Source organism: Streptomyces odontotermitis (assembly GCF_050510915.1).
GTDB lineage: Bacteria > Actinomycetota > Actinomycetes > Streptomycetales > Streptomycetaceae > Streptomyces.
This window is the reverse complement of the sequence record NZ_JBNJLS010000017.1, coordinates 111,873-166,679: the sequence shown is the minus strand read 5'-3', so window position 1 is coordinate 166,679 and position 54,807 is coordinate 111,873. Positions and strand designations below refer to the sequence as shown.

General features: G+C 70.1%; 57 protein-coding genes (2 of these 57 running past the window's edge). 24 read left to right on the top strand and 33 right to left on the bottom strand.

The genetic code is table 11. The features are described from left to right. Positions 1 to 51 carry the end of a DUF6542 domain-containing protein gene (locus tag ACQB60_RS34160; protein WP_496929990.1) on the top strand. Its footprint begins 606 nt before the window's first position, so the window shows 51 of its 657 coding nt (coding positions 607-657); the start codon falls outside the window, past its left edge; it ends in the stop codon at positions 49 to 51. A 13-nt stretch (positions 52 to 64) separates the two neighbouring features. Here ACQB60_RS34160 and ppgK read toward each other — a convergent pair whose 3' ends face one another. Next, positions 65 to 817 carry a polyphosphate--glucose phosphotransferase gene (ppgK, locus tag ACQB60_RS34155; protein ID WP_384848566.1) on the bottom strand — a complete coding sequence of 251 codons (753 nt, stop codon included), beginning with the start codon at positions 815 to 817 and terminating at the stop codon, positions 65 to 67. Positions 818 to 880: 63 nt separating this feature from the next. Then, complete coding sequence (locus tag ACQB60_RS34150) at positions 881 to 1,885, bottom strand: 4-hydroxy-3-methylbut-2-enyl diphosphate reductase (RefSeq protein WP_496929989.1); 1,005 nt, start codon at positions 1,883 to 1,885, stop codon at positions 881 to 883. Positions 1,886 to 1,961: 76 nt separating this feature from the next. Here ACQB60_RS34150 and ACQB60_RS34145 point away from each other — a divergent pair, with 76 nt between their 5' ends. The 4 genes from ACQB60_RS34145 (at position 1,962) to ACQB60_RS34130 (ending at position 5,833) form a co-directional block, all read left to right on the top strand. Then, complete coding sequence (locus tag ACQB60_RS34145) at positions 1,962 to 3,392, top strand: APC family permease (protein WP_496929988.1); 1,431 nt, start codon at positions 1,962 to 1,964, stop codon at positions 3,390 to 3,392. A 183-nt stretch (positions 3,393 to 3,575) separates the two neighbouring features. Continuing rightward, on the top strand, positions 3,576 to 4,814 hold the full coding sequence (gene xseA, locus ACQB60_RS34140; protein WP_496929987.1) for an exodeoxyribonuclease VII large subunit: 1,239 nt from the start codon (positions 3,576 to 3,578) through the stop codon (positions 4,812 to 4,814). 10 nt (positions 4,815 to 4,824) lie between these two features. Then, a complete protein-coding gene (locus tag ACQB60_RS34135) occupies positions 4,825 to 5,064 on the top strand; it encodes an exodeoxyribonuclease VII small subunit (protein ID WP_496929986.1) in 240 nt (79 codons plus the stop codon). A gap of 178 nt (positions 5,065 to 5,242) precedes the next feature. Beyond that, positions 5,243 to 5,833: a malonic semialdehyde reductase gene (locus ACQB60_RS34130; RefSeq protein WP_496929985.1), complete on the top strand. Its 591-nt coding sequence runs from the start codon at positions 5,243 to 5,245 to the stop codon at positions 5,831 to 5,833. Positions 5,834 to 5,972: 139 nt separating this feature from the next. Here ACQB60_RS34130 and ACQB60_RS34125 read toward each other — a convergent pair whose 3' ends face one another. Next, positions 5,973 to 6,491, bottom strand: a complete 519-nt coding sequence (locus ACQB60_RS34125; protein ID WP_496929984.1) for a DUF4245 domain-containing protein — start codon at positions 6,489 to 6,491, stop codon at positions 5,973 to 5,975. Positions 6,492 to 6,694: 203 nt separating this feature from the next. On the opposite strand from ACQB60_RS34125, the gene glpX reads away from it, so the two are divergent. Continuing rightward, entirely contained in the window at positions 6,695 to 7,729 is a 1,035-nt protein-coding gene (glpX, locus tag ACQB60_RS34120) for a class II fructose-bisphosphatase (protein ID WP_496929983.1), read from the top strand. Positions 7,730 to 7,862: 133 nt separating this feature from the next. Here the strand turns inward: glpX and ACQB60_RS34115 are convergent, their stop codons facing one another. Beyond that, the gene (locus ACQB60_RS34115) at positions 7,863 to 8,246 is read right to left on the bottom strand and encodes a WhiB family transcriptional regulator (protein ID WP_496929982.1); all 384 of its coding nucleotides are present in this window, start codon (positions 8,244 to 8,246) and stop codon (positions 7,863 to 7,865) included. Between the two features lie 177 nt (positions 8,247 to 8,423). Further along, a complete protein-coding gene (locus ACQB60_RS34110; RefSeq protein WP_496929981.1) occupies positions 8,424 to 9,104 on the bottom strand; it encodes a DUF1707 domain-containing protein in 681 nt (226 codons plus the stop codon). 171 nt (positions 9,105 to 9,275) lie between these two features. Here ACQB60_RS34110 and ACQB60_RS34105 point away from each other — a divergent pair, with 171 nt between their 5' ends. From ACQB60_RS34105 to ACQB60_RS34095, 3 genes are all read left to right on the top strand, one after another. After that, on the top strand, positions 9,276 to 10,943 hold the full coding sequence (locus ACQB60_RS34105) for a fumarate hydratase (protein WP_496929980.1): 1,668 nt from the start codon (positions 9,276 to 9,278) through the stop codon (positions 10,941 to 10,943). Between the two features lie 89 nt (positions 10,944 to 11,032). Further along, positions 11,033 to 11,809, top strand: coding sequence for a hypothetical protein (locus tag ACQB60_RS34100; RefSeq protein WP_496929979.1), 777 nt, complete (start codon positions 11,033 to 11,035; stop codon positions 11,807 to 11,809). Further along, complete coding sequence (locus ACQB60_RS34095; protein WP_496929978.1) at positions 11,806 to 13,137, top strand: hypothetical protein; 1,332 nt, start codon at positions 11,806 to 11,808, stop codon at positions 13,135 to 13,137. The genes ACQB60_RS34100 and ACQB60_RS34095 overlap by 4 nt, the downstream gene beginning before the upstream one ends. 34 nt (positions 13,138 to 13,171) lie before the next feature. Here the strand turns inward: ACQB60_RS34095 and ACQB60_RS34090 are convergent, their stop codons facing one another. Continuing rightward, on the bottom strand, positions 13,172 to 14,035 hold the full coding sequence (locus ACQB60_RS34090) for a trypsin-like serine peptidase (RefSeq protein WP_496929977.1): 864 nt from the start codon (positions 14,033 to 14,035) through the stop codon (positions 13,172 to 13,174). Between the two features lie 284 nt (positions 14,036 to 14,319). Between ACQB60_RS34090 and ACQB60_RS34085 the strand changes: the two genes are divergently transcribed. Next, the gene (locus ACQB60_RS34085) at positions 14,320 to 15,744 is read left to right on the top strand and encodes a class II fumarate hydratase (RefSeq protein WP_496929976.1); all 1,425 of its coding nucleotides are present in this window, start codon (positions 14,320 to 14,322) and stop codon (positions 15,742 to 15,744) included. A 153-nt stretch (positions 15,745 to 15,897) separates the two neighbouring features. Further along, a complete protein-coding gene (gene fomD, locus ACQB60_RS34080) occupies positions 15,898 to 16,608 on the top strand; it encodes a cytidylyl-2-hydroxypropylphosphonate hydrolase (protein WP_496929975.1) in 711 nt (236 codons plus the stop codon). Between the two features lie 99 nt (positions 16,609 to 16,707). Here the strand turns inward: fomD and ACQB60_RS34075 are convergent, their stop codons facing one another. Continuing rightward, positions 16,708 to 16,839, bottom strand: coding sequence for a hypothetical protein (locus ACQB60_RS34075; RefSeq protein ID WP_384848512.1), 132 nt, complete (start codon positions 16,837 to 16,839; stop codon positions 16,708 to 16,710). A gap of 111 nt (positions 16,840 to 16,950) precedes the next feature. Between ACQB60_RS34075 and ACQB60_RS34070 the strand changes: the two genes are divergently transcribed. Continuing rightward, the gene (locus ACQB60_RS34070) at positions 16,951 to 19,062 is read left to right on the top strand and encodes a SpoIIE family protein phosphatase (RefSeq protein ID WP_496929974.1); all 2,112 of its coding nucleotides are present in this window, start codon (positions 16,951 to 16,953) and stop codon (positions 19,060 to 19,062) included. Between the two features lie 49 nt (positions 19,063 to 19,111). On the opposite strand, the gene ACQB60_RS34065 is transcribed toward ACQB60_RS34070, so the two are convergent. Next, positions 19,112 to 21,487, bottom strand: coding sequence for a transglycosylase domain-containing protein (locus tag ACQB60_RS34065; RefSeq protein ID WP_496929973.1), 2,376 nt, complete (start codon positions 21,485 to 21,487; stop codon positions 19,112 to 19,114). A gap of 270 nt (positions 21,488 to 21,757) precedes the next feature. Here ACQB60_RS34065 and ACQB60_RS34060 point away from each other — a divergent pair, with 270 nt between their 5' ends. The 3 genes from ACQB60_RS34060 to ACQB60_RS34050 are packed head-to-tail and all read left to right on the top strand — an operon-like array spanning position 21,758 to position 25,388. Further along, complete coding sequence (locus tag ACQB60_RS34060) at positions 21,758 to 22,285, top strand: PadR family transcriptional regulator (RefSeq protein WP_384848503.1); 528 nt, start codon at positions 21,758 to 21,760, stop codon at positions 22,283 to 22,285. Next, positions 22,282 to 22,968, top strand: coding sequence for an ABC transporter ATP-binding protein (locus ACQB60_RS34055; RefSeq protein WP_496929972.1), 687 nt, complete (start codon positions 22,282 to 22,284; stop codon positions 22,966 to 22,968). The genes ACQB60_RS34060 and ACQB60_RS34055 overlap by 4 nt, the downstream gene beginning before the upstream one ends. Further along, a complete protein-coding gene (locus ACQB60_RS34050; RefSeq protein ID WP_496929971.1) occupies positions 22,965 to 25,388 on the top strand; it encodes an FtsX-like permease family protein in 2,424 nt (807 codons plus the stop codon). Before ACQB60_RS34055 ends, ACQB60_RS34050 begins: the two co-directional genes overlap by 4 nt. A gap of 72 nt (positions 25,389 to 25,460) precedes the next feature. On the opposite strand, the gene ACQB60_RS34045 is transcribed toward ACQB60_RS34050, so the two are convergent. Next, complete coding sequence (locus ACQB60_RS34045; protein WP_496929970.1) at positions 25,461 to 26,399, bottom strand: LysR substrate-binding domain-containing protein; 939 nt, start codon at positions 26,397 to 26,399, stop codon at positions 25,461 to 25,463. Between the two features lie 144 nt (positions 26,400 to 26,543). Here ACQB60_RS34045 and ACQB60_RS34040 point away from each other — a divergent pair, with 144 nt between their 5' ends. Further along, positions 26,544 to 27,098, top strand: coding sequence for a redoxin domain-containing protein (locus ACQB60_RS34040; protein WP_164300746.1), 555 nt, complete (start codon positions 26,544 to 26,546; stop codon positions 27,096 to 27,098). Between the two features lie 19 nt (positions 27,099 to 27,117). Continuing rightward, complete coding sequence (locus ACQB60_RS34035; protein WP_496929969.1) at positions 27,118 to 27,648, top strand: alkyl hydroperoxide reductase; 531 nt, start codon at positions 27,118 to 27,120, stop codon at positions 27,646 to 27,648. A gap of 165 nt (positions 27,649 to 27,813) precedes the next feature. On the opposite strand, the gene ACQB60_RS34030 is transcribed toward ACQB60_RS34035, so the two are convergent. The 4 genes from ACQB60_RS34030 to ACQB60_RS34015 form a co-directional block, all read right to left on the bottom strand. After that, complete coding sequence (locus ACQB60_RS34030; protein ID WP_496929968.1) at positions 27,814 to 29,310, bottom strand: AI-2E family transporter; 1,497 nt, start codon at positions 29,308 to 29,310, stop codon at positions 27,814 to 27,816. Between the two features lie 131 nt (positions 29,311 to 29,441). Continuing rightward, complete coding sequence (locus tag ACQB60_RS34025) at positions 29,442 to 30,170, bottom strand: aggregation-promoting factor C-terminal-like domain-containing protein (protein WP_496929967.1); 729 nt, start codon at positions 30,168 to 30,170, stop codon at positions 29,442 to 29,444. Between the two features lie 428 nt (positions 30,171 to 30,598). Beyond that, positions 30,599 to 31,921 carry an RNA 5'-3' helicase PhoH2 gene (phoH2, locus tag ACQB60_RS34020; protein ID WP_496929966.1) on the bottom strand — a complete coding sequence of 441 codons (1,323 nt, stop codon included), beginning with the start codon at positions 31,919 to 31,921 and terminating at the stop codon, positions 30,599 to 30,601. A 342-nt stretch (positions 31,922 to 32,263) separates the two neighbouring features. After that, a complete protein-coding gene (locus tag ACQB60_RS34015; protein ID WP_496929965.1) occupies positions 32,264 to 33,025 on the bottom strand; it encodes an isoprenyl transferase in 762 nt (253 codons plus the stop codon). 107 nt (positions 33,026 to 33,132) lie between these two features. On the opposite strand from ACQB60_RS34015, the gene mgrA reads away from it, so the two are divergent. Next, positions 33,133 to 34,170 (top strand): L-glyceraldehyde 3-phosphate reductase, encoded by a 1,038-nt coding sequence (mgrA, locus tag ACQB60_RS34010; RefSeq protein ID WP_496929964.1) that lies wholly within the window; start codon positions 33,133 to 33,135, stop codon positions 34,168 to 34,170. 12 nt (positions 34,171 to 34,182) lie between these two features. Here the strand turns inward: mgrA and ACQB60_RS34005 are convergent, their stop codons facing one another. The 3 genes from ACQB60_RS34005 to ACQB60_RS33995 all read right to left on the bottom strand — a co-directional run bounded on the left by ACQB60_RS34005 (position 34,183) and on the right by ACQB60_RS33995 (position 36,274). Further along, positions 34,183 to 34,689: a hypothetical protein gene (locus tag ACQB60_RS34005; RefSeq protein ID WP_496929963.1), complete on the bottom strand. Its 507-nt coding sequence runs from the start codon at positions 34,687 to 34,689 to the stop codon at positions 34,183 to 34,185. A 406-nt stretch (positions 34,690 to 35,095) separates the two neighbouring features. Continuing rightward, complete coding sequence (locus ACQB60_RS34000) at positions 35,096 to 35,320, bottom strand: winged helix-turn-helix transcriptional regulator (protein WP_496929962.1); 225 nt, start codon at positions 35,318 to 35,320, stop codon at positions 35,096 to 35,098. A 162-nt stretch (positions 35,321 to 35,482) separates the two neighbouring features. Next, complete coding sequence (locus ACQB60_RS33995) at positions 35,483 to 36,274, bottom strand: class I SAM-dependent methyltransferase (protein WP_496929961.1); 792 nt, start codon at positions 36,272 to 36,274, stop codon at positions 35,483 to 35,485. A gap of 141 nt (positions 36,275 to 36,415) precedes the next feature. On the opposite strand from ACQB60_RS33995, the gene ACQB60_RS33990 reads away from it, so the two are divergent. Next, positions 36,416 to 37,432, top strand: a complete 1,017-nt coding sequence (locus ACQB60_RS33990; RefSeq protein WP_496929960.1) for a DMT family transporter — start codon at positions 36,416 to 36,418, stop codon at positions 37,430 to 37,432. Positions 37,433 to 37,546: 114 nt separating this feature from the next. Here ACQB60_RS33990 and ACQB60_RS33985 read toward each other — a convergent pair whose 3' ends face one another. From ACQB60_RS33985 to ACQB60_RS33960, 6 genes are all read right to left on the bottom strand, one after another. Beyond that, the gene (locus ACQB60_RS33985; RefSeq protein ID WP_496929959.1) at positions 37,547 to 38,218 is read right to left on the bottom strand and encodes an OmpA family protein; all 672 of its coding nucleotides are present in this window, start codon (positions 38,216 to 38,218) and stop codon (positions 37,547 to 37,549) included. 4 nt (positions 38,219 to 38,222) lie between these two features. Continuing rightward, positions 38,223 to 38,825 (bottom strand): hypothetical protein, encoded by a 603-nt coding sequence (locus ACQB60_RS33980; protein WP_496929958.1) that lies wholly within the window; start codon positions 38,823 to 38,825, stop codon positions 38,223 to 38,225. Positions 38,826 to 38,858: 33 nt separating this feature from the next. Further along, on the bottom strand, positions 38,859 to 39,464 hold the full coding sequence (locus ACQB60_RS33975; RefSeq protein WP_496929957.1) for a pilus assembly protein TadG-related protein: 606 nt from the start codon (positions 39,462 to 39,464) through the stop codon (positions 38,859 to 38,861). Further along, positions 39,464 to 39,751 (bottom strand): hypothetical protein, encoded by a 288-nt coding sequence (locus ACQB60_RS33970; RefSeq protein ID WP_496930035.1) that lies wholly within the window; start codon positions 39,749 to 39,751, stop codon positions 39,464 to 39,466. Before ACQB60_RS33970 ends, ACQB60_RS33975 begins: the two co-directional genes overlap by 1 nt. Positions 39,752 to 40,028: 277 nt before the next feature. Further along, entirely contained in the window at positions 40,029 to 40,220 is a 192-nt protein-coding gene (locus ACQB60_RS33965; protein WP_496929956.1) for a DUF397 domain-containing protein, read from the bottom strand. Between the two features lie 10 nt (positions 40,221 to 40,230). Further along, positions 40,231 to 41,082 (bottom strand): helix-turn-helix domain-containing protein, encoded by an 852-nt coding sequence (locus ACQB60_RS33960; protein WP_496929955.1) that lies wholly within the window; start codon positions 41,080 to 41,082, stop codon positions 40,231 to 40,233. A gap of 202 nt (positions 41,083 to 41,284) precedes the next feature. Here ACQB60_RS33960 and ACQB60_RS33955 point away from each other — a divergent pair, with 202 nt between their 5' ends. Continuing rightward, positions 41,285 to 41,737 carry an ATP-binding protein gene (locus tag ACQB60_RS33955; RefSeq protein WP_496929954.1) on the top strand — a complete coding sequence of 151 codons (453 nt, stop codon included), beginning with the start codon at positions 41,285 to 41,287 and terminating at the stop codon, positions 41,735 to 41,737. A gap of 6 nt (positions 41,738 to 41,743) precedes the next feature. On the opposite strand, the gene ACQB60_RS33950 is transcribed toward ACQB60_RS33955, so the two are convergent. Continuing rightward, a complete protein-coding gene (locus ACQB60_RS33950) occupies positions 41,744 to 41,983 on the bottom strand; it encodes a DUF397 domain-containing protein (protein WP_496929953.1) in 240 nt (79 codons plus the stop codon). A gap of 120 nt (positions 41,984 to 42,103) precedes the next feature. On the opposite strand from ACQB60_RS33950, the gene ACQB60_RS33945 reads away from it, so the two are divergent. Then, entirely contained in the window at positions 42,104 to 42,508 is a 405-nt protein-coding gene (locus tag ACQB60_RS33945) for a hypothetical protein (RefSeq protein ID WP_496929952.1), read from the top strand. A 155-nt stretch (positions 42,509 to 42,663) separates the two neighbouring features. Then, the gene (locus ACQB60_RS33940; RefSeq protein WP_496929951.1) at positions 42,664 to 43,863 is read left to right on the top strand and encodes an MraY family glycosyltransferase; all 1,200 of its coding nucleotides are present in this window, start codon (positions 42,664 to 42,666) and stop codon (positions 43,861 to 43,863) included. Here the strand turns inward: ACQB60_RS33940 and ACQB60_RS33935 are convergent. The 5 genes from ACQB60_RS33935 to ACQB60_RS33915 all read right to left on the bottom strand — a co-directional run bounded on the left by ACQB60_RS33935 (position 43,829) and on the right by ACQB60_RS33915 (position 47,493). Next, complete coding sequence (locus ACQB60_RS33935) at positions 43,829 to 44,395, bottom strand: TlpA family protein disulfide reductase (protein WP_496929950.1); 567 nt, start codon at positions 44,393 to 44,395, stop codon at positions 43,829 to 43,831. The genes ACQB60_RS33940 and ACQB60_RS33935 overlap by 35 nt on opposite strands. Before the next feature lie 139 nt (positions 44,396 to 44,534). After that, a complete protein-coding gene (locus ACQB60_RS33930; RefSeq protein ID WP_496929949.1) occupies positions 44,535 to 44,936 on the bottom strand; it encodes a hypothetical protein in 402 nt (133 codons plus the stop codon). Between the two features lie 24 nt (positions 44,937 to 44,960). After that, complete coding sequence (locus tag ACQB60_RS33925) at positions 44,961 to 45,413, bottom strand: hypothetical protein (protein WP_496929948.1); 453 nt, start codon at positions 45,411 to 45,413, stop codon at positions 44,961 to 44,963. 41 nt (positions 45,414 to 45,454) lie between these two features. After that, on the bottom strand, positions 45,455 to 46,729 hold the full coding sequence (locus tag ACQB60_RS33920; protein ID WP_496929947.1) for a hypothetical protein: 1,275 nt from the start codon (positions 46,727 to 46,729) through the stop codon (positions 45,455 to 45,457). A gap of 35 nt (positions 46,730 to 46,764) precedes the next feature. Beyond that, the gene (locus tag ACQB60_RS33915) at positions 46,765 to 47,493 is read right to left on the bottom strand and encodes a hypothetical protein (RefSeq protein WP_496929946.1); all 729 of its coding nucleotides are present in this window, start codon (positions 47,491 to 47,493) and stop codon (positions 46,765 to 46,767) included. A 265-nt stretch (positions 47,494 to 47,758) separates the two neighbouring features. Here ACQB60_RS33915 and ACQB60_RS33910 point away from each other — a divergent pair, with 265 nt between their 5' ends. Next, positions 47,759 to 48,088 (top strand): response regulator transcription factor, encoded by a 330-nt coding sequence (locus ACQB60_RS33910; RefSeq protein ID WP_384846352.1) that lies wholly within the window; start codon positions 47,759 to 47,761, stop codon positions 48,086 to 48,088. 123 nt (positions 48,089 to 48,211) lie between these two features. Further along, entirely contained in the window at positions 48,212 to 50,473 is a 2,262-nt protein-coding gene (locus ACQB60_RS33905) for a serine/threonine-protein kinase (protein WP_496929945.1), read from the top strand. A gap of 13 nt (positions 50,474 to 50,486) precedes the next feature. Here the strand turns inward: ACQB60_RS33905 and ACQB60_RS33900 are convergent, their stop codons facing one another. From ACQB60_RS33900 to ACQB60_RS33880, 5 genes are all read right to left on the bottom strand, one after another. Further along, positions 50,487 to 51,377, bottom strand: coding sequence for a DUF5936 domain-containing protein (locus ACQB60_RS33900; RefSeq protein ID WP_496929944.1), 891 nt, complete (start codon positions 51,375 to 51,377; stop codon positions 50,487 to 50,489). Positions 51,378 to 51,397: 20 nt separating this feature from the next. Beyond that, entirely contained in the window at positions 51,398 to 52,339 is a 942-nt protein-coding gene (locus ACQB60_RS33895; RefSeq protein ID WP_496929943.1) for a type II secretion system F family protein, read from the bottom strand. A 37-nt stretch (positions 52,340 to 52,376) separates the two neighbouring features. Beyond that, complete coding sequence (locus tag ACQB60_RS33890; RefSeq protein ID WP_496929942.1) at positions 52,377 to 53,729, bottom strand: TadA family conjugal transfer-associated ATPase; 1,353 nt, start codon at positions 53,727 to 53,729, stop codon at positions 52,377 to 52,379. Positions 53,730 to 53,737: 8 nt separating this feature from the next. Next, positions 53,738 to 54,082 (bottom strand): TadE/TadG family type IV pilus assembly protein, encoded by a 345-nt coding sequence (locus tag ACQB60_RS33885; protein ID WP_496929941.1) that lies wholly within the window; start codon positions 54,080 to 54,082, stop codon positions 53,738 to 53,740. A 101-nt stretch (positions 54,083 to 54,183) separates the two neighbouring features. After that, on the bottom strand, positions 54,184 to 54,807 hold the end of the coding sequence (locus ACQB60_RS33880; RefSeq protein WP_496929940.1) for a CpaE/TadZ family protein. The gene runs 987 nt beyond the window's last position; 624 of the gene's 1,611 nt are visible here — the last part of the coding sequence; the start codon falls outside the window, past its right edge; the stop codon is at positions 54,184 to 54,186.

Here is a 54,807-nt window from a genome sequence, read left to right as displayed (position 1 = left end):
GCCGCGTCCCGGCCGGTGAGCAAGCCCCGCCGCCGCGTGCCCGCCTCCTGACGGGAAGCCGCGCCTACGCCCTGCCCGCCGCGGCCATCGCCGCGCCCACGATCCCCGCGTTGTTCTGCAGCTCGGCGGGGACCAGCTCGGCCCGGATGCCCTCGATCAGGGGCAGGAACTTGTGGGCCTTGCGGCTCACGCCGCCGCCGATGATGAACAGCTCCGGCGAGAACAGCATCTCCACGTGCGCCAGGTACTTCTGGACGCGTCGCGCCCAGTGCTCCCAGCTCAGGTCCTCGTCCTCGCGCGCCTTGGAGGACGCCTTCTTCTCCGCGTCGTGGCCGTTCAGCTCCAGGTGGCCGAGCTCCGTGTTGGGGACCAGGCGGCCGCCGGTGAAGACGGCGCTGCCGATGCCCGTGCCGAAGGTCAGCAGGATGACGGTGCCGGTGCGGTCGCGGCCCGCGCCGAAGTGCATCTCGGCGACGCCCGCGGCGTCCGCGTCGTTCAGGACCGTGACGGGGCACTGCGAAGGACCGCCGAGGCGGTCGGCGAGCAGGCTCCTGATGTCCGTGCCGATCCAGCTCTTGTCGACGTTGGCCGCGGTGCGCGCCGTCCCGTTCGTGATCACCCCGGGGAACGTGACCCCGACCGGGCCGGTCCAGTCGAAGTGCCCGACGACCTCCCGCACCCGGTCGGCCACGCCCTCGGGTGTCGCCGGCTGCGGGGTCAGGACCTTGTGCCGCTCCTGCGCCAGGTCTCCGCGGTCCAGGTCAACGGGAGCGCCCTTGATCCCGGATCCGCCGATGTCCACACCGAAGATCTGCATGAGGCCCACCGTACGACGGGAGCCCCGCCGCCACTTGTCGGACGGCGGGGCTCCCCAAGAGCCTCACTTCTCGGAGGCGGGCTCCACGAGGGCGGCGGCCTCGGCGCGCAGGTCGCGGCGGAGCTCCTTCGGCAGCGAGAAGGTGATGGACTCCTCGGCCGTCTTGACCGTCTCCACGTCGCCGTAGCCGCGCTCGGCCAGCCACTCGATGACGCCGTCGACCAGGACGTCGGGGACGGAGGCGCCCGAGGTCAGGCCGACCGTGGTGACGCCCTCCAGCCAGGCTTCGTCGATCTCGCCGGCGTTGTCGACCAGGTGCGAGGCGGCGGCGCCCGCGTCCAGGGCGACCTCGACCATGCGGATGGAGTTCGAGGAGTTCTTGGAGCCGACGACGATGACCAGCTCGGCGTCCTCGGCGAGCTTCTTCACCGCGGTCTGGCGGTTCTGCGTGGCGTAGCAGATGTCGTCGCTGGGCGGCGAGAGGAGGTTCGGGAACTTGCCCTTGAGGGCGTCGACCGTCTCCATGGTCTCGTCGACGGAGAGCGTGGTCTGGGAGAGCCAGACGACCTTGTCGGGGTCGCGGACCTCGACGTTCGCGACGTCGTCCGGGCCGTCGACCAGCGTGATGTGGTCGGGCGCCTCACCGGACGTACCGATGACTTCCTCGTGGCCCTCGTGCCCGATCAGGAGGATGTCGAAGTCGTCCTTGGCGTACCGGACGGCTTCCTTGTGGACCTTGGTGACCAGCGGGCAGGTGGCGTCGATGGTGGCGAGCTTGCGCTCGGCGGCCTCTGCGTGGACGGTCGGCGCGACGCCGTGCGCCGAGAACATGACGATGGATCCCTCGGGGACCTCGTCGGTCTGCTCGACGAAGATCGCGCCCTTCCGCTCCAGGGTCTGTACGACGTACTTGTTGTGGACGATCTCGTGGCGGACGTAGATCGGCGACCCGTACTGCTCCAGGGCCTTCTCGACGGCGATCACGGCACGGTCCACACCCGCGCAGTAGCCACGGGGAGCGGCGAGCAGGACACGGCGGGAGCCAGGCGTTGCAGTCATGCTCCCCATCGTAAGGCCGCACCCAGCGCGTCAAAGATCGCCTTCTTGGAGAGACTGGAAGCCTGCGTTCAGTTACGGAGGCACGATGTCCGGTCAGTCGGTCCCTTCTCCCGCGCCCCCCGCCGCCGAGGGCGAGGGGCTGCGCCGCAGTCTCGGCTTCCGGGACCTGGTGGTCTACGGGCTGCTCTTCATCGCCCCCATGGCGCCGGTCGGCGTCTTCGGGACGCTCGACGCCAAGTCGCACGGCGCCGTCGCGCTCGTCTACCTCATCGCGACGGTCGCGATGGCGTTCACCGCTTTCAGTTACGCGCAGATGGTGCGGGTCGTCCCCCAGGCGGGCTCGGTCTTCGCCTACGCGCGCGCGGGGCTCGGCAACGGCCCGGGGTTCATCGCCGGGTGGATGGCGATGCTGGACTACTTGCTGATCCCGGCGGTCGCCTACCTCTTCTCCGGGATCGCCATGAACTCGCTGGTCCCCTCGGTGTCGCGCTGGGTGTGGACGGCGCTCGCGGTGCTGGTGACCACGGTCCTGAACCTGTGGGGGGTGCGGACGGCCGCCCGCGTCGGCTTCCTCGTGCTGGCCATGGAGATCGTGGTGCTGCTGGTCTTCGTCGTGTCGGCGGTGGTGGTGCTGGTGCGGGACGGGGCCGAGCGGGGGTGGCTGTCGCCGCTCTCCGGAGACGGCTCGCAGGGCGCGTTCGCGCTGTCGGCGGTCGTGGGGGCGGTGTCGGTGGCGGTCCTCTCCTACCTGGGCTTCGACGCGATCGCCTCGTTCGCGGAGGAGGTCACGGGAGGCTCGGCGAAGGTGGCGCGGGCGGTGCTGTTCTGTCTGGCGCTGACCGGTGTGCTGTTCGTCGCGCAGACGTATCTGGTGGCGCTCCTCGAACCGGTCTCGTCGGCGGAGCTGGCGGCCGAGCCGGGCAGACAGGGGTCCGCCTTCTACGACGCCGTGGACGCGTCGGTCGGCGGGTGGCTGCACGATCTGGTGGCGGTCAGCAAGGCGATCGGGGCGGCGTTCGCGGCGCTGGCCGGGCAGGCGGCGGCGGGGCGGCTGCTGTTCGCGATGGCCCGCGACCGGCGGCTCCCGAAGGCGCTGTCCCGCACGGATTCGGGGGTGCCGCGGGTGGCCCTGCTGCTGGCCGCGGTGATCACGCTGGTGGCGGCGGTGTGGGCCGCGCGGCGGGACGACGGGATGGACCACCTGGTGTCGGTGGTCGACATCGGGGCGCTGACGGCGTTCCTGCTGCTGCACGCGAGCGTGGTGGGGTGGTTCGCGGTGCGGCGGCGGGGCGGGTCCGTGAACTGGTTGAGCCACGTGGTCGTTCCCGTGCTCGGTGCGGCGATCGTGGTGGCGGTCGTCTGGGAGGCGTCGCGCTCCGCGCAGGTGGTGGGTGTGGTGTGGCTGGCCGTGGGGCTCGTGGTGCTGTTCGTTCAGCGGGGGCGGGGTGTGGGGGCGGGTGCGGGTGCCGGTACGGGTGCGGGTGCGGGTGCGGGTGCCAGTACGGGTGCGGGCTAGAGCGACTTCCTTCCCCAGTCCCGCCGCTTCCCGAATCCGCGACTCCGTCGCCCTGGGGCACCCGTATCGCCGCTGACGCGGCTCGTCCTCAAACGCCGGACGGGCTGAGTGTGCTCGGCCTCGGCCACGGAGTCGCCGTTCGGGGACGGAAGAACTGTCAGACGCGCCCACTACGCTCGGCGCATGGCTCTCAACACGTCCGCCGACGCCCCCCTCCCCGTGGGCGAGGTGTCGCGGCTCATCGGCGGGTGGATCGACCGGCTCGGTGCGGTCTGGGTCGAGGGGCAGATCACGCAGCTGTCCCGCAGGCCCGGCGCCGGCGTCGTCTTCCTCACGCTGCGGGACCCCTCGCACGACATCTCCGTGAGCGTCACCTGCTACCGCCAGGTCTTCGACGCCGTCGCCGACGTCGTCTCCGAGGGCGCCCGCGTCGTCGTCCACGCCAAGCCCGAGTGGTACGCCCCGCGCGGCCAGCTCTCGCTGCGCGCCGCCGAGATAAGGCCGGTCGGCGTGGGTGAACTGCTGGCGCGCCTGGAGCAGTTGAAGAAGTCCCTCGCCGCCGAGGGCCTCTTCGCACCCGAGCGGAAGAAGCCGCTCCCCTTCCTGCCCCAGCTCATCGGGCTGGTCTGCGGGCGCGCGTCGGCCGCCGAGCGCGACGTCCTGGAGAACGCCCGCCACCGCTGGCCCGCCGTCCGCTTCGAGGTGCGCAACGTCCCGGTCCAGGGCGTACACGCGGTGGCGCAGGTCGTGCAGGCGGTGAAGGACCTCGACGCCGTCGAAGAGGTCGACGTGATCGTCGTCGCGCGTGGCGGCGGCAGCGTCGAGGACCTGCTGCCGTTCTCGGACGAGCAGCTCGTACGGGCTGTCGCCTCCTGCCGTACGCCCGTCGTCTCCGCCATCGGCCACGAGCCCGACAACCCCCTCCTCGACTACGTCGCGGACCTGCGCGCCTCCACCCCGACCGACGCCGCCAAGAAGGTCGTACCGGACGTCGGCGAGGAGTACGAGCGGGTGCGCTGGCTGCGGGACCGGGCCCGGCGCAGCGTGGAGGCGTTCCTCGACCGGGAGGAGCGCGGCCTCGCGCACGCCCTCGCCCGCCCCTCGATAGAGGACCCGTACCGGATGGTCGAGGAGCGGGAGGAGCAGGTCCAGGCGCTCGTCGACCGCGGCCGCCGTACCCTCGGCCACCTCCTGGACCGCGCCTCCTCCGAGCTGACGCACACGCACGCGCGCGTGGTCGCCCTCTCCCCCGCCGCCACGCTCCAGCGGGGGTACGCGGTGCTGCAGAAGCCCGACGGCGCGGTGGTCCGCGACCCCGAAGAGGTGGGCGCCGACGAGGAGTTGAGGGCTCGCGTCGCCGAGGGCGAGTTCACCGTACGAGTGACACAAGCACGAGAAGGCCGAGAAGGATCCGAAGGATGAGGACGGACGCATGACGAGCAAGACCGAAGAGGGCGCCGAGACGCTCGGCTACGAGCAGGCGCGGGACGAGCTGATCGAGGTCGTCCGGCGCATGGAGGCGGGCGGAACGACCCTGGAGGAGTCCCTCGCGCTCTGGGAGCGCGGCGAGGAGCTGGCCAAGGTCTGCCGCCGCTGGCTGGACGGCGCCCGCGCCCGCCTCGACGCGGCCCTCGCCGAGCAGGGCGAGGACGGGGACGAGGACGAGGGCTGAGACAGCGGCGGGAGCGGGAATGACCATCGCGGCCGCCAGGGTTAGTGAGGTCGATCACCCGGACCCGACTTTGGTTGAAAGTTAAACCGTGGCGGCGTACTGTCGGACGTACCGGCTGAACCGGATGTATCGGTTCCGGCCGGGACCCGACCCGTTCGTTCGTTCGCAGAAGGTTGATATGTCCCTCGTTCTTGACCCCGCCGCCCAGGACCTGCTCTTCCGTGAGGCCCGCACCGCCAACACCTTCACCGACGAGCCGGTCACCGAGGAGCAGGTCCAGGCGATCTACGACCTGATCAAGTTCGGCCCCACCGCCTTCAACCAGTCGCCGCTGCGCATCACGCTGGTCCGCTCCCCCGAGGCCCGTGAGCGCCTGGTGAAGCACATGGCCGAGGGCAACCAGCCGAAGACCGCGAAGGCCCCGCTCGTCGCGATCCTCTCCGCGGACAACGAGTTCCACGAGGAGCTCCCGGCGCTCTTCCCGCACTTCCCGCAGGCCAAGGACGCCTTCTTCTCCGAGCGTCCGGTCCGCGAGGGCGCCGCGCAGCTGAACGCCGCGCTGCAGGCCGCCTACTTCATCGTCGGCGTCCGCGCCGCCGGCCTGGCCGCGGGCCCGATGACGGGCTTCGACTTCGCGGGCGTCCAGAAGGAGTTCCTGGACGACGACCACACCCCGCTGATGGTCGTCAACATCGGCAAGCCGGGCGAGGACGCCTGGTTCCCGCGCTCCCCGCGCCTCGACATCGACCAGGTCATCACGACGGTCTGAGTCACCCGGCAGGACATACGAGAAGGGCCCCGGCGATCGCCGGGGCCCTTCTGCGTGTACGGCTGCGCGTGCGGTGTGTACGGCTGCGTGTACGGCTGCTTTTGCGGCAAGTCCCGGAAGTCGCGGACCGGGCGGAGACTCAGGACGACTTCAGCGACTCCACCATCTTGGTCAGCTGGCCGAACGACGCGGTCCCCGTGACGACCGTCGTCGCGCCCTTGTCCTGGCGCACCAGCGCGTCGTACGTGGAGCCCTTGTAGCGCTGCCACGTCTTGCCGGCGATCTTCTCGGTGGCCGACGTCTTCCGGGCGTCCTGCGTGGCCTGCTCGATGAACTCGGCGGGCTTGGCGGTGGACTGCTTGATCACCACGTACTCGCGCTCCGGGTCGAGAAAGCCCAGGTGCCAGCTGTGGTGTTCCTCGTCCTTGTACCGGACCGACGTCGCCATCCAGTCCTTGGACAGGCCCTCCGGGGCGAGCACCGGGTACGGCGCGGCCCGCCGGGCCCCGAGCAGTTCCACGCGGTAGTCCTTGCGCTCGACCGGGCTCTTGGAGTCGTCGTGCGGGACGAACACGTAGATGACTCCCGCGACGATGCCGATCACCGCCAGCGACCAGAGCATGTTCCGTACGGTCTGCTTGCCTTGTCTTCCTGCCACGCCCCCATCGTCGCAGGTGGCCCGCGCTCCCCTTACCCCAGGTGCCGGGCCTGCTCATGCGTGGGGCCCACTGCTCATTTTGTAAGGCTGGCGATAGAGTCAGGGCCACACCCTCACCGGCCGCCCACCCGTCACCCGCCACCGCCCTAACGGACGCCCTGCGGGCGCGGCCTATTGGTCGTATCAGAGAAAGGTGCGCTCCGATGACCGAGCACCATCATCTTCCGTCCGAACTCGAGGTGTCCCCCGAGGCACCCGACCGCAACCTCGCCCTGGAGCTGGTGCGGGTCACCGAGGCGGCCGCGATGGCCGCGGGCCGCTGGGTCGGCCGCGGCGACAAGATCGGCGCCGACGGCGCCGCCGTCAGGGCCATGCGCACCCTCGTCTCGACCGTCTCGATGAACGGCGTCGTCGTCATCGGTGAGGGCGAGAAGGACGAGGCACCGATGCTCTTCAACGGTGAGCGCATCGGGGACGGCACCGGCGCCGAGGTGGACATCGCCGTCGACCCGATCGACGGCACCACCCTGACCGCCAAGGGCATGCCCAACGCGATCGCCGTGCTCGCCGCCGCCGACCGGGGCACCATGTTCGACCCGTCCGCGGTCTTCTACATGGACAAGCTGGTCACCGGCCCCGAGGCCGCCGACTTCGTGGACATCAACGCCCCGGTCTCGGTGAACATCCGCCGGGTCGCCAAGGCCAAGAAGTCCGCCCCCGAGGACGTCACCGTGATGATCCTGGACCGCCCCCGGCACGAGGGCATCGTCAAGGAGATCCGCGAGACCGGCGCCCGCATCCAGTTCATCTCCGACGGCGACGTCGCGGGCTCGATCATGGCGGTGCGCGAGGGCACCGGCGTCGACCTGCTGATGGGCATCGGCGGCACCCCCGAGGGCATCATCTCGGCCTGTGCCATCAAGTGCCTGGGCGGCACCATCCAGGGCAAGCTGTGGCCCAAGGACGACGCCGAGAAGCAGCGCGCGATCGACGCCGGGCACGACCTGGACCGGACCCTGACCACCGGCGACCTGGTCTCGGGCGACAACGTCTTCTTCGTCGCCACCGGCATCACCGACGGCGAACTGCTGCGCGGTGCGCGCTACGGCGCCGAGACCGCGACCACCGAGTCCCTGGTGATGCGCTCCAAGTCCGGCACCATCCGCCAGATCGACTCCACTCACAAACTGTCGAAGCTGCGCGCGTACAGCGCGATCGACTTCGACCGCGCCAAGTAGGCGGACGACCAGCAGGCGTACGAGAAGCGGGCGTACGAGAAGCAGGCGTACGACGGACAGCAGCGCCGCGAGCACGACGGAGGGGGCGCCCCCGTGCGGGGGGACGCCCCCTTCGTCGTGCGGATGCGCGTGATCAGCCGGCGGCCGCATGGGTCGCCGGGCGGGCCGCCTTCTGCAGCTCCATCTCGCGCCGGCGCCTGCGGGCGAGCACGACGCGGCGCTCGGCAGCGGTGAGGCCGCCCCACACCCCGTAAGGCTCGGGCTGGAGCAGGGCGTGCTCCCGGCACTCGACGAGGACGGGACAGCGGGCGCAGACGCGCTTCGCGGCCTCCTCGCGGGAGAGGCGCGCGGCGGTCGGCTCCTTGGACGGAGCGAAGAAGAGCCCTGCCTCGTCCCTGCGGCACACGGCCTCGGTGTGCCAGGGGGAATCCTGGTCCCGATCACTCACTGGCACCACCGGCCCACGCTGCGCCGGAACGGCGGCGACCTGCAGGGACTGGTGCGACGGTTGCAGCACGGTCTACTCCTGACGACGGCTTCGCGAGCGAGAGACGATGCAGCAAGCTCTACCCGCTGTATGCGCGCCTATGCACTGAGTTCCGATGTACGGAAGTTCTCAGTCCAGTAATCCGTCCGGTAATCGCCGATCGAATTCCGGCCACCGGGGGTGCGCCGGGCATGCGCCCCGCCGCGCTCAACTCCCCAGGTGCTTGCGGAGCTTGGCGTGGAGATCGCGGATCAGCTTGCCGCGGCGGGGCTTCGCCTCGACGGAGCCGAAGAGCGCGAGCCCGTCCACGTACACCACCGGTGCGTCGCGCTCGGCGGAGTCGAGGGTGTCGACCTCGAAGGTGCCGAGCACCCCGCCGCCGTTGCCCCGCAGCGACACGTTCTGCGGGACGCGGACCTCGATCGAGCCGAAGAGGGCGACCGCCTTGATGACGACCTGGCGGTGCTCGAAGATCGCCTCGCTCAGGTCCAGTTCGACGTTCCCGAAGATCGCGTACGCGTGTGTCCTGCGGCTCACGCGCCAGTGGCCCCTGCGGGAGGCGGCGCTGAGCACCGCCACCACGTTCTCGTCGGCGACGGGGGGCATGGAGCCCTCCGCGGGGCGGACGGGGGCGGGCTCGTATGCCGGGGCGGGCCTGCGCGGGGCCTGGTGCGCGCCCGGCAAGTCCCTGATCAGCGGCTCCAGTTCGCCATGGGTCTTGGCGCGGTAGACGCCGTCGATGCGCTCGGCGTGCTCCTCCGCGGTCAGGCGGCCCTCGGCGAGGGCCTCGCGCAGGATGTCGGCCACCCGGTCGCGGTCGGCGTCCGACGCGCGCAGGCCCACGGGTGGCTCGGCGGTGTCCTGCTGAGGGCGCTTGTCCAGATCCACGTCCTTCAGCCTACCCACTCGCGATAGATCGCGACTAGGGGTGCGGCGGGCCTTGCCTGACGAAGCGGTGAGCCTTACCTCACAAGAACGGTGCCGAGCACGCGCTCTACGCTGGATGGCGCGCTGCCAATGGAGGCCGCGCCGCTGTCTGCCGAGTGAGGAATGGCCGTAATGCCAGAGTTTGCGTACTCCGATCTGCTCCCGCTGGGAGAGGACACCACCCCGTACCGGCTGGTGACCGCCGAGGGTGTCTCCACCTTCGAGGCCGACGGGCGCACGTTCCTCAAGGTCGAGCCGGAGGCGCTGCGCAAGCTCGCCGCCGAGGCGATCCACGACATCCAGCACTACCTGCGCCCCGCGCACCTGGCGCAGCTGCGGCGCATCGTGGACGACCCGGAGGCGTCCGGCAACGACAAGTTCGTCGCCCTCGACCTCCTGAAGAACGCGAACATCGCGGCCGCGGGCGTGCTCCCCATGTGCCAGGACACCGGCACCGCGATCGTCATGGGCAAGCGCGGCCAGAACGTCCTCACCGAGGGCGGTGACGAGGAGGCGCTGTCGCGCGGCATCTACGACGCGTACACGAAGCTGAACCTCCGCTACTCGCAGATGGCCCCGCTCACCATGTGGGAGGAGAAGAACACCGGCTCCAACCTCCCCGCGCAGATCGAGCTGTACGCGACCGACGGCGGCGCCTACAAGTTCCTCTTCATGGCGAAGGGCGGCGGAAGCGCCAATAAGTCGTTCCTGTACCAGGAGACGAAGGCCGTCCTGAACGAGTCCTCCATGATGAAGTTCCTGGAGGAGAAGATCCGCTCGCTCGGCACGGCGGCCTGCCCGCCGTACCACCTGGCGATCGTCGTCGGCGGCACGTCCGCCGAGTTCGCCCTGAAGACCGCGAAGTACGCCTCCGCGCACTACCTGGACGAGCTGCCCTCCGAGGGCTCCGCGCTCGGCCACGGCTTCCGGGACGAGGAGCTGGAGAAGAAGGTCTTCGAGCTGACGCAGAAGATCGGGATCGGCGCGCAGTTCGGCGGCAAGTACTTCTGCCACGACGTGCGCGTGGTGCGGCTGCCGCGGCACGGCGCCTCGCTGCCCGTCGCGATCGCCGTGTCCTGCTCGGCGGACCGCCAGGCCACCGCGAAGATCACCGCCGAGGGCGTCTTCCTGGAGCAGCTGGAGACGGACCCGGCGCGGTTCCTGCCGGAGACCGAGGACGCGCACCTGGAGGAGTCCGGCGCCGTCGTCGAGATCGACCTCAACCAGCCCATGGACGACATCCTCGCCGAGCTCACCAAGCACCCGGTGAAGACCCGGCTCTCTCTCACCGGCCCCCTCGTCGTGGCCCGCGACATCGCGCACGCCAAGATCAAGGAGCGCCTGGACGCGGGCGAGGAGATGCCGCAGTACCTGAAGGACCACCCGGTGTACTACGCGGGCCCGGCCAAGACGCCGGAGGGCTACGCGTCCGGTTCCTTCGGGCCGACGACGGCCGGGCGCATGGACTCGTACGTGGAGCAGTTCCAGGCGGCCGGCGGCTCCAAGGTGATGCTCGCCAAGGGCAACCGGAGCAAGCAGGTCACCGACGCGTGCGACGCGCACGGCGGCTTCTACCTGGGCTCGATCGGGGGTCCGGCGGCGCGGCTCGCGCAGGACTGCATCAAGAAGGTCGAGGTCGTCGAGTACGAGGAGCTCGGCATGGAGGCGGTCTGGAAGATCGAGGTCGAGGACTTCCCGGCGTTCATCGTCGTCGACGACAAGGGCAACGACTTCTTCCAGAACCCGGCCCCGGAGCCGACGTTCACGCACATTCCGGTACGGGGGCCGGGGCTGGCGTAGCACCCGCCCCGCCGGGGCCGACACACACATGGATCACCCTCCGCAGCCTTCCGATTGCGGAGGGTGATCTTGTGTCTGAGGGTGGTCCCATGTCCCGTAAGCACGCCCTGACCGCCGCCCTCAGCGTCGCCGTGTGCGGCGCGCTCGCCCTCGTGCCCGTCGCGGCCGCCGCACCGAAGGACCCGACGCCGCCGCCGGTGTCCACGCCCGGCGCGACCCCGCCGAGCCTGCCGCCGCTGCCCTCGCTGCCCTCGCCCACCCCGCAGCCGTGGGGCTGGCCGAACGCCGCGACGCCCACGCCCGCGGCCACTCCCACGCCCACGCCCACGCCGACCAAGACCGGCTCGCCGCTCACCATCCAGGAAGACCCGCGCCGGGACCGCGAGCGGCTCGCGCAGAGCTGGCGGACCATCGGCAAGTTCGGCGGCGCCACCGGCTCGACCGCGGACCTCGCGGGCATGGCTCTGGGCGGCGAGAAGGACCCGAAGAAGCTCGACGAGGGCGTGGCCGAGGCCAACAGGGGGCTCGACAACCTGCTCGCGATCATGCCGGGCGGCTCGCTGAACCGGGCCAAGGAGCGCGGCTTCGACATCAGGTCGACCATCGAACTGCTCAAGCAGGACAACCGCGCCTTCAAGGACGCCGGGGTCCGGGGTGACGTGGTGGCGATCATGACGCAGGCCGCCTTCACCATGTTCCACCTGGCGCTGCTCGCCTTCGACATCTTCTTCGGGCTCGGACTGAGCTTCGCCCAGGCGTTCCTGCCCTTCCCGCTGCCCGACTTCAAGCTTCCCGACCTGAGCAAGCAGGCCACCCAGACGCCCACGCCCACGCCCACGTCATCGGCCACGCCCTCCAAGCCATGACGGGCAAGCGGAACTGGCCGCGCCTCCTGGCACGGGCGAACCTCGTTCTGCTCGCCCTGTCCGTCGCGGCCACCGCCGTCTTCGCGGTGCGCTACTTCGGCGCGGACGGCGCCCCGGCCGGGCACACCCAGCGCTCCGGCTGGGCGCCGCTGCTCGCGAGCGTCGTCCTGCTGGTGCTGTTCCTCACCGCGGCGCTCCTGAAGCCGTTCGGCCAGGCCGGGCTCTCCGGGAAGCGGTACGCGCTCATGTCCGGGGTCGCGACGGTGCTCTTCGCGCTCGGCATCGGCGCGGTCTGGCAGATCGTCAGCCACGACCGCGTCACCGACACCATCGTCGGGAAGCCGCTCATGAACGACCGGGACAGCAGGGCGTATCTGAAGAAGACCTTCCCCACGGCGAAGCTGCGGCTCGTGCCCACCGGGGTCTTCATCCAGGGCGCGAAGTTCACCGACCCGCAGGAGGTCGAGGTCAGCGGGTACGTCTGGCAGCGCTATCCGAAGGACTATCCCGAGAAGGACATGGGGGTCGTCTTCCCGGAGGCGCCCGACGGCTACAGCCTCGACGAGGCGTACGACACCACGAACACCGACGGGCAGCGGCTCAAGGGCTGGCACTTCAACCTGACGCTGCGCCAGCGCTTCAACTACCAGAAGTACCCGCTGGACAAGCAGAACATCTGGCTCCGGCTGTGGACCAACGCCGCCTTCACCAATGACGTGCTGGTGCCGGACTTCGCCTCGTACCCGCCCTGGAAGTACGGGGAGATCGGCCTCGACCAGGACATCGTGACCAGCGGCTGGTCGCCGTACTACACCGCCTGGAGCTACGGGCAGCACAACTACACGATGACGCAGGGCGTGACGGACTGGGACAAGCCCTTCGTGTCGGCGCCCGAGCTGTACTTCAACATCGGGATGGAGCGGAAGTGGGCCGGGCCGCTGACGGGCAAGCTGCTGCAGTCCTTCTTCATCGCCGCGATCATGTTCCTGGCGCTCTTCGTCTACACCAAGGACGACACCAAGAACCCGCGCTTCGGCTTCTCCACCTGGACCGCGATCTCCTTCGCCGTCTCGCTGCTGCTCGTCGTGGTGGTGGACCAGACGCAGATCCGGGAGATCGCGGGCGACACGTCCCTGACGTATCTGGAGTACTTCGCGATCGCCCAGTACATCGTGATCATGGGCATCTTCGCCAACGCGATCCTGATCGGCTCCGACACCGACTTCCGCGCCCTGGAGTGGAAGGACAACCTGCTCCCGACGCTGCTGTACTGGCCGGTCCTGATCGGGCTCTTCTTCGCGTTCACGCTCTTCGTGTTCGCGAGCTAGGGCCTGTCCGGCGGATCCTGCCGGTGCGGCGGGGTCAGCGCAACTGGCCCGCCCGCCGGTGCAGTTCGCGTGCCGTGCCGTCGAACATCGCGCCCCAGGCCACGTCCTCGAAGCCGGGCTCCGTGGGGCGCGCGCTGGTGACGCCGACCTGGACGTCCTTGCCGTCGCCGGTGCGCGCGTACCAGGGGCCGCCGCTCGCGCCGTTGGTCATCCGGCAGGGCTTGAGCTGCTCGCCGCCCACAAGCCGGCCGTCCAGCACGGGTGTTGTGGGTCCGGAGCAGTACTGCAGGGTCTCGCCGTCGTACGGCTTCACGAAGGGATAGCCGAGCGCGGTCTTCTCGCCGGGCACGGGGGCGAAGACGGCCTCGCGGGCGCCGGTCACGTTCTGCACGGCGCGGCCCTTCTCGTCGGGCCCGAGCGTGACGAAGGCGAAGTCGGCCTTGTGCTCCTCGCGCTCGCGCCAGGCGTCGTCGACGCCGACGCCCTTGGCCACGTAACTCCCGTACGGCTTGGCGCCCTTGTCGTACGCGGGCACGAACAGCAGCTTCTTCATCGCGCCGCCCGCCGCCTTGAGGTGCACGCAGTGCCCGGCGGTGGCGATGACGCCGCGGTTGTCCGCGTCCACGACGGCGGCCGTGCAGGTGGCCTTCTTGCCGTCGGGGAGCTCCATGAAGAGGCGGCCGACGTTGCGCACGGAGTCGGTGCCGTACGTCCACGAGACGCCGTCGGGAGGGGTGTCCGGTGGGGCCTCGGAGGAAGCGGCGACCGCCTCCTCCATGGCCGCGGGGGTCCAGTACGCGCGTATCTCGTCGTCCTGGGCGGCGGCGTGCGCGCCCGCCGGGGTGAGCGCGGCCGCCGCGGTGAGTGCCGCCGCGGCCACGGAGAGTGCTGAGATCATGCTTCGAACGTAAGGCTTAGCCGAAGCGCTGGCTCGCCGAACCGTTGCACTTCTGGAGTCCAGCGGCTCCTTGGACGCGGAGAGCCCCAGGCAGAGGCCGGTGTCGGCGGCCGGGCGCAGGGCCCCCGATTGGCGTACGGACTGCTGGTTGGCGCCGCCCCGTGGCAGGTGTCGCCCGCCGTCTCCCACGGCTTCTACTGGCCAGTAGGGGCGGACGGGAATATCCAGAAATAGACAAGAGCTCAACTTTCCAACGGGGTTGAACGGAGAGGTAGGTTCGGAGCATGGCCAGCGGCGAGAGTGACAAGGACCAGGACGCGTCCGGGGACGCGTACCGGATCGAGCACGACTCCATGGGCGAGGTGCGGGTCCCCGCACACGCCAAGTGGCGGGCGCAGACCCAGCGCGCGGTGGAGAACTTCCCCGTCTCGGGGCAGCGCATCGAGCGCGCCCACATCGCGGCGCTCGCACAGATCAAGGGGGCCGCGGCGAAGGTGAACGCGGCCCTCGGGGTGCTCGACAAGGACGTCGCCGAAGCCATCGCGGACGCGGCCGCCGAGGTCGCCGAGGGCCGCTGGGACGAGCACTTCCCGGTCGACGTCTTCCAGACCGGCTCGGGCACCTCGTCCAACATGAACACCAACGAGGTCCTCGCCACCCTCGCCACCGAGCGGCTCGGCCACGACGTGCACCCCAACGACCATGTGAACGCCTCGCAGTCGTCCAACGACGTCTTCCCGTCCTCGATCCACATCGCGGCGACGGGCGCGGTCCTGAACGACCTGATCCCGGCCCTCGACCACCTGGCGGCGGCCCTGGAGCGCAAGTCGGCCGAGTTCGCGGACGTGGTCAAGTCCGGCCGCACGCACCTGATGGACGCGACCCCGGTCACCCTCGGCCAGGAGTTCGGCGGCTACGCGGCGCAGGTCCGCCACGGGGTCGAGCGGCTGCGCGCCTCGCTCCCCCGCCTGGCCGAACTCCCCCTGGGCGGCACGGCGGTCGGCACCGGCATCAACACGCCGCCCGGGTTCTCCGCCGCCGTCATCGCCGAGGTCGCGCGGGCCACCGGGCTGCCGCTGACCGAGGCCCGCGACCACTTCGAGGCGCAGGGCGCGCGGGACGGGATCGTGGAGACCTCGGGCCAGCTGCGGACCATCGCGGTGAGCCTGACGAAGATCGCCAACGATCTGCGCTGGATGGCGTCAGGACCGCGCACCGGTCTCGCCGAGATCACCCTGCCCGACCTCCAGCCCGGCTCGTCGATCATGCCGGGCAAGGTGAACCCGGTCATCCCGGAGGCGGTCCTCATGGTCGCCGCACAGGTCACCGGCAACGACGCGACGGTGGCGACCGCAGGGGCCGCGGGCAACTTCGAGCTGAACGTGATGCTCCCGGTCATCGCGAAGAACGTCCTGGAGTCCGTCCGGCTGCTCGCCAACGTCTCCCGGCTGCTCGCCGACCGCACGGTCGACGGGATCACCGCGAACCGCGAGCGGGCCCGCGAGTACGCGGAGTCCTCGCCGTCCGTCGTCACGCCCCTGAACAAGTACATCGGGTACGAGGCGGCGGCCAAGGTCGCCAAGCAGTCCCTGGCCGAGCGGAAGACGATCCGGGAGGTCGTGCTCGAGTCCGGCTACGTGGACCGCGGCGAGCTGACGCTGGAGCAACTGGACACCGCGCTCGACGTGTTGGGGATGACCCGTCCGTAGGAGCCCGCGCGGGGCGGCCAGCGGGTGCCGGGCCCACGGGTGGCGGGCGCCGGGCCCACGGGTGGCGGGCGCCGGGCCCAAGGTTGGCGGGCCTTCAACCCCTTCAACTGAACGGTCGGCACGCACACCGCCCGCGCCACCTAATATCTGTGCATGACAGACCACGACGGGACGACGACGAGAAGCAGACCGGGGGCCGGGCCCGGCGCCGAGCGGTGGGCTCCTGGGAGTCACATTCTGTGGCGGTACCGGGAGAACGCGGGATCCCGGTTCCACATCTGTCGTCCCGTCACCGTCGTGCAGGACACCGAGGAGCAGCTCGCCGTCTGGATGGCCCCGGGCACCGAGTGCGTGAAGCCGGTCATCCTGAACGGGGACGTCGGCACCCCCGTCCACCACGAGCCGCTCGCCACCCGCTACACCAAGCCCCGCTCGGTCAGCCGCGGCCACTGGTTCGGCTCCGGCGTCCTGAAGCTCGCCCGGCCCGGTGAGCCGTGGTCGGTGTGGCTGTTCTGGGAGCCGGGCTGGCGGTTCAAGAACTGGTACGTGAACTTGGAGGAGCCGCTGGTGCGGTGGTCCGGCGGCGTCGACTCCGAGGACCACTTCCTGGACATCTCCGTGCACCCGGACCGCAGTTGGCACTGGCGGGACGAGGACGAGTTCGCGCAGGCCCAGCGGGCCGGGCTGATGGACCCGGCGACGGCCCGGCACGTGCGCGCGGCCGGGCGGGCCGCGGTTGACGTGATCCGGTCCTGGGGGCCGCCGTTCTCACAGAACTGGCAGCAGTGGCGCCCCGACCCCGCCTGGTCGGTGCCGGTACTGCCGGATGATTGGGACCGTACGCCCGCGCACGTGTCGTCATGAGACCCTTGATGCGCCCCCACGGGGGAAACGTAGGATCGTCCTCCGCAAGAGCGCACTGGAGCACCAACCGGCGGCGAGCGCACGGTGCTTGACTGACAGTCATCGAGGGGTGGCGGGAACGTGAGCGAGGTGCACGAGCCGTACGTCGGCCGCGGGAGGCCGGGGCGTACGGGACAGGCCGAAGGCGTCGGCGCCGACGGCCTCCAGCATGACGAGCCGTTCCCGGGACACACGATCCGGGTATCCGGTTACCTGCGGGCTCCGGCGACCGCCCCGCACCCCCCGTGCAACGCTTGATCGGCGCGCGCGGCGCGCAGCCCCGGACGGACGGATTCTGAACGCGTGACGGAGCAAGCCACCCCCCACGAGGGCCACACGGCGAAAGCCGGCCGGCCGACCGCCCCCGCGGACCCCCGCGGGGCGATGCTGCGCGCCCCGGACGCCACCCCGCCCACGTCCGGTGCCGCCGCCTTACCGCCACAGGGCCGCGCGGGCGAACAGGCCGGCGACGGCGCGGCCACGTCGCACGGCACGGCGCACGGCGCCGAGCACACCCGACCGGAGGCCCACCCGTCTCCCACCGCCGCCCTCAACCGAGGGCCCTACGGGCCCGCCCCGGACCATTCCGAGGGCGTGCCCACACAGCCAGGACCCGAACAGGCCAGGCCCTCGGGCGCCCCGGGCTCCCCGGACGGCCAGGAGCGGCGCACCGGCGAGCCGCGGCCCCCGGGCCCCGCGGCCATGCGCCGCGACGGCGACCGGCTGCGCTTCGTGGGCGCCGCCACCCGGCGCATCGCCCGCGGCATAGACCTGGACGAGATCGTGATGGGCCTGTGCCGGGCCACCGTGCCGACGTTCTCGGACGCGATCCTCGTCTATCTGCGCGACCCGCTGCCCGTCGGCGACGAGCGGCCCGTGGGCCCGCTGGTCCTTCGGCTGCGCCGCACCGACCGGCTCCGCATGATCGAGGAGGGCGCCGAGGAGCAGGACACCGAAGGCAGCCGCCTGCCCGCGCTGCCCGTGCAGGCGGACATCGTCGCGGGCGCCGAGCTGTGCGAGGTCCACCTCGGCGGGGCGCTCGCCGAGGTGCTGCGCGGGGTGCGCCCGGTCTTCGCGGACTCCGCGGCGGCCCGCGCCGCCCTGACCGAACTCCTCGGCGAGGGACGGACCGTGCCGGGTGCGCGCCGGGCCATCCTGGCGCCGCTGCGCGGCCGGCGGCGGGTGATCGGCGCCGCCGTGTTCCTGCGCCGCCCGGACCGGCACGCGTTCGAGGGCGACGACCTGCTGGTCGCCGCCCAGCTCGCCACGCACAGCGCCCTCGGCATCGACAAGGCCGTCCTGTACGGGCGCGAGGCGTACATCGCCGACGAGCTGCAGCGCACCATGCTCCCCGAGACGCTGCCCCGGCCCACCGGCGTGCGGCTCGCCTCGCGCTACCTCCCGGCCGCCGAGACCGCTCGCGTGGGCGGTGACTGGTACGACGCGATTCCCTTGCCCGGCAGCCGAGTTGCCCTCGTCGTGGGCGATGTCATGGGCCACTCCATGACCTCGGCGGCGATCATGGGCCAGCTGCGCACGACCGCACAGACCCTCGCCGGGCTCGACCTGCCCCCGCAGGAGGTCCTGCACCACCTGGACGAGCAGGCCCAGCGGCTCGGCTCCGACCGCATGGCCACCTGTCTGTACGCGGTCTACGACCCGGTCTCGCACCGCATCACCATCGCGAACGCGGGCCATCCGCCGCCGGTGCTCCTGCACTTGGGCGGTCGCGCGGAGGTGCTGCGGGTGCCGCCGGGCGCCCCCATCGGCGTGGGCGGAGTGGACTTCGAGGCCGTCGAGCTGGACGCGCCCGCCGGGGCCACCCTGCTCCTGTACACCGACGGGCTGGTCGAGTCGCGCCTGCGGGACGTGTGGACCGGCATAGAGCAGCTGCGTGAACGTCTCGCCGCCACGGCCCAGTTGACGGGTCCGGACCACCCGCCGCCCCTGGAGGCCCTCTGCGACGAGGTGCTCGACATGCTCGGACCGGGCGACCGGGACGACGACATCGCGCTCCTCGCCGCCCGCTTCGACGGGATCGCGCCCAGCGACGTCGCGTACTGGTTCCTGGAACCGGAGGAGACCACGCCCTCACGCGCCCGCCGCCTGGCCCGCAGCGCCCTGGAGCGCTGGGACCTGCAGGAGCTGTCGGACTCGGTGGAGCTGCTCGTCAGCGAGGTCGTGACCAACGCCGTGCGGTACGCGTCGCGGCCCATCACGCTGCGGCTGCTCCGCACCGACGTGCTGCGCTGCGAGGTCGGCGACGACGTCGGCCAGCTCCCCCGGCTGCGGCAGGCTCGCGCCACGGACGAGGGCGGACGCGGGCTGTACCTGGTCAACAAGCTGGCGCGGCGGTGGGGCGCGACGCGCCTGAGCAACGGAAAGGTGGTCTGGTTCGAGCTCAACCGGAGCTGAGCCGGACCCGACCACCTTCCCGCGCGTTCCCGTCCCGCGCCCGGGCGCCCTAGTTCTTGCCCGGCCCCCGGCGCGGATCGTCCGGCGGGTCCGGGATCCACGTCTGGGTCGGGTCGTCGGTCGGCGGCTCCGTCGTCGGGTCCTGCGTCGGCGGCTGCGTGGTCGGGGTCTGCGTCGGCGGCTTCGTCGTCGGCGTCTCGGTCGGCTTCGTCGGCGTCTCGGTCGGCTTCTGGGTCGGCTTCGTCGGCTCGGTCGTCGGGGTCTGCGGGGCCTGCGTCGTCGGCTCGGTGGTGGGCGCGATGGCGGCGCCCATGTCCGTGTCCAGGTCGAACTCGCTGGGCGAGCCCATCGCGTCGAAGGTGTACGCCGCCCAGATCTCCGCCGGGAAGCTGCCGCCGTCGACGCGGGGCAGACCGCCGGCGCCCTTCATGGACACCTGCTGGCCCTGCTTGTACGTGCCGTCGCCCTTGGGCGCCTCACCGAAGAGGCCGACCGAGGTGACGAGCTTCGGCGTGTAGCCGGTGAACCAGGCCGACTTGTTGTCGTCCGAGGTACCGGTCTTGCCCGCGACGTCCTGCTCGTCGTCGCGCACCGCGTGGCCGGTTCCGTCGTCGACCACGCCGGTGAGGACCGAGGTGATCGAGTCGGCGACACCGCGCTTGACGACCTGCTCGCCGATCGGGTCCGGCAGGTCGATCTGGCGGTCCTTGTGCTCGACCGACTTCACGATCGACGGGGTGACCTTCTTGCCGTGGTTGTCGAGCGTCGCGTACACGCCCGCCATCTCCAGCGGGCTCGCACCCATCGAACCGAGGGTCTGGGCGGGCACGGCCTGCAGCCCCTCGACGTCCATGCCGAGCTTGCCCGCGGTCTCCATGACCTTGTCCATGCCGACGTCGACGCCCATCTGCGCGAAGACGGAGTTGATGGACTTGTTCATCGCCTTCTGGACGTTGACCTGGCCGTAGCTGCGGCCGTCCTCGTTGGGCGGCGCGAAGCCGACCTTCTTGCCGTCCTTGACGACGGGGCGCTTGCTGGTGCCGTCGTAGATGGTGTTCGCCGTGATCGGGTTGCCGGACTGGGTCGTCGAGCCGTTCTCCAGGGCGGCCGCGAGGATCAGCGGCTTGAAGGTGGAGGCGGCCTGGTAGTCGCGGCGGGTGGCGTTGTTCGTGTAGTGCCCGATGTAGTTGCGGCCGCCGTACATCGCGAGGACCTTGCCGGTCTTCGGGTCGACGGACGCGGCGCCCGCCTGCACCCGGGCGTCGGCCTTGTTCTTCTTGGGGTCGAGCTTGGCGTTGAGCTTCTTGTTGACGGCCTTCTCGAGCTGCTGCTGCTTCTTCTTGTCGATGCTGAGCGTGATCGTGTAGCCGCCGGCCTCGAACTGCTTCTCCGAGAGGTTGCCGGCCTTCATGACCTCACGCTTGGCCTGCTCGATGAGGTATCCGGTCTGGCCCTTGACCCCGCTCGGCGGCTTGGGCGTGTGCGGCGTCGGGAACTTCATGCCCGCGCGCTTGCCGGAGTCCAGCCAGCCCTCCTCGACCATGTTGTCGAGCACGTAGTTCCAGCGGGCCTTGGCGAGCCGCTTGCCGGTGTCGGAGGCGAGCGCCCAGTCGTACTGGTTCGGGGCCTGGAGGAGGGCGGCGAGATAGGCGCCCTGCTGCACGTTCAGCTTCTCGGCGTCCTTGTTGTAGTACGCCTGGGCAGCGGCCTGGATGCCGTAGGCGCCGCGGCCGTAGTAGCTGGTGTTGATGTAACCGGCGAGGATGTCGTCCTTGTTCTTCTCGCGGTCCACCTTCAGCGAGATGACCAGTTCCTTGAGCTTGCGGGTGACCGTCTGGTCCTGGTCGAGGTAGTAGTTCTTCACGTACTGCTGGGTGATGGTCGAGCCGCCCTGCTTGCCCTTGCCGGTCACCGTGTTGAGGACGCCGCGGGCGGTGCCCTTGAAGTCGACGCCCTGGTCCTTGTAGAACGACTTGTTCTCGGCGGCGACGAAGGTCCGCTGGACGTCCTTCGGGACCTTGTCCAGGTCGACGACCTCGCGGTTGATGTCGCCGGTGCGGGCTATGACCTCGCCGTTGCTGTACTTGTAGACGTTGCTCTGCTTGCGGGCCGCGGCGTTGCCCTCCGGTATGTCGATGACCAGGTAGAGCACGACGAAGCTGAGCATGCCGAGCAGGATCACGCCGAAGAAGGCGCCGAGGATCTTCTTCCAGGTGAAGAAGCGGCGTATGCCGGTCTTCTTGGGCTTGGCGGCCCGCTTCCGGGCGCCCTCGCTCCGGCTCGCCGTCGCGGTCCCGGTGCCGCTCTTGCTGTCGGGCGCGGCCGTGCCGCTGCCGCTCGTGCCCGCCCCACCGCCGGACGAGCGCCCCCGCGCTGCCCGGCGCGCGCCGCGCTGCCGCGCTTGTCGGTCTTCCGCTCGGCCCATGACTGTGAGTGCTCCGCTTCCGTGTCGTCCTGGTGCTTCTGGTGCTCCTGGCAAGTCAGCTCATGAAGCTAACACCGCACCTTGGGGCAAAGGTCTGCCGATCCGGTCTTTTCCGGACGTGACAATCAGCACCTGTCCCACCGGAACCGGTACTCATCCCCTATGAAACCGACGATCCCAGGGCCCGGAAGGTTGCCCCCACCCCGGAACCTGTGAGCTCTACACCCGGGGTATACACCGCACGTATACACACCATGTACAGTGCTCCTCATGTCCATCGGTCACACTCTCCTCGGCCTGCTCGAGTCCGGGCCCCGCCACGGCTATGACCTCAAGCGCGCCTTCGACGACAAGTTCGGCCACGACAAGCCGCTGCACTACGGGCAGGTCTACTCGACCATGTCCCGCCTCCTGAAGAACGGCCTGGTCGAGGTCGACGGCGTGGAGGCCGGCGGCGGACCGGAGCGGAAGCGGTACGCGATCACCGAGGCGGGGATCACCGACGTACAGCGCTGGCTCGCGACGCCGGAGAAGCCCGAGCCGTACCTCCAGTCCACCCTCTACACCAAGGTGGTCCTCGCCCTCCTCACCGAGCGCGACGCGACCGCGATACTCGACACCCAGCGCGCCGAGCACCTCCGGCTCATGCGGATCCTCACCGACCGCAAGCGCAAGGGCGACCTCGCCGACCAGCTGATCTGCGACCACGCCCTCTTCCATCTCGAAGCCGACCTGCGCTGGCTGGAGCTCACCTCCGCGCGCCTCGGCAAGCTCGCCCAGGAGGTTCGCTCCGCATGACCCCCGCAGGTTCCCTCCTGGCCGCCACCGGCCTGCGCAAGGCGTACGGTCCGACGACCGCGCTCGACGGCGCCGAATTCTCCATCCACCCGGGCGAGGTCGTCGCCGTCATGGGCCCCTCGGGCTCCGGCAAGTCGACGCTGCTGCACTGCCTCGCCGGGATCGTCCGGCCGGACGAGGGCTCGATCACGTACAACGGCCGTGAGCTCGCCGGGCTCCCGGACGCCCAGCTCAGCGCCCTGCGCCGCAGCGAGTTCGGCTTCGTCTTCCAATTCGGCCAGCTGGTGCCGGAGTTGACCTGCGTGGAGAACGTGGCGCTGCCGCTGCGGCTCAACGGCGCGAAGCGCAAGGACGCCGAGCGGACCGCGCTGACCTGGATGGAGCGCCTCGAGGTCGACGACGTGAGCGGCAAGCGGCCCGGTGAGGTCTCCGGCGGCCAGGGCCAGCGCGTGGCGGTCGCCCGCGCGCTCGCCACGAGCCCGCGCGTGCTCTTCGCCGACGAGCCGACCGGCGCCCTCGACTCCCTCAACGGCGAGCGCGTGATGGAGCTCCTCACCGACGCCGCCCGCTCCACCAACGCGGCCGTGGTCCTCGTCACGCACGAGACCCGCGTCGCCGCCTACTCGGACCGCGAGATCGTCGTGCGCGACGGCAAGTCCCGTGACATGGAGCGACTCGTATGAGCGCCACCCGTACGCGCCCCGCGGCGCCGCCGGTGATCGAGGACACCGCCCCGAAGGGCGTCCGCGCCTGGGGCCGCGACCTGCTCATGGGCATGCGCTTCGCGGTCGGCGGCGGCCGCGAGGGCTGGATCCGCACCATCCTCACCGCGGTCGGCGTCGGCCTCGGCGTGGCCCTGCTGCTCGGCGCGGCCTCCGTTCCGGACCTGCTGCAGCACCGGAACGCCCGCGCCGACGCCCGCCAGGCCGCCGACGTCTTCAGCGGCAAGAAGGTCGACCGCTCCGACTCCACGGTCCTGCTGATCGACGCGAACACCGACTACCGCGACTCCACGATCAACGGCCGCCTGCTCCAGGCGGAAGGCGGCCACCCGGTCCTGCCGCCCGGCGTGGGCAAGCTGCCCGCGCCCGGCGAGATGGTGGTCTCGCCCGCCCTGCGCGACCTGCTGAACAGCTCCGACGGCAAGCTCCTCAAGGAGCGCTTCGACCGCTACCGCATCACCGGCACCATCGGCGACGCGGGCCTCATCGGCCCCAAGGAGCTCTACTACTACGCCGGTTCCGACGCCCTCCGGATCGGCGAGGGCGCCCACCGCACCGCGGACTTCGGCTCCCACGTCGACGGTGAACCGCTCGACCCGCTCCTCGTCGTCCTGGTCGTGATGATCTGCGTGGTGCTGCTCACCCCGGTCATGATCTTCATCGGCACGGCCGTGCGGTTCGGCGGCGAGCGCCGCGACCGGCGCCTGGCCGCGCTGCGCCTGGTCGGCGCCGACGCCCGCGGAGTGCGCCGGATCGCCGCGGGCGAGGCCCTCTTCGGCTCGCTCCTCGGCCTCGTCGCGGGCGCCGGGTTCTTCGTCCTGATCCGGCAGTTGGTCGGCGTCATCGACATGGAGCGGATCAACGCGTTCCCGTCCGACGTGACGCCGGTGCCCGCCCTTGCCGCCCTGATCGTGGTCGCCGTGCCGGTCACCGCCGTCGTGGTCACGCTGATCTCGCTGCGCGCGGTCAGCATCGAACCGCTCGGCGTCTTCCGGCACTCGGCGCCCCGCAAGCGCCGCCTGTGGTGGCGGCTCGCGCTGCCCGTCATCGGCATCGCGGTGCTGCTCTCCACGGACCGGGTGAACGCGGCCACGTACGACGTGAACGTCTTCACCATCGCGGGCGGCGCGACGCTCACCCTGATCGGCTTCGCCACGCTCCTGCCGTGGCTGGTCGAGGCGGTCGTGTCCCGGCTGCGCGGCGGCCCGGTCCCCTGGCAACTGGCCACCCGCAGGCTCCAGTTGAACAGCGGCAACGCGGCCCGCGCGATCAGCGGGATCACGGTCGCGGTGGCGGGCGCGATCGCCCTGCAGATGCTCTTCGCGTCCATGCACGACGACTTCAACAAGGTCACCGACGCGAACCCGCGCCGCGCCCAGATCAACGTCAACTCGCAGCAGGCCAGCGGCGAGCTCGCCCAGCGCATGATCGACGAGTTCCGCGCCACGAAGGGCGTCAAGAGCGTCATCGGCCGCGTCGAGTCGTACGTCGTCAAGCCGGGCCCGCTGAAGAACCCGAAGGACGACATCCGGCCCACCACCGAACTCTCGGTCGGCAGCTGCGCCACCCTGCGCGAGATCGCCCACGTGAAGTCCTGCAAGGACGGCGACACGTTCATCGTGCGCGGCGGCGACCACGAGCAGGACGAGTGGATGGAGCAGACCGCGCGCCCCGGCAAGGAGATCGACCTCAACAGCGACAGCTGGGGCGACTACGCGGGCAAGGGGCACGGCAAGCACGAGCCGTGGACGCTGCCGAAGTCGACGAGCACCATCACCTCGCGGCCCGACCCGGCGGGCGACCGCTACGACGGCATCTACGCGACGCCCGGCGCCATCGACGTGCAGCGCATGGTCGGGGCCTCCACCCATGCGCTGGTCCAGGTCGACCAGTCGATGCCGGACGCGGAGGAGTACGTGCGCAACACGGCGGCCCGCGTCGACCCGATGGCCTCGGTCTACACCATCAAGATGATCGAGCGCGACAAGCAGTACGCGACGGTCCATCGGGGCCTGCAGATCGGCGCCATGGCCACCATGGTCCTGATCGCCTCGTCCATGCTGGTCTCGATGATCGAGCAACTGCGCGAGCGCAAGCGGCTGTTGGCGGTCCTCACCGCCTTCGGCACCAGGCGCGGCTCGATGGCGCTCTCGCTCCTGTGGCAGACGGCGATCCCGGTGGCGCTGGGCCTGGCCGTCGCGGTCGGGGGCGGCCTGGCGCTCGGCCAGGTCATGGTCCGCATGATCCAGAAGACGGCCACCGACTGGTGGGTCTTCCTGCCCCTGATGGGCGCGGGCGCCGCGATGGTCGCGGTGGTGACGCTGCTGAGCCTGCCACCGCTGTGGCGCATGATGCGCCCGGACGGCCTGCGCACGGAGTAACTCCCGCTGCCGTACGGCCCGTTGCCGGTACGAGGTCAGCCGGTCACGCGATCAGATCACTCGGTCACGCGATCACACGACCCGTACCGGCAACGGCCGTACGGCCTCCCGCAGGGCCCCCGCCAGCTCCTCGTACTCCGCCGCCCGCGCGGCCCCGGTCCGCATCGCGAGCGCGATCCGCCGGGTGGGCGCGGGCTCGGCGAAGAACCCGGTGAGCAGCTGACTGCTCCGGCTGGTCTCCACGCGTACGGCGGTCCGCGGCAGCAGCGTCACCCCGAGCCCGCCGGCCACGAGCTGCACCAGCGTGGAGAGCCCGGCGGCGGTGGTGGTGACCGGCGCATCGGCGCGCCCCGCCTCCCGGCAGATGTCCAGGGCCTGGTCGCGCAGGCAGTGCCCCTCGTCGAGCAGCAGCAGATGGAGCTCCTTCAGCGCGTCCCGAGGAATGCCCTCCCGCCCTCCGAGCCAGTGGTCGAGGGGCGTGACGAGCACGAAGTCCTCGTCGAACAGCGGCAGTTCGGTGATCCCGGGCACCCCCAGCGGCACGGCGAGCAGCAACAGGTCGAGCCGCCCGGCGGACAGGCCCTCCAGCAGCGACGACGTCTGCTCCTCATGCACCTGAAGGTCCAGGTCCGGGTACTTCTCGTGCGCGAGGGTGAGCACGGTGGGCAGCAGATAGGGCGCGACGGTCGGGATGACCCCGAGCCGCAGCACCCCCGTGAAGGGCGCCCGCACGGCATCGGCCTCTTCGAGGAGCGCGCCCACCTCGTCGAGCACGACCTTCGCCCGTACGGCGAGCCGCTCCCCCGCGGGCGAGAGCAGCACCTTGCGCGTGGTGCGCTCGAGCAGCGTCACCCCGAGCACGTCCTCCAGGGCGGAGACGGCACCCGAGAGCGCGGGCTGACTCATCCCGATCGCGGCGGCGGCGTCCCGGAAGTGCAGATGCTCGGCGACGGCGGAGAAGGCACGCAGCTGGGCCAGACTCGGCTGCCGCCCGCTCCTCTTACTGGTCACCACTGATAACAACCTCCGATCAACTCTCACCACTCTAGCTATTTCCGCAATCAATGCACTCTGTGCCACCATCGGTTTCCGTCCAACCCACTGGAAAGCGCCCAAAAGGCACCTTTCCGCCTCGCAAGTTCGCAAGGAGAGCGCGTGCTCACTGTCGGTGACAAGTTCCCCGAGTTCGACCTGACTGCCTGTGTCTCGCTGGAGAAGGGCTCGGAGTTCGAGCAGATCAACCACAAGACCTACGAGGGCAAGTGGAAGATCGTCTTCGCGTGGCCCAAGGACTTCACCTTCGTGTGCCCGACCGAGATCGCGGCCTTCGGCAAGCTGAACGACGAGTTCGCCGACCGTGACGCCCAGGTCCTCGGCTTCTCCGGCGACTCCGAGTTCGTGCACCACGCCTGGCGCAAGGACCACCCGGACCTCACCGACCTGCCCTTCCCGATGCTGGCCGACTCGAAGCACGAGCTCATGCGTGACCTCGGCATCGAGGGCGAGGACGGCTTCGCGCAGCGCGCCGTCTTCATCGTCGACCAGAACAACGAGATCCAGTTCACGATGGTGACCGCCGGCTCCGTCGGCCGTAACCCCAAGGAGGTCCTCCGGGTCCTCGACGCTCTCCAGACGGACGAGCTGTGCCCGTGCAACTGGAGCAAGGGCGACGAGACCCTGGACCCGGTCGCGCTCCTCTCGGGCGAGTGACGGGGCTCAGGTAACTGACATGGCTCTCGACGAACTGAAGTCCGCCATACCGGACTACGCGAAGGACCTGAAGCTCAACCTGGGCTCGGTCATCGGCAACAGCGAGCTTCCGCAGCAGCAGCTGTGGGGCACGGTGCTGGCGTGCGCGATCGCGTCGCGCTCGCCGCGGGTGCTGCGCGAGCTGGAGCCCGAGGCGAAGGCGAACCTCTCCCCCGAGGCGTACACGGCCGCGAAGTCGGCCGCCGCCATCATGGCGATGAACAACGTCTTCTACCGCACGCGCCACCTGCTCTCCGACCCGGAGTACGGGACGATGCGGGCGGGCCTGCGGATGAACGTCATCGGCAACCCGGGCGTGGAGAAGGTCGACTTCGAGCTCTGGTCCCTCGCCGTCTCGGCGATCAACGGCTGCGGCCAGTGCCTGGACTCGCACGAGCAGGTGCTCCGCAAGGCGGGCGTGGACCGCGAGACGATCCAGGAGGCCGTGAAGATCGCGTCGGTCCTCCAGGCGGTCGGCGCGACGCTGGACGCGGAGTCGGTCCTGGCGTAACGCGCCGCTTGGCTACGCACGTTGGCCCACCCGGAACCTCCCGGGTGGGCCGACTGCGTTTCGTCTCCCCCGACCCCGCCCGTTCCCGAATCCGCCGACTCCGCCGGCCCTGGGTGGGCCTGTATCGCCGGAGGGGCTATCTCTAGCCCGTCCGGAGGCGAGGGCTCAGCCCCCACTCCCCGCACCCGAAGACGCAGACGAAGACGCCGTCGGCTCCACCGGCGCGACCTCCACCGCCGTGGCCCCCCGCGGCTGCGGCGCCTGCTTCAGCGCCGCCTCCCGCGCATACGCCCGCAAGTACCCGACCACCGTGTTCGTCACGGCGACCAACGGCACCGCGACAACAGCCCCGCCGATCCCGGCGACCAGCCCACCCGCCGCCACCGAGAGCACCACGGCCAGCGGATGCACCCGCACGGCCCGCCCCAGGATGAACGGCTGCAGGATGTGCCCCTCGATCTGCTGCACCGCGAGCACGACCACCAGCGTCATGACGCCCACGAACACGCCCTGCGTGACCAGCGCGACGACGACGGCCAACGCCCCGGAGATGACCGCGCCCACCAGCGGGATGAACGCGAACAGGAAGATGAAGACGGCCAGCGGCACGGCCATCGGGACGCCGAGGAAGTAGATCCCGAGCCCGATGAAGATGGCGTCGATCAGGGCCACTATCACCGTGCCCCGCACATACGCGGTCAGCGTCCGCCACGCCCGCGGCCCCGCCCCCGCGATCCCGGGCCGCGCCGCCGCCGGCACCAGCTTCAGGACCCACTGCCAGATCCGCTTCCCGTCGTACAGCAGGAAGAGGGTCGAGAACATCGTGAGCAGAATGCCCGTCATCGTCTCGACAATGACCGTCACGCCCTCCAGACCGGCCGACGTGATCTCGTCCGTGTTCGCGCCGATCGCCTCGCGCAGCGACTTCGCGATCTCGTTGATCTGGTCTTCCGTCACATGGAAGGGGCTGTTGAGGAGCCACTTGCGCAGATCGTCGATGCCGCTCTGGACCTGGTCGGAGAGCGTGTCGATGTTCTCCATGACCTGCCACACCACGAACCAGCCGACCAGGCCCATCACCACGAAGCCGAGGATCGCGGTGACGGCGGTGGCGAGGCCGCGGGGCAGACCGAGGTTCTTCAGGCGCGCGACCGTCGGCTGGAGCATCGCGGTGATGAGGAGCGCCGCGACGAAGGCGAGCACCACCAGCTGCACGGCGCTGATGACCTTCATCAGCACCCACACGGTGCCCGCGAGGACGAGCAGCCGCCACCCGGCCTCGGCCGCGACCCGCATCCCCCACGGCACGGCCGCGACGGGGTCGGGCCTGGCCGCTATGGCGGGCGCGTACTGGGGCGGCGCGGGCACCTGCCCGTCGAAGCCCGCCTCGTCGGAGGCGGAGGCAGAGGGAGAAGCAGCGCCGGAGGGAGAAGCAGCGCCGGAGGGAGAAGCAGCGCCGGAGGGAGAAGCAGCGCCGGAGGCGGAGGTGGTGGAAGCGGAGGGGCGGTGCGAGTCGGTCGGGGCCGAGCCGTCGGCCCGGTGGGCGGACTTGCCGTCGGGTGAGGCATCGGCCTCCACCTCGGCCTCCGCCTCGCCCAACCGCTCTCCCATCCGGGTCAGGCCCGCGCCGATCCGGCCGAGCCACCCTGGAATTCGCGACATGATCCGTCCTCTACCCCCGTCTGTCCCCACTGCTCCCCCCTGGCGCTCCTGAACCGTACACGGACGAGGCCCCTCACCGAAGGACGGTGAGGGGCCTCGAAAGGTTGAGCGCGGCACAAGCCGGGTGGGGCTCAGTACCAGCTGTTGGCCTGCCAGAAGTTCCAGGCACCGCAGGGGCTGCCGTACCGGTCGTTCATGTAGCCGAGGCCCCACTTTATCTGTGTGGCCGGGTTGGTCTGCCAGTCGGCGCCGGCGGACGCCATCTTGGAACCGGGCAGCGCCTGGACGAGGCCGTAGGCACCCGAACCGGGGTTGCTGGCCTTGTAGTTCCAGGTCGACTCGTGGTTGACGATGTTGCTGAAGCACTGGAACTGGTCCGCCGGGACCATCTGCCGTGCCATCGCCTGGACCTGCGCGACCGTGTACGAGCTCTGCTTGGCGAAGTCGGAGGCGTCCCGCGAGGAGGAGCGGCTGGCCTTGGTCTCGGCGGCCTCCTCACGCTCCTTCTTCTCCGCGGCCTTCTTGGCGGCTTCTTCCTTCTCCGCCTTGGCCGCGGCCTTCTGCTTCGCGATCGCGTCTTCGGCCGCCTGCTTGCGCGCTGCCTCCGCCGCAGTCTTCTTGGCGGCCGTGTCGGCAGCCGCGGCCTGTGCGTCGGCCTGCTGCGACAGGGAAGCGCCCTGCACCTGGGCCTGCTGGCCCGCGGGTATGTCTGCGAGGAGAGTCGCGTCGCTCGCCGTTGCCTCGAGGTCGTTCGAGCTCGAGTGCTGGGTGTTGCCCGAGGCAACGCCCACGACAGCGCCGACGGTGGTGACCGCCGTGGCCGAGGCCACTGCGAATCCCCGGACCGAAATCCGGCTCACACGGTTTCCTTCCAGCGTCGCCCGCATAGGTGACCTCGCGGACGCAATCGTGCCCCTGACGCTGGCCTCCACTTGTTGCTCGGTCACAGGAGGCACGGGCCCGGTGGACAACTCCCGTTACGGGAGTGCCGCTTGGTGCTCGGGCGGCATACGACGGTCACTATGAAGTTCTGTGGTGCATGAGTTGCAGTGCCGCTGGGGGCACAGGTGTGTCGTATGCGGGGCCTGACAGGACTGAGACTCTGCCGTAGCCGGACGCCGCAAGGCAATTCTCCGTTGCGTGTGAAAGCTCACACCCCGTTTGCCCCAGGAGTTTTCCGGAAAGCGGCGAACGCGAAGACGCCGCCCGGCTAAGCTCTCTCGCTTCGCCAGGCGGCGCCAACTCCCGCGTAACCACTGTGAAGTGGGACCGAGCGGGCCGGAGTACGTCAGATGTGGCCGTCCTCCAGCATTTCGGTCACCAGGGCCGCGATCTGCGACCGCTCCGAGCGGGTGAGCGTGACATGCGCGAAGAGCGGATGGCCCTTCAGCTTCTCGACGACGGCAACTACCCCGTCGTACCGGCCCACTCGGAGGTTGTCGCGCTGGGCGACGTCATGGGTGAGGACGACACGGGAGTTCGCCCCGATCCTGGACAGAACGGTCAGAAGAACGTTCCTCTCCAGGGATTGGGCCTCATCCACGATCACGAAGGCGTCATGGAGCGAGCGCCCGCGGATATGGGTGAGCGGGAGCACTTCGAGCATCCCGCGCGCCACCACTTCCTCGATGACCTCCTTGCCCGCGACCGAGCCGAGGGTGTCGAAGACGGCCTGCGCCCACGGCCCCATCTTCTCGGCCTCCGTGCCGGGCAGATAGCCGAGCTCCTGCCCGCCCACCGCGTACAGCGGCCGGAAGACCATCACCTTCTGGTGCTGCCGACGCTCCAGGACCGCTTCCAGCCCGGCGCAGAGCGCGAGCGCCGACTTGCCGGTGCCCGCGCGCCCGCCCATCGACACGATGCCGACGTCCGGGTCGAGGAGCAGATCGAGCGCGACCCGCTGCTCGGCGCTGCGCCCCTTGAGCCCGAAGGCGTCCCGGTCCCCGCGCACGAGGCGGACGTTGCCCTCCGCCGTGACGCGGCCGAGCGCCTTGCCCTTCTCCGAGTGGATGGTGAGCCCGGTGTGCACGGGCAGCTCGGAGACCTCCGGCACGTACAGGCTCTCCTCCTCGAAGAGAAGGTCAACCTGCTCGCCGGAAAGGGTCAGTTCGGACATTCCGGTCCAGCCGGAGTCCGTGATGGCGAGCTCGGCGCGGTACTCCTCCGCGAGCAGCCCGACCGACGACGCCTTGATCCGCAGCGGCAGGTCCTTGGAGACGACGGTGACGTCGTACCCCTCGGCCTGGAGGTTGCGGGCGACGGCGAGGATCCGGGAGTCGTTGTCCCCCAATCGGTAGCCGGCCGGGAGCACGCCGGGATCGGAGTGGTTGAGCTCGACACGCAGGGATCCGCCCAGTTCCCCGATGGGGATGGGGGCGTCGAGGCGGCCGTGCCGGATGCGGAAGTCGTCGAGCAGGCGCAGGGCCTGCCGGGCGAAGTAGCCGAGCTCCGGATGGTGCCGCTTGGCCTCCAGCTCCGTCACCACGACGACGGGGAGCACGACTTCGTGCTCGTCGAAGCGGGTCAGGGCGTTCGGGTCGGCCAGCAGGACGCTGGTGTCGAGAACATAGGTGCGCCTGTCGGGCATGCGGCGCTTTGTGCTGGTCACCACGGAAGGACGTACCCCCTCGGATGAGGTCGGGGAGCGACAGAGGGATGCTGGGCCGGGTGAGGGCGGGAGAAACTCCGGCCGGTCAGCGGCCCCGCCGCACGGGCCGAGATCCGGCCCTCCCAAGTCCCGGCGGGGAGTTCGCTTCCCGCGCGGTCGTCCTGGTGCAAAGGGCCTCCCGGGCGGACGGCCCCGTGCCGTCCGCTGAGATGCGACGTCCCTACCTGGAACTGCCGGACGTCGACCTGGAAGGCTTATTCCCTCGAACAAGCGCAGCCATGCCATGGCATATGACGGCGCGTTGGTTAACTCTTGGTTACCCCGACCCCAGTCCCGCCGGGACGGTCATCCCCCGTAGCGACGGTGGCGCGCGGCGTAATCACGCAGCGCCCGAAGGAAGTCGACCTTGCGGAAGGCGGGCCAGAAGACTTCACAGAAGTAGTACTCAGAGTGAGCCGACTGCCAGAGCATGAAGCCGGACAGGCGCTGCTCTCCACTCGTTCGGATCACCAGATCGGGGTCCGGCTGGCCGCTCGTGTAGAGGTGCTTGGAGATCAGGCCGACGTCGACGCTCTCCGCGAGCTCCTCGAACGTGGCACCCTGCTCGGCCCCTTCGAGGAGCAGCGAGCGGACCGCGTCGGCGATCTCCTGGCGCCCGCCGTAGCCGACGGCGACGTTGACCAGTATCCCTCGATTGGAGGCGGTGGCCTCCTCCGCCTCCTTGAGCACCGTCTGGGTGCGGGCGGGCAGCAGGTCGAGGGTGCCGACGTGGTGGACGCGCCAGCGCCCGTCCTCGGCCAGGGAGCGGACGGTCGCCTCGATGATGCCGAGCAGCGGGGTCAGCTCTTCTTCCGGGCGGTCGAAGTTGTCCGTCGACAGCATCCACAGCGTGACGACCTCGACGTCCGTCTCGGCGCACCAGCCGAGGAACTCCTCAATCTTGTACGCGCCCGCCTGGTGGCCCTGCTCGGTGGTGCCCCCGGACGCCTTGGCCCAGCGCCGGTTGCCGTCGAGGATGACACCGATGTGCTTCGGCACCTGGTCGTGGTCGAGACGGCCCTCCACCCGGCGTGCGTAAAGTCCGTACACCAGGTCGCGCAGGTTCACGTGTTCAGCCCCTCCATGCAGACGGCGGTCCCCGAGGGCGACACCCTACCGCTGAACGGGCGGCCCTCGGCCCGGGGGTGACCCCGGTCTGACGTAGCTTCGTACCCATGAACGACACGTCTCTGTACCGCGCGGTTCCTGAACGCTACGACTCGATGGAATACCGGCGCACGGGCCGCAGCGGCCTGAAGCTGCCCGCGATCTCCCTCGGCCTGTGGCACAACTTCGGCGACGACAAGAGCCTGGAGTCCCAGCGGGCCATCCTGCGCCGCGCCTTCGACCTGGGCGTCACCCACTTCGACCTGGCGAACAACTACGGCCCGCCGCCCGGTTCGGCGGAGCTCAACTTCGGCAAGATCTTCGCGCAGGACTTCGCGGCATACCGGGACGAAATGGTCATCTCGACCAAGGCGGGCTACCTCATGCACCCCGGCCCGTACGGCGAGTGGGGCTCCCGCAAGTACCTGATGTCGTCGCTCGACGCCTCCCTGAAGCGCATGGGCGTGGACTACGTCGACATCTTCTACTCGCACCGCTTCGACCCGGACACCCCGCTCGAGGAGACGATGGGCGCGCTGGCCTCGGCGGTCCAGCAGGGCAAGGCCCTCTATGTGGGCGTGAGCTCGTACAACAGCGAGCAGACCGCCGAAGCGGCGCGCCTGCTGCGGGAGATGGGGGTGCGCCCCCTGATCCACCAGCCCTCGTACTCGATGATCAACCGCTGGACCGAGGACGACGGCCTGCTCGACACCCTCGAGACCGAGGGCATGGGCTGCATCTCCTTCGTCCCGCTCGCCCAGGGCCTGCTCACGAACAAGTACCTGAAGGGCATCCCCGAGGGCTCGCGCGCGACCCAGGGCAAGTCCCTGGACCCGAACCTCCTGAGCGACGAGGTGCTGCGCCGCCTGCGCGGCCTGAACGACATCGCGTCCCGCCGCGGCCAGTCGCTCGCCCAGCTCGCCCTCAACTGGGTGCTGCGGGACGAGCGGATGACGTCGGCGCTCATCGGGGCGTCCAGCGTGAAGCAGCTGGAGGAGAACGTCGCGGCGCTGTCCGGCGCGAAGCTCACGGAGTCGGAGCTGGCCGAGATCGACACGTTCGCGGTGTCGACGCCCGGCACCAACATCTGGGCCGACCGCTCCTGATCCCCTGCCCGGTCAGGGGCCGTAGGGGGTGCGCGGGCGCTTGAACCAGGCGCCCGCGGCCCCCTGCGACAGCAGGATGATCACGGCGATGGCGGCGCCGAGCGCGACCACCGCACCCCCGCCCCCGCGGCCCAGGGTGCCGAGCGCGACGAGGATCTCCACACTCATCAGCACGATGCAGGTGACCCGTGCGCCGTTGCCCGCCTTCCCGAAGTTGAAGGCGAAGCCCGCGCAGATGAAGAAGAAGATGTACGCGGCGGTCACCGCGCCCGCCAGCCTCGCGCCCCCGAGGGCGCCCGCGGCGGTGATGCCGAGCACACCGAGCCCGGCGAGCGACCACAGCACTATCTGCGCGGCGCGCACGACGCCCGGCATCGTCTGCGGGTGCTGCGGCGCGAATCCGTATCCGTATCCGCTTCCGTATCCGGGATCCTGCGCGGGACCGGGGTAACCCGGCAGTCCCTGCTGGGAGTTCTGCGGGTACTGGGGAGGCTGCGGCGGGGGGAACTGGTTCGACATGTCCCTGACCCTAACCGGGGCCGAAAAACCAGGGCAGAAAAAACGGGCCGGTCCGTGGGGGGGAGACGGACCGGCCCGAGGGGGGGTTTCCACCATAACCCTTCGTAAGTGATGCTGCGTGCATCGGCGTGCCGCAACTACGCTCCGAAATCGCGCGGCGACCGCGCGAGCCCGCTCTGCCAGTGAATTTCGGCCCCGCGGACGGTTTTTGGCCCGCGCGGGGCGGTCCCTCCCAGGGGTGACCCCGGCGACGAACGCGCGCTTGACGGCGCGAGGCCGCGCAGCCCCCTCCACTGCGCGGCCTCACTTTGCTGACGCGAATTCGCCTTGGTCTGAACTTACGTGAGGCTTAGGGGTGGATCGACCCAGTCTTGATAACGATGCGGAATCAAGGACCTTTCGAGGGCTACGAGATGACCGTTTTCCCCTTGATTGCCCGGTTAGTTGTCCGGTTGGCTGCCCGGTCCTTGTTGGCGATCAGCGTCTCCATGTGTGCGTCGCCCCACAGTCCGAGCGGCCCGAGAGCCGCGTTCAGGGACTGGCCGAGATCAGTGAGGGAGTACGCGACCTTCGGCGGAACCTCCTGGGCCCCTCGTGCAGCGCCCGCAGGATCATCGGCTTCCTTCTCCAAGCTCTCAACTGCGTTCGAGCAGGGGAGACCCCATTCCGCCGACGGCGTCCATCGCGGCGTCGAGCCCGCAGGCGTACGCCCCCCCGCCCTCGACATGCTGCTTCCCCATCCCCATCCCCGTCCCCATCCCCAACTCCTCCCCTGAGGCGAGCACTTGACCGCTCAACGCTTGCGGGCGTCGAAAAGATGGCGCGTACTGTGCGCGACGAAGGGGCCCTCCGCCTCGATCCGCTCGTGCAGCTCGCGCAGCCGCGGCCGGTAGGCGTCGACGGTGAAGCCGGGCACCATCCAGATCACCTTGCGCAGGAAGTGGACGACGGCGCCGATGTCGTAGAACTCGATCCGCAGCCGCTCGGCGGGCAGGCGGACGACCTCCAGACCCGCGGCCTCGGCCCGCGCCCGCTCCTCCTCCGGGTCGCGCGCGCCGCGCACCGCCGCCGGCTGCTCGCCGAGGAAGTACTCGACGAGCTCGAACACGCTGGCCGGGCCCACGTGCTGGGCGAAGTACGTGCCGCCGGGGGCGAGCACGCGGGCGATCTCGTCGAAGTGGGCGTGCACCGGGTGGCGGCTGGTGACGAGGTCGAACGTGCCGTCCGCGAACGGGAGTCGGGCGTCCTCCGGGGACGCCACGACGACGACCCCGCGGGGCGCGAGCAGCCGCGACGCCTTCGCGACGTTGGGCGGCCACCCCTCGGTGGCGGCGGCGAGTGACGGGAGGGAGGGCGCCTGGGCGAGCACTTCGCCGCCCCCGGTCTGGATGTCGAGCGAAGCCGACGCCTGGGCGAGCCGCTCCCCCATCGACTCCGCGTACCGCCACGACGGGCGCTCCTCGGTGGCCCGGCCCTCGAACCACGAGAAGTCCCAGCCGTCGACGGAGGCGGTCTCGGCCTCACGGACCAGGTCGTCGAAGGAGCGGGGTGCGGACTGAGGGGCGGGCTGAGGGGCGTGCGTCATTCCTTGATCGTCTCATCGAGGCGGTGCGTACGACGTGCGCGTTTCCGCGAACATCGTACGAAGCTTGCGTACGCCGTGCGCAACGCGTACAGTGTTCGCAACGAAGAACACCGTACGAAGACCCTCGAGAAGGAGCCCCCGATGAGTGCCCTCGCCCTGTCAGTGCTCCTCTCCCTCGTCTCCGCGGTGGCCTACGCGGGCGGCGCGATCATGCAGGAGCAGGTGGCGGCGAGCGCCTCCGAGGCCGGCTCCGCCGCACCGGTCCGGCGCCCCGCCTGGTGGATCGCGATCGGGCTCAACGGCCTCGGCGCCCTCCTCCACGTGGTCGCCCTCGCCTGCGGCCCGCTCAGCCTGGTCCAGCCGCTCGGCGCGCTGACCATCGTGTTCGCGCTGCCGATGGCGGCGGTCTTCGTCGGCCGCAAGGCCGGGGCCACCGCGTGGAAGGGCGCGGGAATGGCGACGGCCGGGCTCGCGGGTCTGCTCTCCCTGACCGGCAGCGCCGCGACCTCCACCCTCGGCGGCACGGAGCGGGTCTCCCTGTCGGCCGTCACCTTCGGGCTGATCGCGCTGCTGGTGATCGCCGCGCGGGCCATGAAGGAGAACGCGGTCCTGCGGGCGACCCTGCTGGCCGCCGCGGGCGGCGTCGCCTTCGGCATCGCCTCGGTCTTCACCAAGATGGTCGCGGACGAGTTCACCTGGGGCCCCGGCCTCATCGGTCAGCTGCCGAGCATCGCGGTCATGGTCGTGCTCGCCATCGGCGGGACGCTGCTCTGCCAGTCCTCGTACGAGGGTGCCGGGCTCGCCACTCCGCTGGCGGTCGTCACCGTGGTCAACCCGGTCGTCGCCGCCGTGGTCGGCCTCAGCCTCTTCGGCGAGACCTTCCAATACGGCACGGCGGGGACGCTGCTCGCGCTGGTCTTCGGTGCGGTGACGGTGGGCGGCCTGGTGCTCCTGACGGCCGGCCGCAACGCGGACTCCGCGCTCCCGGCGACGGCCACGGGGACGGTCACCGGGGCCCTGGGGGCCACCGAGGCGGCGACCGCCGCGACCGTCGCGGCCCTCATCGAGGTCCGGCCCATCGACATCTCCGCCCGGTACGCGGTGCGCACCGCCTTCACCGCCTCGGAGCAGGTCCTCGCGGGTCCTGCGGCCCGCTGACCCTCTCCCCCCTGAACTGCGGCGGCCTCCCCCGGAGGCCGTCGCACCCCTCGACCCGGACCGCCAAATCCCCCGCGGCGGCCGGGTCGAGGGCTTTCCTCTGCCGAGCGCTGCTCAGCTCTGTGGAGCGCTGCTCGTGCCGCTCTCGCCGCTCGTGCCGCTCTCGCCGCGCGGGAAGGACACCTCGACGCGGCGGTTCTTCTTCCGCCCCTCCTCGGAGGTGTTGTCCGCGATCGGATAGTCCTCGCTGTAGCCGCGTACGGCGTACGTGACGCTGGGGCCCAGGTACTTGGAGAGCTGCTCGTGGACCGCTTCGGCGCGCTGGCGGGAGAGCTTCTTGCCGTGGGAGTAGCTGCCCAGGTCGTCCGTGAAGCCGAAGACCCGTACGTCTGTGGCCTGTTGGGCCTTGGCCTCCTCGGCGATCGCCTTGATACGGGCGTTCGCCTCCGGGTTCAGCTTGGCGCTGTCCTTGGGGAACAGGACTTCCGCCTGGAGCGCGAACTTCACGTCCGTGTTGGTGTCCTCGCGGCGTTCGTCGCCCGAGAGGTCTTCCACGACTGACTTGATGTCGAGGACCTTGGCGGGGGCGAGGGTGGCTCCGTCGGCGAGCTTGAGGCCGGGGCTGGTGGGGTCGACCTTGGGGGGCGGGGAGGAGGTGGTGGAGCCGGGCGGCGCGCTGGGGTCGTCGGTCGCCGGGTCGTCCGCGTGGGCGATGGCTGGGGGGAGGGCCAGGGCCGCGAGGAGGGTCAGGGTGGTGGTGAGGGTGCGGTGGTGGGGGTGTGGCATGGGGTCACTCGCCCTCAGAGATCTCTATGGAGGCCGGGGGCATGGCGCCTATCTGAAAGTCGAGCTTGGTCGTCTCGGCCGGGGGTGCGGGGAATTGCGCGTACCAGTCCGCGCTCTCGCCCGCCTTCACGCCACCGCCGTCAAACTTCGTGCATAGGCAGCGGCCTTCGGTGTCACGCAGGACCAGGTACTTCTTCTTGCCCTGCTGGTCCACGAGTGCGGCCCCCGCCAACGATGCGCCGTTCTTGCTCAACTCGCGCTCGTCGCCCCGCCAGTTGTTGGCGATCCAGAACTTACCGCCGCCATTCTTGACCTGGCCGTTCACCGTGAGGAAGCCGCCTTCGTCACGGACGACCGAGGTGACGGTGAGCGTGATGCCGTCGGTACCCCGCACCTCGGCCAGTACCTTGTCCGCAGCCGGAGCCTGCGACTCTCCCTGCTTGCCGCCCGAACCGGTCTTCGTGGGGGCAGCGGCAGACTTCCCATTGTCGGACTTGGAGTCGTCGTCACCTCCGCCACCGCAACCGGCGACCGTGAGGACCAGTCCAGTCGCAATCGCCACGGCGGTCATTGCCCTGTGGGTCTTCATGGTGCACCGGATGTTCATCGTTACGGCTTCCCTTTCTTGTCGTTCGCTACGTCAGTCGGCCAGGTGCACGGAGAAAAGGACGGACGCATCCGGCAGATCCTCAGGGTCGAAGTCGTCCGGATCGAACTCGAAGGATTCATCGCCGTCACAGGTGAACTTCACGGCCTTCTCAGGGTCGTCGCCCTCGGCGACGTCACAGCGTGGCCTAATGACCGCGGTGGCATGCGCCTTGGCATGCCTGTTCTCCGTACCGGGGATGATCGAGTCGCCAACGGTGTAGTTGGTCTCGATCTCCGCTCGCCAACCGGGATAGCCATCGACTTCCGCAGCCTCGAAGGCGGTAACGGTGGAGTCGTTGTCGGCGGCCAGTGCATTGGCCGCGTCACGGGCACCGTCGCCCGTGAACTCGTCACCGCCCAGCCAGTCGAGCCACTTGTCACCGTCACCGATGGACTGGCTCAACCCCTCGACGAGTTCGTCCCGGGAATCCTGCGCAGCGGCCAACGCGGCAGCGTCAGCTGCAGATTGGGCGCCATTCCGTGCGGAAGCAGCCTGGGCGAAGGCGAAGAAGGCAAACGCAACGAAGAGGAGGATTCCCGTGATCCAGATGTAAATGGGGAGGGTTGACCCTCGATCGCCGCGCAGAGCTATCGGCATCAGCCGCCGGTGACCTCGGTGACCGCGTCCCGGATGGCGCCGGAGATGATGCCGTCCAGACCGATTTGGTCGATCAACGTGAAGATCCCGGCAATCAGAATCATCAACCCCGCATACTCCACAAACCCGGCCCCCCGGTCCCGCTCCCCGCCCCGCATCCGCGCAGCAACGGTTCGAGTCCACTCTCCGAGGGCTCGCTGGATGCCAACAGCCGCTCTCAGCGTCAGGTCCTGCGCCACGGTGACCCCTTCTTCCATCCCGTCCGGCCCGCCAAGTGCCGCACTCAACTACGGCAACGTAGCCGAGAAGTGACTGCGCGTAAGAGGGTCCAAAGAACGAACTCCTGGACACAGCCAGATGTTGGCCTGATTCAACCCCTCTGTCCAGCCCTCTTGTCGCGTCCCCCACCTGCCCCACCCCCACATTCGACGGCTACCTGACGCGCTCGTTCGACTGTGCCACAGCGGGTTGCACGTGCGAAGGGTTTTCACGCAACCGGAACGGCCCCGCCTCGATGAGAGGCGGGGCCGTCGGCCGTTACGGCAGTCCTACTTGCCCAACAGCTCAGCTCCTGGCGGCTTTTGCTGCGCGGAGCAGGGCGGCGAGGGCGCTGGGGGTGGTGCTGAGTATCGCTCGGGTGGGGTCGGCGCTTTCGGTTAGATGAACCGTTCCGGCGCCATTCGCCGCGACGTGCACACAGGAGTCGCCCTGTCCGCAGTACGACGACTTCTGCCATTGGTGAGCGTGGGCGGGCATGCAGTCTCCTTCACAGGTCATGGGCCAGGTTGTGGATGAGGTCCCGTGACTTGACGGGTCCGAGAGCCAGCGCTTCCAGTTTGCCGAGGAGTACGCGGTACATCTCCAACTGGGCCTCGGCGTCCAGGAACGCAGGACCGTGCGACTGGTCGAGGTGGACCGTGTCCAGGCGAGGCACCTCGCCGGTGGAGTAGAACAGCGATTGGCCCGAGCCAGGGAAAGAGCCGACCGCGAACGGGATCACCTTGAGCGTGACGTGATCCCGCTCGCTCATCTCCAGCAGGTGCCTCAACTGCCCCTTGGCTACGGCGGCTCCACCGAACTGCATGCGCAGGGCCGCTTCGTGGATGATCGCCAGGTAGGGAGTGGGCGAGTCCCTGTAGAGGACGTCCTGACGTTTGATGCGGAACGACACCCGGTGCTCCACCTCCGGTGGCGAGAACTCGGGAACCACTTGGCGGAACAGCTCGCGCGCGTGGTCGACGGTCTGGAGCAGCCCCGGGATGTGCACGGTGATGGCGGTACGCAGGCTCGTGGCGTAGTGCTCGACCTCGGCGAGGTCCAGCAGCGCCGCCGGGAGGATGTCGCGGTACTGCTCCCACCAGCCGCGAGTGCGCCCCTCGGCCATGTTGACGAGGGCATCGATGAAGGCGGTGTCCGAGCAGCCGTACGTGGAAGCCATGGCGCGGACGCGGGCTCCGCTCACTCCGAAGCGGGCGGACTCGACGTTGCTGAGCTGTCCCTGGCTGGTCCCCAGGGTGCGGGCGGCCTCGGTGGCGGTCACGCCCGCCTGCTCCCGGAGCTTCCGCAACTCGGCGGCTACACGGGTTCGGCGGACCGTTGGGGCTGACCTTCCGGCCATGCAACTCCTCCTAAAGACAGCCCAGTTCGTCACCCACACGAGGGGTTCCGCACTTTACTTCACGGGTTTTGAGCAAATTCAATTTGCGCGGCTCTACTGTGTGACCCAGGCCACCACCCGGAAGCACCCCGCTCGACGGAGCGACCTGGTCACCGGGCATCGCAGCGCACCCGCCAACTCCCCCTCACACACGGAGACTTCCATGCAACCCACCGTATCCGCCCCCTGGGCCTACACCCTCCAACTCCCCCACGACCCCCGCGCCCCAGGTGTCGCCCGCGCCACCCTCCGCGCGATCCTCGCCACCCACGACCTCCCCGAACTCACGGCCACCGCCGAGCTCTTGGCCTCCGAGATGCTCACCAACGCCCACCTCCACACCGACGGCCCCTACGCACTCCGCCTCCGCTCCAGCGCACCCCAGCGCGTACGCGTCGCCGTATGGGACTCCAACCCCCGGATCCCACCCGGCTTCGGCGACGGCGAACCCGGCACCGTCATGCAGCCACCGGGCACCCCCGGAACCGCCGTGAACGGACGCGGCCTGCACCTCGTGCGCGCCTGCTCCGACGCGTGGGGCGCCTACCTCCTGGGCGAGGCGCCCACCTCGCACGGCGGCAAACTCCTGTGGGCCGAGTGCGCACAGCACGAGTGAGGTGACCTACTCGGCGTCCTCCACGAAGTGGTCGAACTCCCCTGCCTGAACGCCCAGTACGAAGGCATCCCACTTCTTACGGGTCGTGGTGACAATCGTGGTGGGGTCGCCGGTCTCGCGGAGATAGACCGGGGCGTCGTCACCCTCTCCGTCGCCGAAGGCCATCTCGATCCAGGGGCCCGGCCCCTCTTCCCCTTCGGGGGCGGCGCGGACCCAGGTCAGATCGGCGGGGGTGCTGTCGGTCACGGAAGCACCGTACCGCCGCCGGGACCCTGTTTCGGCGAGAACCGAAACGCCTTCCGGCGTGCGCCTGCGATTCGGTTCCCTGATGTCGTCGGCACAGCCCACCACACAGGGGGACATGGCATGAAGAAGATCCGTATGGGCGTGGTGAGCGTCGCCGCTCTGGGCGCGGCGGCGTTCGCGGTTCCGGCCGGGGGCGCGCAGGCGCTGCCCGGCGCGCCAGCGACGGCGACGGCGAGCGGGACGGTGCAGAGCACCGGCGACGTGACGAGCGCTGCCAGCTGCAGCGGCTGGAAGTACGTCGCGGGTTCCGGTGGATACCTCAAGTACAAGGTGTGCAAGACCGCGACCAAGCGTCTCGTGAAGGGCGTCCTCAACGACACCAAGAGCGACGGCAGGTGCCTCCGCGCGACCGTCAGGTTCATTCCCAGGGGCCCGAGCAAGCAGCATCTCGACTGTGGCGGGGCCCCGACGACATTCACGGACGGCTGGTACAAGGCGCTGGGCGTCAGGGTCTCCCTGCGCTGACCCGCCCCCACCGCCACGAACCGCACCACCACACAAGCACCACCACACAAGATCGCCCCCATTCACGACGGGGGCGATCCCCCTGTGTGCGGCCGTTGGCACGCCCTTTACTGTGTGAGTCCTACACCCAGCTACCCGGACCCGGACGAGGACTCGTGCGGCACTATCTCCTGACCCTGTGCCTGGTCGCAGCCGTCACCTATCTACTGACCGAACCCGTACGGAAGTTCGCCCTGCACATCGGGGCCGCCCCGGAGATCCGCGCGCGCGATGTGCACAAGGTGCGCACCCCGCGGCTCGGCGGCATCGCGATGTTCGGCGGGCTGTGCGCGGGGCTCGTCATCGCCAGGGGGCTGCCCGAGCTCGAGAGCGTCTTCGACGGTGGGCAGCCGCAGGCTCTGCTCGCCGGGACCGCCGTCATCTGGCTCATCGGTGTGCTGGACGACAAGTTCGAGCTCGACGCCCTCATCAAGCTGGGCGGGCAGATCCTCGCCGCCGGGATCATGGTCCTGAAGGGGCTCACCATTCTGTGGCTGCCCGTGCCGGGGTACGGGACCGTCTACTTGAATGAGGCCCAAGGGGCGCTGCTCACCGTCGCGTTGGTCGTCGTCACCATCAACGCCGTCAATTTCGTCGATGGGCTCGATGGGCTCGCCGCAGGGATGTTGTGCATCGCTGCCGCCGCGTTTCTCATGCATGCGTATCGGCTCTGGTACGGATACGGGATCGAGGCCGCCCAGCCCGCCGCGCTCTTCTCCGCCGTTCTGGTGGGCATGTGTGTGGGGTTCCTGCCGCACAATCTGCATCCCGCGCGGATCTTCATGGGGGACTCGGGGTCGATGCTCATCGGGACCGTGCTGGCCGGGTCCGCGATATCCGTCACCGGGCAGGTCGACCCCGATCTGCTGGTGCAGGTCACCGGCAGCACCCGGAACGCCACCCAGACGATGGTGCCCATTTACATTCCGCTGCTGCTGCCGCTCACCGTGCTCGCCCTCCCGCTCGCCGACCTCGTGCTCGCCGTCGTACGCAGGAGCTGGCGCGGGCAGTCGCCGTTCGCCGCGGACAAGGGGCATCTGCACCATCGCCTGCTGCGCATCGGGCACTCGCACCCCCGCGCGGTGCTGATCATGTACTTCTGGTCGGCCCTCTTCGCCTTCGGCACCGTCGCGGTCTCCGCCAACGACGGGGCGCTGTGGATCGTCCTCGGGCTGATGGCCGCGAGCGCCGGAGGGCTCGTCCTACTGCTGCTTCCCCGATTCGCGCCCGGCAGGGGGCGGGCGGTGGAGCGGGTGGCCCCCGGTGACGGCGGCGGCGCCGTCACTCCTTCGTCAGCGGCTTCACGATGTCCTTGACCTTCGTCTCCGCGATCGGGCCGATGTGCGACGCCGCGATGCGGCCCTTGCGGTCGAAGAAGAGCGTGTAGGGGTAACTCGTGGGATTCGCGAGGCCCTTGGGCATCTGGAGCAGCTTGCGGCCCGACGGGTCGTGCAGGCTGGGGTAGGAGAGCTCCTTGTCCTTCTCGAAGGAGCGGGCGTTGGCGACGTTCGCGTCGGCGTTCATGCCGACCACGGCGACGTCCTTGTCCTTCATCTCCTTGTTGAAGCGGGAGAGGCCCGGAGCCTCCAGGCGGCACGGCGGGCACCAGGACGCCCACGCGTTGACCACCACGACCTTGCCCCGGTAGTCGGCGGCGAGGTCGATCTTCTTGCCGTCCACCGTCTCGCCCGACCAGGCCGGGGCCTGCTTGCGGTCGGCGGGCGCGTAGGACTTCAGGGGGCCGGTCCGCTTCCCCTTGTCCGCCGTACCGCCCGAGGAGCAGCCGCACACGAGGGCCAGGAGGGAGACGGCGGCGGCCGTGCGAAGCGTCAGTGTCTTCGTCTTCATGATCCGAGAGTCTGCCAGAGGGGGAAACGGGGGCCTGCAGTGGGGAAACAGGGGCCTGTAGGGGGGAAACAGGGACCGCCCAGCCGCGTGTGGTCAGCGGCTGGGCGGAGTTCCGGGCGGAGTTGGCGGGTCGGCGGAGTTAGCCGATGCCGCCGTACGCCTTCTTGTTCTTCACCGAGTACTTGAAGACGACGTAGTACTTGCCGGCCTTGTAGGACTTCCAGGCGGCCACGCGCTCGGCGCCCTCGTCCTTGCCCGTGACCGTCTGCACCTTGATGTCGTTCCCGCCGCCCTTCGCGCCCACGGCGCGGTACGCCACGGCCTTGAACCGGTGGTTCCCGTTGCCCTTGACGCCGGCGTGCAGGAAGTGCTTGCCCTTGTTGACCTTGTGGAGGCCCGTGGACTGCGTGCGGCCATTGGTCCTCCACTCGGTGTCCCAGCGGCCCCCCGCCGCGAAGGCGTCCGCTGAGGCGCTCAGGGCGAGGGCGGCAACCGCCGCGCCCACTCCGGCGGTCTTCGCTATCCGGCCCATGTGCTTCATCAAATGCCCCGTTGTATCGGTTGATCACCCGAAGGTGAAGGTTCGTTCCCGGGCGCGCATCGCCAGCGTCAGCCGGCCCGACGCCCAGCCCGACAGCAGGAGAGCCGCCGGGATCTGGAGGTTGAACATCGCCAGGAAACCCACCACGAAGGGTGCGTCCGCCGCTTCGGTCACGCCGTCGGGCAGCGTGACGAGGAAGGCGGCGAGCAGGAGCGTCAGCCCGTACAGGGAACAGTCGGTGACTATCACCCGCCAGCGGGGCAGCGCCGCGCACACCTTGCGGGCCACCGTCAGGACCGCGAACACCAAGGGCAGGAACGCCAGTTGGTAGCGGGAGACGATGAGCATCGTCCCCCACTCCGCTGTCCGTGGTCCCGACGCCAGGAGCCACGCCGCCTCCACCAGCGCTCCGATCGCCGCTGATCCCGCGGTGATCACGGCCGCGTAGAGGGCGGCGCTGCGCCAGGGAGTGAACATGGGGGGGTCTCCTGTCTGTGGCAACAGTGGTGCTCAGCGGGCTAGTAGCCGCCGCTGTTGCCGATCGTGCCACGCTCGCAAGCCGGCTGGGACAGGCACAGGAGGCTCTTGTTCCGCGACTGGTGCACCGTCTTCGTGCTGTGCCGGTTCTTGCTGGTGTAGCCGTAGATGTACATCTCGTGGTCCGGTGCCTTGCGGTACTTGCCCGAGACGTAGAAGTCGCCGTTGCGTGCGAGGCGCGCGTCGTAGGTGACTCCGATGCCCGCCCTGCGGATGCCGCCGGAGGGGCAGAACGGGTCCGTGGCCTCGATCCGCGCGCGCACGGCGCGGGTCTTGCCGTTGAAGCGCGTCATCGTCTTGAAGTCGATCTTCTTCGTCGACGCCTTGCGCTTCGCCACGAACTTGCCGTTGTTCTTGTAGACCTTCGTCCAGCCGGTCTTCGGGTACAGGGTGTACTTCGAGACCCTCCAGGACACCGAGCCACGGACGCCCGCACGGAACGACGGGCCCTTCACCGACCTGGAGAAGCCGCGGTTGTCGCCCCGGTACTTGTAGCCCTTGGTGTACTTGCAGCCGGAGATGCCGGAGAGCGCCTTCGGGACGGTGGCCCACTTCTGCCGGATGAAGGAGCGCCACACCACCGTGGTGTACCTGTACTTCTTCGCCTTCGCCTCGATCTGCTCGGCCGTCGACGCGAGCGTGGCCGCGTCGTCCTTGGCCGGGACCGTGGCGCTCAGGCCCCAGGTGTGACCGAGGCCGTCGACCACGCCGGTGATCTTGTAGTCGGCCTCGCTGCCCGCCGTCACACCGGAGTCGCGCAGGCTGTGCGCCGCCGTGTCCGCGATCTTGACGCCGTCGCGGTAGACCGCGTAGTGCTTGGCGCCGAGGTCGGGCCAGGACAGGTCGACGAACTTCGACGACGCGGCCCAGGCGGCGCGCTCGTTCTTGTTCGGCGACGAGGCGAGCGTGGTGTCGGCGATCACCTTCTGCTTGCCGGCCGACAGGATCTGGCTGTCCGTGGCCTTGCCGTTGTACGAGGCGGCGAGCGTGAGCTTGCCCGCCTTGGCCGCCGAGGCGGACGCGGACCGCGAACCCGCCGACGGCGCGCCGAACTTGCCGCTGTCGGCGTCGAGGACGAAGACCGCCTTCGACGCCGAAGTGACCTGCGGCGCGGCGCTGTCCGCCGAGGCGGCGGCCGAGGCGACCGCCGTCCCGGCGAACAGGGCCAGCGGCAGCACCGTCAGCGCGACAGCGCGGGGAACGCGCTGGAGGCGCGGGGTGCTGGGAACACCCTCGTTTTCAGGGGTGGTTGGCATGGGGTGTGTGCTCCGTGCTCCGGATCAGCCGAGGGTCAGCGGTTGTTGAGGCTGGCGGACCAGTAGGCGCCGGCCTTGGTGTGGGAGGCGCGGACGGTCGCGTCCTTGACGACCTTCTTGCCGAACGACTTCACCTGCGGGGTGGCGCGGAAGACGGTCTTGGCGATGACGTAGCCGCCCTTGGTCTTGACCTTGACGGCCTTCGGGCCGGAGATGCCGATCGCGGCGTTGGTGTTGACCACCTTGGCGGCGCCGGCCGCCTTGACGACCTTCTTGGCCTTGCCCTTCGAGGCGAGCTGGTACTTGACCGTGATCTGCTCGCTGGTGACCGGGATGCCGAAGATCTTCTCGGTCAGGCGGTACGAGATGGCCTTGGGGGCCTTGCCCGGGCCACTGACGACCTTCGACGAACGCGTGATCGTGACGGCCTTGTTCACGCTGACCGAGGAGGAGCGCTTGCCCGTCTTGACGCTGCCCTTGGTGGAGCCCGCGAGCGCCACGTACGCCTCGCGGTTCTGCAGCTGCTTCACGAACGTGACCTGCTTGCCCTTCGGCAGCGCGCGGAACGCCACCAGGGTCTTCTTCGCGGCGGGGGTGCGCTGCTTCTGCAGGTACGACTTGTAGCTCTTGACCGTGAGCTTGCCGGGCTTGGCGGCGGCGTCGGCAGCGGCGTGGCTGTCGGCGAAGGCGGCACCGGCGGGGGCGGCGACGGCGAGGGCGGCGAGGGTGGCCACCGTGGCGGTGCGAATGTTGCGGATGCGCATTTGGTCTCCTCGGTTCCGTGTTTCAGGGACGAGTTGAACGTAGAGACGCGGAACGAGCCACGGTATTGGATCTTCGGGCAGTGGCCCACAAGGCACTGCCCAAAAGGGCAACTGGCCGGATGAGAAGGTGTTGTCAGTGCCGTCGGATAGTTTGATCCATGCCTGCTGCCGCTCCGCCCAGCGGTGCCGGCGCAGGCGCCCGTCGTGCCTTTCACGGACGGGTTTGCAGTTTGCAGAACATGGGGGACATGTGCTCAATGCCCGTTTGCAGAAGTCGGCCGACCCTTGCCCGTACCGGACTCCCGGCAGCGATCCGATCGCTGAGACCGTCCACCTCGACCGGCTCACCGACCGAGAGCGCCAGGTGCTGCTGTTGCTCGGGACGGGGATGAGCAACCGCCAGCTGTCCAGAGCGCTGGGGATCTCGGAGCGCACGGTGAAGGCGCACACCGCACGCGTCCTGGACAAGCTGGAGCTGCCGTCGCGGCTGTCGGCCGCGGTGGTCTCCGTACTGCTGCATGAGGCGCTCTGCGAGGACGAGGGGTGTGCACGGGCACAGGAGGAGCCGGAGGACGTGCTCAGTTCCGTGGCCTGAAGCCCACTGCCTATGTAAGCGTCGGTTACATCCTTGTCATAGAAGTCGGGGCCCCACTTCCTCAACTCCCTTGCCACTGCCACTGTTTGGGCACGCGGCGACGGGCGGGGGAAGTGGGGCCACATGGCGGGAATGAAGCTGTACGGGCTGGAGTCGAGCGACCCGGAGCGGCTCGGTCCGTACCGGCTGCTGCGGCGCATCGCGACCGGCGGGATGGGCCGGATCTACCTCGCGCGGCAGGAGGCGCCCGGCACCCGCGCGAGCACTGCCGGGCCCACCGGGACCGCCGTGGACCACGGGCTCGTCGCCGTCAAGACGCTGCTCGCCGAGGGGTTCGTGAGCCGCCCCGACCGGGACCGGTTCGCGCGCGAGGTGGAGCTCGCGGGGCGCGTCGACAGCGCATACACCGCGACGGTGCTCGACGCCGACGCCCGGGCCGAACGGCCGTGGCTCGCCATCGAGTTCATCCCGGCGCCGAGCCTCACCGAACTCGTCCTCGGCGCCGGGACGCTGCCCGCCGCCGGGGTGCGCTGGGTGGCGGCCGGGGCCGCGCGGGCCCTGGTCGAGCTGCACGCCCTCGGCGTCGTGCACCGCGACATCAAGCCACTGAACGTGTTGCTCCCCCACGACGGCCCCCGCCTCATCGACTTCGGCATCTCGCACGCCCACGACCACACCAGCTCGACGACGACCATCGGCACGTTCGCGTTCACCTCGCCGGAGCAGGCGAGCGGCCGCAGGTCGACGGCCGCCTCCGACCTGTACTCGCTGGGGGCCACGCTGTTCTTCCTCGCGGTCGGCCGCCCGCCGTACGCGCAGACCGACCACTCCATCGGGGTCCTCGCCCTCGTCCAGCGCGGCGAGACCGACACGAGCGGACTGCCTCCGGAGCTCGAACCCCTGATCCTGCCCCTCCTCGACCCCGACCCCGCCCGCAGGCCCACCCCCGCGGACGTCCTGCGGGACTGCCGGGGCGCGGGGCGGCGGCTCCCGGACGAGTGGTGCTCACTGGTCGAGGCGTACGCGTCCCAGGGACGCCAACTCGCCGACGGGACGCTGGACTTGGCGGCCGCGGAGGCACGCACGCAGGTGCGGGCGGAATCCGGCCACGAGGGCGTGGCGGGCAGGGAGGGCACGGGGGCCGTCGACGAGGCGCTCACCGAGATGCGGGAGCAGCTGGAGGCGCTGCGGGTGCAGCGGGACGCGCTCGTACAGGCGCAGGCCGAGGAACAGGCGGAGGCCGAGTCCAGGGAGCAGGCGCGCGAGGAGGAAGAAGAGCGCAGGCGGCGGGAGCGGGAGCGGAAGGAGGCGGCGGAACAGAGGGAGCAGGAGAGGAAGGAGCGCGAGCGGGAGGAGAAGGCGCGCAAGGAGAGGGAGGCCAAGGAGAAGCAGCGGGAGGCGCGGGAACGCAAGGAGAAGGAACGCAAGGAGAAGGAACGGAAAGAGCGGGAGCGGAAAGAGCGGGAGCGTGCGGAACGTGAGCGGGTTGCGCGCGAGGCGACCCGGACCAGGACCACGTCCTCCGCGAACTCGTCCTCGTCCGCCACCAAGAGCACCGGTTCCGGTGCGAAGGCCCCCGCGAAGAAGCCCGCCTCCGGCGACAGCGGCGCGGGCCTGGGCGTTCTCCTCGTCGTCGCGGCCGTCATCGGGCTCATCGCCTGGCACCCCTGGGACAAGAAGGACGAGGACCCGGACAGCGGCCCGACCCCGAGCTACAGCCAGCCCCTGACCAGCGGCGGCAGCAGCGACGGCAGCAGTGGCAGCAGCTCCGGCGGGCTCGGTGACAGTGACAGTCTCGGTGACACCGACACGGACACAGACACGAGTTCGTCCAGCTCTGCCAGCTCTTCCAGCGGCGGCTCCGCACCCGACCCCGAGACCAGCTCACCGGAGCCCGACCCCACCGAAGAGGCATTCGAAGCCGTGTCGGCCGGCGACTGCCTCAGCACCTACGACACCGGGTACGGCGGCGACAGCTCGTACGACTGGAGCGAGGACGAGCCGTCCACGACCTCCTGCTCGGGATCGGGTACGCGCGTGCGGGTCACCGGGACCACGGGCGGCTGTCCGAGCGGCGGCGGGCGGGCCACCTGGTCGCACGGGGACGTCTCGCTGTGCCTGTCCGGCCGGTACGAGCACGGCTCCTGTCTGCTCGCCCGGCACGAGGGCAACAGCCTGCCCTCCATCGCGATGCTGTCGTCCGTGAACTGCACGGACCGCAAGGTCCCCGCCGCGTACAACGAGATCGTGGTCGTCACCAACATCTACCGGGCGTCGACCTTCAACCCCTCCGACTGCCACCACGGGTCGTACGACACGAACACGTACTGGTCCACGAAGGTGGACGGCGGCGAGACGGTGCTGTGCGTGAAGGCGTACGACTGACGCCCGCGTACCGCTAGCGGTTCAGGATCGAGCCGAAGTCCGAGCCCGAGCCGAGGAACATGCCCGCCGCGATCAGGATCATCGTCGCGGGGAGCATGAAGACCAGCGTGACCATCGTCGCCTTGGGGATGGTCTTGGCGGCGCGGCGGCGGGAGTTCTGGGCGTCGGTGCGGCGCATGTCCGTGGCGAGCTGGATCAGGGTCTCCGCGATCGGGGAGCCCAGTTCCTCGCCCTGCTGGAGGGCGGAGACGAACTGTGAGACCTGCTCGGAGGCGTTGCGGCGGCGCAGTTCGTCGAACGCCTGGCGGCGGCTGACGCCCATGTCCATCTGGCGCAGGGTGATGCGGAGTTCGTCGGCCCACGGCCCCTCGTACTTCTCCGCGACACGGTCCAGGGCCTGCCGGAAGCCGAGGCCCGCGGAGACCACGACGGCGAGGACGTCGAGGAAGTCGGGGAGCGTACGGTCGATGACCTCGCGGCGTTCGCGGATCGCCTGCCAGATCAGGGCGTCCGCGGCGAGCAGGCCGAAGGCGAAGGTCAGGACGGCGAAGAGGAGCTGGCCGTTGGTGAGGAAGACCAGGCCGAGGACGACGCCGAAGACGCCGTAGACCGCGCGGCGGGCGGCGTAGCGGTCGATCGTCAGGCCGCCGGGGTTGCCCGCCTGGTCGATCTTGCGGCGCTTGGCGTCGACCCGCTTGGGGCCCATGAGGCGGAGGATGAGCGGCGCGAAGCGCATGCCCAGGCGGTCCACGGCCGAGGAGGGCGCCGAGACGCGGGTCGCGCCGACCTCCAGGGCGACCGCGAGGTCGGAGGGGAGCTTGGCGTCCGCGCGGTACATGCGGACGCCCTGGAAGACGCCCACGACGGCCAGGGCCATCAGGGCGGCGAGTCCTAGAGCCAGCATGGTGTTCTCCGACTCCCTTCTCAGACTTCGATCTTGCCGAGGCGGCGGATCACGAAGAAGCCCACCGCGTACAGGCCGAGGGAGATCAGGATCAGGAGCTGGCCGACCGGGGAGCCGGTGACACGGGCCAGGGCGCCCTCGTTCGACGAGTTGATCAGGAGGAGCGAGCCGAGGCCGAGGAGCGGGACGGTGAAGGCCGTCGCGTTGACCTCCGAGAGCATGGTGCGGACCTCGCGCCGGGTCTCCTTGCGGTCCTCCAGGGTCTGCGTGAGGTTGCGGAGGGAGTTGACGACGGAGCCGCCCGCCTTGTTGGCGAGGACGAGGGTCGTCACGAGGACGATCAGCTCGCGGGACGGGAGGCGCTCCGCCAGTTCACCGAGGGTGTCGTCCACGGAACGGCCCATCGTCAACTGGTCGGCCACGTGCGAGAGTTCCTCACCCGCCGGGGCTTCGAGCTCCTCCGCCGCCATCGCCAGGGACGTGCGCAGGGCGAGGCCCGCCGCCGTCGCGTTGGCCAGGATGCGGGCCACGTCAGGGAGTTGCGCGATGAACGCCTCGATGCGCTTCTGGCGCTGCCAGTTGAGGAAGACGACGGCGCTCCACACCGCGACGACGCCCGCGATCGGGCCGAAGAAGGGCGCGAGGGTCGCGGCCGCCATCAGCCAGAGCGCGACGACCACCGACACCACGTACACGAAGAACTCGCCCGCCGTGAGGTCGAGTCCGGTCGCGGACAGGCGCAGGTGGATGGCGCGGCCGAGCCGGGTGCGGCGCAGCCGGCGGTCGACGCCCGCGAACCGGCGTCCCCGCGAGGCCCCGGCCCCCGCGCCGAGGTCCGCCGTCAACCGGTCCTCCAGCGCCTGGCGTTGGGCGCGCCCGGACGCGTACGTCTGGACTCCGGCGACGGCGAGGGTGCCCGTCAGGACCGTGGCGCCGAGGGCCAGGAGGGTCGGGTCGTTCATGAGGGTTCCTCCGAGGAAGCCGTCCGAGTCGTCCGTGTCATCCGATGGCTTCCCTTGTGTTCCGTACGTCGATGGCCTCCGCGACACCGAAGGCGGGCGGCACCGGTTCGTTCGCCACGTACAGGCGCTCGGCGACGGCGCGCGGCAGGGGCAGGTGCTCGTAGTAGCCGTGCACGGCGCGGGCGGAGCTGTCGGGGCCCAGCGGGCGCGGCACGAAGCGGGTGACGGGCGCGATGCGGAACTGCTGGCGGCCCTGCGAGACGAGCAGCACGATCTCGGCGATCTTGCGGGAGCCGTCGGCGTGCCGGGTGAGCTGCACGACGACGTCGACGGCCGAGTTGATCTGGTCCTTCAGCGCCTCGAAGGGGATCTGGACCTCCGACATCGAACCGAGGGTCTGGAGACGCATGAGGGCGTCCTCGGCGGTGTTGGCGTGGACGGTGGCGAGCGAGCCGTCGTGGCCCGTCGACATGGCCTGGAGCATGTCGAGGGTCTCGCCGCCGCGGACCTCGCCGACGATGATGCGGTCGGGCCGCATGCGCAGGCTGTTGCGGACCAGGTCGCGGATGGTGATCTGGCCCTTGCCCTCGACGTTCGGGGGGCGGGACTCCAGGCGGATGACGTGGTCCTGCTGGAGCTGGAGCTCGGCCGAGTCCTCGATGGTGATGATGCGCTCGTGGGCCGGCAGCAGGCCGGAGAGGGCGTTGAGGAGCGTCGTCTTCCCGGAGCCGGTGCCGCCGGACACGATGATGTTGAAGCGGGCGCGGACGAACGCCGAGAGCAGCATCACCATGTGCTCGTCGAGCGAGCCGAGTCCGATCAGCTCCTGGAGCGTGTAGGCGCGCGGGAAGCGGCGGATGGTGAGGGTCGCGCCGGTCAGGGCGAGCGGCGGAATGATCACGTTGACGCGCTCGCCGGTGGGGAGGCGGGCGTCGACCATGGGGTTCGACTCGTCGACGCGGCGGTTCACGGTGGAGACGATGCGCTCGATCGTCTGCATGAGCTGGTCGTTCGAGGCGAAGCGGAGCGGGAGTTGCTCGACCCTTCCGGCCCGCTCCACGAAGATCGCGTCGGGGCCGTTCACCATGATCTCGGTGATGGAGGCGTCCGCGAGGAGCGGTTCGAGGACGCCGAGGCCGAGGGCCTCGTCGACGACGCGGCGAATCAGGTGGGCGCGCTCGGCGGAGGAGAGGACCGGGCCCTCGCGGCTGATGATGTGGCCGAGGACGCGCTCCAGCCGGACGCGGCGGTCCGCCGCCGCGAGCGAGGACATCTCCGCGAGGTCGATCTCCTCCAGGAGCTTGGCGCGGTACACGGCCACGAGGCCGTCGTCGCGGCTGGGGGCGACGGGGCCCGTCGATGGAGTGGTGACGCGGGACCGCAGGCTCATCCTCCGGCTCAACCCCCTTGCTCTGTGTCGTCTTGCTCTGTGTCGTCGTTGGGCATCGTGGCCTTGCGGGTGACCGACCAGTCGCTGTCCACGAAGGGCAGGAGGGTGGGGACGTGGACCTTGACGGTGGCGGTGGTCGTGTCGCCGTTGTCGCTGGTGGTGATCTCGGCGGTCAGGCCGCCGTCCATGGCCGCGTAGCCCGCGGCGGTGCCGTCGTCGCCCTGGCTGGCGGTACGGGCGGCCGCGCGGGCCGCCGAGCCCGCCTGGTTGGCCGAGTAGCCGACGAGGCCGAGCTGGATGGCTGCGAGTCCTACGAGGAGGAGGATGGGGAGGAAGCCGGCGAACTCGAGCATGGAGACGCCGTCGTCGCGCCAACGGCGCTGGTGCGGCGCCCCCGTCGGCGCTGCGCGCCTCGTCCTCAAACGCCGGACGGGCTGGAAGGATCCCCCGGCCATCATCCGTCGCTCTCCCTTGCCGCCCCTGCCTCCGCCTTCACCTTCCAGCCCGCGTCGAACCCCGGGAAGAACAAGGGGACCTTCGCCTCCACGCGCGCCTTGACCACCGAGCCCTCCTCCGTGCAGGAGACCGCCGCGCTCTTCCACGCGCCGGGGAGGTGCTTGTGGGCGGCCGCCGCGCAGGAGTTGCCCACCGTGGCCGCGCGCGCCGCCTCGTCGGCCGCGTTGCCCGCGAGGGAGTACGTGTAGCCGTACAGGGCGCACTGCCAGAGGATCGTGATCAGGACCAGCAGGATCGGGAACATGCCCGCGAATTCCAGGGTGACCGCGCCACGGTCGCCGCCGAGGCCCCGCTCCAGAGCCGCGGGGCGGCGGCGGAGGGCCAGGGCACCGCGCTTGGCGCCCTCACCCTCTCCGGCGGGCCTGCCCTCGGGGCCGAGGCCCAGCTCCCCCGCCAGGGCCCACAGCGCCTGCTTCACGCTCGACTTGCCGTCGAGGTCCTGCATCCGGCCCGCGTCCACGACGGCCTGAAGCTCCTTGAAGGCGGCCGGGACCGTGGACTTGGCGACCCGCGTGCCGGTGACCCGCTGCACCAAGGATGGCTGGATCTCGACGGTGCGGGC

What these genes read in the sequence shown, in the direction of transcription:
- ppgK (WP_384848566.1), bottom strand. Translation starts at nt 817, where the DNA reads ATGCAGATCTTCGGTGTGGACATCGGCGGATCCGGGATCAAGGGCGCT.
- ACQB60_RS34150 (WP_496929989.1), bottom strand. Translation starts at nt 1,885, where the DNA reads ATGGGGAGCATGACTGCAACGCCTGGCTCCCGCCGTGTCCTGCTCGCC.
- ACQB60_RS34145 (WP_496929988.1), top strand. Translation starts at nt 1,962, where the DNA reads ATGTCCGGTCAGTCGGTCCCTTCTCCCGCGCCCCCCGCCGCCGAGGGC.
- xseA (WP_496929987.1), top strand. Translation starts at nt 3,576, where the DNA reads ATGGCTCTCAACACGTCCGCCGACGCCCCCCTCCCCGTGGGCGAGGTG.
- ACQB60_RS34135 (WP_496929986.1), top strand. Translation starts at nt 4,825, where the DNA reads ATGACGAGCAAGACCGAAGAGGGCGCCGAGACGCTCGGCTACGAGCAG.
- ACQB60_RS34130 (WP_496929985.1), top strand. Translation starts at nt 5,243, where the DNA reads ATGTCCCTCGTTCTTGACCCCGCCGCCCAGGACCTGCTCTTCCGTGAG.
- glpX (WP_496929983.1), top strand. Translation starts at nt 6,695, where the DNA reads ATGACCGAGCACCATCATCTTCCGTCCGAACTCGAGGTGTCCCCCGAG.
- ACQB60_RS34105 (WP_496929980.1), top strand. Translation starts at nt 9,276, where the DNA reads ATGCCAGAGTTTGCGTACTCCGATCTGCTCCCGCTGGGAGAGGACACC.
- ACQB60_RS34100 (WP_496929979.1), top strand. Translation starts at nt 11,033, where the DNA reads ATGTCCCGTAAGCACGCCCTGACCGCCGCCCTCAGCGTCGCCGTGTGC.
- ACQB60_RS34095 (WP_496929978.1), top strand. Translation starts at nt 11,806, where the DNA reads ATGACGGGCAAGCGGAACTGGCCGCGCCTCCTGGCACGGGCGAACCTC.
- ACQB60_RS34090 (WP_496929977.1), bottom strand. Translation starts at nt 14,035, where the DNA reads ATGATCTCAGCACTCTCCGTGGCCGCGGCGGCACTCACCGCGGCGGCC.
- ACQB60_RS34085 (WP_496929976.1), top strand. Translation starts at nt 14,320, where the DNA reads ATGGCCAGCGGCGAGAGTGACAAGGACCAGGACGCGTCCGGGGACGCG.
- fomD (WP_496929975.1), top strand. Translation starts at nt 15,898, where the DNA reads ATGACAGACCACGACGGGACGACGACGAGAAGCAGACCGGGGGCCGGG.
- ACQB60_RS34065 (WP_496929973.1), bottom strand. Translation starts at nt 21,487, where the DNA reads ATGGGCCGAGCGGAAGACCGACAAGCGCGGCAGCGCGGCGCGCGCCGG.
- ACQB60_RS34060 (WP_384848503.1), top strand. Translation starts at nt 21,758, where the DNA reads ATGTCCATCGGTCACACTCTCCTCGGCCTGCTCGAGTCCGGGCCCCGC.
- ACQB60_RS34055 (WP_496929972.1), top strand. Translation starts at nt 22,282, where the DNA reads ATGACCCCCGCAGGTTCCCTCCTGGCCGCCACCGGCCTGCGCAAGGCG.
- ACQB60_RS34050 (WP_496929971.1), top strand. Translation starts at nt 22,965, where the DNA reads ATGAGCGCCACCCGTACGCGCCCCGCGGCGCCGCCGGTGATCGAGGAC.
- ACQB60_RS34035 (WP_496929969.1), top strand. Translation starts at nt 27,118, where the DNA reads ATGGCTCTCGACGAACTGAAGTCCGCCATACCGGACTACGCGAAGGAC.
- ACQB60_RS34030 (WP_496929968.1), bottom strand. Translation starts at nt 29,310, where the DNA reads ATGTCGCGAATTCCAGGGTGGCTCGGCCGGATCGGCGCGGGCCTGACC.
- mgrA (WP_496929964.1), top strand. Translation starts at nt 33,133, where the DNA reads ATGAACGACACGTCTCTGTACCGCGCGGTTCCTGAACGCTACGACTCG.
- ACQB60_RS34005 (WP_496929963.1), bottom strand. Translation starts at nt 34,689, where the DNA reads ATGTCGAACCAGTTCCCCCCGCCGCAGCCTCCCCAGTACCCGCAGAAC.
- ACQB60_RS33995 (WP_496929961.1), bottom strand. Translation starts at nt 36,274, where the DNA reads ATGACGCACGCCCCTCAGCCCGCCCCTCAGTCCGCACCCCGCTCCTTC.
- ACQB60_RS33990 (WP_496929960.1), top strand. Translation starts at nt 36,416, where the DNA reads ATGAGTGCCCTCGCCCTGTCAGTGCTCCTCTCCCTCGTCTCCGCGGTG.
- ACQB60_RS33985 (WP_496929959.1), bottom strand. Translation starts at nt 38,218, where the DNA reads ATGCCACACCCCCACCACCGCACCCTCACCACCACCCTGACCCTCCTC.
- ACQB60_RS33980 (WP_496929958.1), bottom strand. Translation starts at nt 38,825, where the DNA reads ATGAACATCCGGTGCACCATGAAGACCCACAGGGCAATGACCGCCGTG.
- ACQB60_RS33975 (WP_496929957.1), bottom strand. Translation starts at nt 39,464, where the DNA reads ATGCCGATAGCTCTGCGCGGCGATCGAGGGTCAACCCTCCCCATTTAC.
- ACQB60_RS33965 (WP_496929956.1), bottom strand. Translation starts at nt 40,220, where the DNA reads ATGCCCGCCCACGCTCACCAATGGCAGAAGTCGTCGTACTGCGGACAG.
- ACQB60_RS33960 (WP_496929955.1), bottom strand. Translation starts at nt 41,082, where the DNA reads ATGGCCGGAAGGTCAGCCCCAACGGTCCGCCGAACCCGTGTAGCCGCC.
- ACQB60_RS33955 (WP_496929954.1), top strand. Translation starts at nt 41,285, where the DNA reads ATGCAACCCACCGTATCCGCCCCCTGGGCCTACACCCTCCAACTCCCC.
- ACQB60_RS33945 (WP_496929952.1), top strand. Translation starts at nt 42,104, where the DNA reads ATGAAGAAGATCCGTATGGGCGTGGTGAGCGTCGCCGCTCTGGGCGCG.
- ACQB60_RS33935 (WP_496929950.1), bottom strand. Translation starts at nt 44,395, where the DNA reads ATGAAGACGAAGACACTGACGCTTCGCACGGCCGCCGCCGTCTCCCTC.
- ACQB60_RS33930 (WP_496929949.1), bottom strand. Translation starts at nt 44,936, where the DNA reads ATGAAGCACATGGGCCGGATAGCGAAGACCGCCGGAGTGGGCGCGGCG.
- ACQB60_RS33925 (WP_496929948.1), bottom strand. Translation starts at nt 45,413, where the DNA reads ATGTTCACTCCCTGGCGCAGCGCCGCCCTCTACGCGGCCGTGATCACC.
- ACQB60_RS33920 (WP_496929947.1), bottom strand. Translation starts at nt 46,729, where the DNA reads ATGCCAACCACCCCTGAAAACGAGGGTGTTCCCAGCACCCCGCGCCTC.
- ACQB60_RS33915 (WP_496929946.1), bottom strand. Translation starts at nt 47,493, where the DNA reads ATGCGCATCCGCAACATTCGCACCGCCACGGTGGCCACCCTCGCCGCC.
- ACQB60_RS33905 (WP_496929945.1), top strand. Translation starts at nt 48,212, where the DNA reads ATGGCGGGAATGAAGCTGTACGGGCTGGAGTCGAGCGACCCGGAGCGG.
- ACQB60_RS33900 (WP_496929944.1), bottom strand. Translation starts at nt 51,377, where the DNA reads ATGCTGGCTCTAGGACTCGCCGCCCTGATGGCCCTGGCCGTCGTGGGC.
- ACQB60_RS33895 (WP_496929943.1), bottom strand. Translation starts at nt 52,339, where the DNA reads ATGAACGACCCGACCCTCCTGGCCCTCGGCGCCACGGTCCTGACGGGC.
- ACQB60_RS33890 (WP_496929942.1), bottom strand. Translation starts at nt 53,729, where the DNA reads ATGAGCCTGCGGTCCCGCGTCACCACTCCATCGACGGGCCCCGTCGCC.
- ACQB60_RS33885 (WP_496929941.1), bottom strand. Translation starts at nt 54,082, where the DNA reads ATGCTCGAGTTCGCCGGCTTCCTCCCCATCCTCCTCCTCGTAGGACTC.